This is a genomic window from Vibrio sp. 10N.261.55.A7 (assembly GCF_002877365.1).
GTDB lineage: Bacteria > Pseudomonadota > Gammaproteobacteria > Enterobacterales > Vibrionaceae > Vibrio.
The window spans coordinates 1-44,244 of record NZ_MCWZ01000305.1 but is presented as its reverse complement, the minus strand read 5'-3'; the positions used below and the strand labels follow the sequence as shown (position 1 = coordinate 44,244).

Here is a 44,244-nt window from a genome sequence, read left to right as displayed (position 1 = left end):
CTATATATAAATTCAATTAATCGGAGTGAATATTCAATTAAGACCTAGAGAAATGCTTAGAAACCGCTTAATAATAGAATTATCACCCCAGATCAATTGATTTTTTTCTCAAAATAACAAAACAAACGCCAGGTCAAAGAAACAGACAAAAATGTTGCGTCTCGGTTTCGACTTGGAATAATGCATTTGTTACTCGAATGTAACAACATGAAACAATAGCCCATAAAAATAATATAAGAATGGGTTTTATATAACCAAACAAGTTCAGACAGGAAAAATGATGCACAATAAATTAATGCTCGCTTTAATCGGCAGCACAGTGACCGGAAGCGCTGCAGCCTCTGGTCTAGATGAAAAAATAAACGAAGTCGTCGCACCTATCGTCAACCCATTTGTAGGCATGATCTTCTCGACCATTCCTTTCCCTTTTACTGACGTTCAGGTGCCTTGGATTGTATTGTGGTTAGTCGTAGCCGCATTGTTCTTTACTTTTTACCTTGGCTTTATCAACGTACGTGGCTTTAAGCACGCGTTAGAGCTGGTGTCAGGTAAGTTCAGTAATCCAAAGGCGAAAGAAGATGGTGAAGTGTCGCACTTCCAAGCACTGACGACTGCCCTTTCGGGTACCGTTGGTCTGGGTAACATTGCGGGGGTTGCGGTTGCGGTCTCCATCGGTGGTGCGGGAGCAACATTCTGGATGATTTTGGCCGGCCTTTTGGGTATGTCGAGTAAGTTCGTAGAGTGTGCGCTTGGTGTTAAGTATCGTAATACTAACCCAGATGGAACCGTATCAGGCGGCCCAATGTATTACCTAAGCAAAGGCTTAGCTAAACGTGGCAACGCGGCTCTAGGTCGTACTCTGGCGGTACTGTTCTCAGTGTTCGCGATTGGTGGCGCACTGGGTGGCGGTAACATGTTCCAGGCGAACCAAGCGTTTAAGCAAGTGGTTGGCGTAACCGGTGGCGATGCCTCTTTCCTTGCGGATAAGGGTTGGTTGTTCGGTATCGTACTTGCCGTGATTGTGGGTATCGTGATCATTGGTGGTATCAAATCCATCGCTAAGGTCACTGAGAAAGTCGTGCCTTTCATGGCTGCTATTTATGTGGGTGCCGCGCTTATCATTATCCTCATGAACTTTGACCGCATTGATGACGCATTTGGTGCCATCTTTAACGGCGCGTTCACAGGTGAAGGTGTTGCCGGTGGTGTGATTGGTGTTCTAATCCAAGGCTTCAAACGTGCCGCGTTCTCGAACGAAGCGGGTGTCGGTTCAGCCGCAATCGCTCACGCAGCAGTGAAAACAAAAGAGCCGATGTCGGAAGGTTTTGTATCACTACTGGAACCTTTCATTGATACTGTTGTGATCTGTACGATGACCGCGCTTGTTATCATCATCACTGGTTACCTTGATAATGGCTCTGGCCTAGCGGGTGTGGAACTGACATCAGCCGCGTTCGGTAGCTCTATCAGCTGGTTCCCATACATTCTGGCGGTTGCTGTTGTTCTGTTTGCTTTCTCTACTATGATCTCTTGGTCGTACTACGGTTTGAAGGCGTGGACATACCTATTCGGTGAAAGCAAAACCGCTGAAATCATCTTCAAAGTGAAATTCTGTATCTTTGTCGTGATTGGATCGGCAATGAACCTAGGCCCGGTTATCGACTTCTCTGATGCGATGATCTTCTCAATGGCACTGGTGAACATTGTTGGTCTGTACATTCTTGTTCCAGAAATCAAGCGTGACCTTGCGGATTACCTAGAACGCCATAAAGCGGGTAAAGTTTACAATGTGACTGAGCAAGTAAAGTAACACGCTCAATAAAGTAACGCGTTTCACATACAAACTTTAGAAAACAAACTTTAGAAAAACCAAAACAGCAGGCTCTCACCTGCTGTTTTTTATTCTCTGACATCCAGCTAGGCTTTAATCGAATCTTCTTGGCTCAATTGCCCTAGATTCAAACCTCTGTGGAATTGTGGCAAAGCAGTACATACTCAGCGTTGGGTCGGTTTAACTCTCACAAAATGCTAAGAACTCACCGCAATCTTTCTGGAACAGCGGCAATGCCTGCGCAATTTTATCGTCATCCCAATCCCACCAAGCGAGTCGATTCAAGCGTTCGCCAAAGCTGTTGTCTTCAAACCGTGGACGCAATACCTTGGCAGGGTTACCCACAACAATGCTGTAATCAGGGACATCTTTTGTCACGACACTGCCCGCGCCAACAATCGAGCCGTTGCCAATCGTCACACCCGGAAGAATGATTGCGCCATGCCCAATCCAAACATCGTGACCTATTACCACTTTATCCTCTTCACGCCACGAAAAGACTTCGTCATCCAGCGTCGTATCACTTTCACCCAGGCCAAATTTACCCGGCCTGTAGGTAAAGTGATGGAGCGTGGGGCGCCACCAAGGGTGATTACTTGGGTTCACACGCACAGAAGCCGCAATAGACGTGAACTTACCAACTTCCGTAAACATTAAGTTGCTGTCATTTTGAATGTAGCTGTAGTCGCCGACACTGACATTATTCAATATGCAGCGATCAGAAATTTCGGTCCAACGTCCTAGATGCGTATTGTGGAGTTTGCTGCTCTTTGCAACACTCGGCTCTGGTGATAAGGCTTGAGATACCGGTTGGCTCATGGTGTTATTTCCTCGCCATCACAAAGTAAGCGCATCGATTGATGGAAGTAGCCTGGGTTGTTTTCCGCCCACTCGACCATACGATGGCTCAGGTGGGTTAACCCAATGTGTTTTGGCTGACACGCTTCTTTGATGGCTAATATATGGTAAAAATCGTTGTGATTAGCCGATTTTCTTGCATCGGCACACTGGATAGGCGGATGATTACAATCGATGATCATCCACTCTATGTCGCGACATTTAAGCCACTTTTCGGTTTCTTTTGGCAATCCAACCGTGTCCGTAATGTAGGCGATAATCTGGCCCTGCCATTCGAACGCATACCCGAAACAAGGCTTGGAATGAGTCAAAGGAAGAGGCGTCACTAAAATGCCTTGCCACTCGAATGATTGAAACGCTTTCGCTCGGGTTGAAAAGTCTAAAATACCGGGGTGTTTGTACAGGTCATCACAGCCAAGCGGATCATCTGGTGAGATGACCGGAATGCTCTCGCCCATACCCCAGCGGAGGTCAAACAAGCTATGGACATGATCAATGTGGTAATGAGTCAGCAAAATACGGTCTATTTTTCCACGTGGAAATCGCTGCATTAGGTCTGGGGCATTCGCGTCGAGCAATAAGGTTTTGCCTTGATGTTCAAGCATCGCGGACGACTTCTCTCTACGAAAGGAGGGATCCTGATGCGCCTTAGTGCAAACAACACAATCGCAGCCATAAACAGGAATCATTGCGCTGTTCCCTGTGCCTAATAACGTCAATTTCACGCCGACTGCTCCTCATTCAATTGAATCGCATCAAGTGCATACTTAAGCTTGGCAAACTGCTCAACACTCTGGTTAATCGTGCCGCCGTTATCGATAACATACGCCCCTGTCTCTTCCGACACTTGATACTCATTGGCGCGCTTCAATCGCTGAACAATCTCTTCGCCATTTTCTCGGCCACGCTTAATCAAGCGCTGCTTTAAACTGTCGGTATCTACGTGTACAACGACAGGCACTAATCGATCGCCGAAGAGTTCTTTCGCCACTTCCAAATACGCGCGTGATCCATTGACCACAACGCTTAATCCAAGATCACTCCACTGCACAACTTCTTGCCCAATACCGTAACTGAAACCGTGTGCCTTCCAACTCATGGCAAACATGTTACGAGAGTATCGGATAAAGAACTCATCCTCGGTAAGCGCGACGTGATTTTCTCCCCCCGCATCCGCACTGCGGGTGATATAGCGATGCGCAACAACCACATCGTTCACAAAGTTCTGACGTATCGCTGAGATCAGTGAATCTTTCCCGCAGCCAGACGCGCCAATAACATAGTAGACGCGACCTTTCGTCTCACTGTCACTAGTATTGATAGACTTGGGACTGATGGGCTTTGCATTGCTTGTGTTTGAATTCACAGCGCTTTGGCTTAGCCCTTCTACAGGTGGCGAACAATATTGAGACATAGTTTAGAATACCTTTTTCCCTTCACGCCAAACTCTTGAAACCAAGTGATGATCATCCGCGGTGTGAGATAGAACAAGATCCGCGCGTTTCCCCTCTGCGATTTCACCACGGTCATTTAAGCCTAAGGCTTGCGCGGGATTCAGCGTTGCTAGTTGAACCGCTTGCGCTATATCCAGGCTATTTCGGTCGTCGTTTGCCAGTTTAAAGATCGCATCAAGCAGACTCGCTGGGTAATAATCTGACGAAAGAATATCGAGCACCCCTAGCGATGCCAGTTCATGAGCGGCAACATTGCCTGAGTGAGATCCGCCGCGAACCACATTCGGTGCGCCCATTAATACCTTCAACCCCATTTCATGCGATTTTTGGGCTGCTTCGACGGTGGTTGGGAATTCCGCAATAACCATGCCCAGCTCTTTCGATTCCTGAACATGCGCTGTGGTCGCGTCATCATGACTCGCCATCGGTATGTCTCGCTCACGGCAATACTGACAAATGGCATTGCGGTTTATCGTCGACCAACGCTGAGAAAGCGCCACCTGTTCTTTCTCGAAATCGGCCATTTCTGTGTCACTGAAATTGTACTTACCCTGGTAATAGGTTCGGTACTTTTCACGGTTGACAAACTGACGCTGACCCGGAGCATGATCCATCAAAGAGACAAGCTGCAGCTCAGGTCGATTCATGTAACGCTCGAACAGGTTAACAGTGCTTTCATGCGGAACCTCACAGCGAAGATGCAGTTTGTGCTCTGCCCTTGTTAAGCCGCGCTTTTGGCTTTCTTCCACGGTATTGATGAACAAATCCAAGTTCTGCTGACGGCTAAAGTCGCGCGAATCTCCCAATGCAACCGCATCCAACACCGTCGTAATACCAGAGCCAATCAACTGCGTATCGTGCGCGCTCATCGCCGACAACGGCGGCCAATCCACTTTTGGGCGTGGTGTGAAGTACTTCTCTAGGTTGTCGGTATGCAGCTCAATGAGGCCTGGTGTTAGAAAACCGTCCTCACCGTCATACGCCCCCGGCAATTGGCTCGTTGTATCGGATAAGCTGACTATCTTGCCATCGCGTATTTCAACTGACCCACGCACGACCTCTTCCTGAAGTACTAGATTTACGTTCGTAATAATCATCTTCTTGCTCCTGCTATGCGCACGCGCTGGTCAATGGCTTTGTTACATTTCGCCCATTAGGGACGAGGTCTTGGCTGTTTTTAACGTCATACAATCGGTCTGCCACTAGGTCTCGCGTCTCTTCATCATGGAAAATGCCCACAACCGCTGCGCCTCTCGCTTTGGCTTCTTCAATCAAGCTCACAACCACTGCACTATTCACTGAATCCAGTGACGCCGTTGGCTCATCCAGTAAAAGAATGGGGTAATCCACAATAAAACCGCGCGCGATGTTCACACGTTGCTGCTCACCACCAGAAAAGGTGGCGGGCGCTAGGTGCCATAGATGCTCTGGCACGTTAAGGCGAGTGAGTAATTGCTTGGCTTTTAGCTCGGCTTCTTGATGATTCCCGCCCATTTCAATCATTGGCTGCATCACGACTTCAAGCGCACTAATTCTAGGAATGACGCGCAAGAACTGGCTTACCCAACCAACGGTATGTTTACGCACATTGATGATTTCGCGTGGTTTAGCGGTGGCCAGGTCAACCCAATGCCCCTGGTGGTACACATCAATCGTTCCCGCATCCACCAGATAGTTGGCATACAACGCACGAAGGAGGGTTGATTTACCCGAGCCTGAGTGACCGTGCAGCACGACACACTCACCACTGTTAACGCTAAGCGACGCATCTTTAAGCACCGAAAGTTCAACGCTGTTTTGGTTGTGCAATACAAACGTTTTACTGACATTTGAAACCTTGAGTTTCGTTAGTTGGTTCATCGACACCTCTTGGTTTTGTGTCTTTTTCCCTTGGATATTCTTAGGTGACGGGGTATTCATAGGTAACGAGCTATTCACTGTCATCGTCCTTAATTCTGTAGTACTGAAGAGACCAACAATTGCGTGTACGGGTGCTGCGGGTCATCCAACACTTGGTCGGTTAATCCACTTTCCACAACCTCACTGCGGCGCATCACCATCAAGCGATGCGCCAGTAAACGCGCTACCGCAAGATCATGGGTAACGATGACGACAGCAAGATCGAGTTCACTCACTAGACGACGCAACAGATCCAATAGCTTGGCCTGTACTGACACGTCCAAACCGCCTGTTGGTTCGTCCATAAAAATCAGCTTAGGGTGCGTCACTAGATTGCGGGCTATTTGCAAACGCTGCTGCATACCGCCCGAAAACGTGGTTGGCATGTCGTCCATACGGTCATTGGGAATTTCGACATCACCAAGCCATTTCGACGCTTTTTGGCGAATTTCGCCGTAGTTACGCTCACCAACGGCCATTAAACGCTCACCAATATTGCCACCAGCAGAGACTCGGCTACGCAATCCATCCATTGGATGTTGATGCACAACGCCCCACTCTGTTCTTAGTAATTGGCGGCGTTGGCTTTCTGCCATTTGGTAGAGATCTTCAAGCTGAGTCATTTGTGCGTTGCTATCGCCACGTAAATACAAAACTTCGCCACTGTCTGGCGTTTGACGACCTGACAATGAAGTGAGCAAGGTGCTCTTGCCTGAGCCCGATTCGCCCACAATTCCAAGTACTTCACCCGGATACAACTCGAAGGAGACGTTTTTGAAGCCTTTTCCTGGCGCATAAAGCTTAGTCAGGTTGTTCACGGTCAATAGTGGCTGATCTTGAATGTCTGTCATTGTTGCGCTCATGCCAATGTCTCCTGCTTCTCTTTGGTTCTTTGTTGTTCTTGTGTTTCTTGCAAAGCGCTGTCTGGGTTTACGTGCCCAGTGTTTACGTGCCCAGTGTTTACGCGGTCTGAGTTCACGTGGCCTAGCTTTTCGGCCAACTCTAATCGCTCTGAGCAGTGATCCGTGTCTGAACAAACAAACATATGCGTGCCTTGGTCATCCATCACCACTTCATCCAAGAAGGTGTCAGTCGAGCCACAAATTGAACACGGTTCGTCCCATTGTTGAATCTCGAAGGGGTGGTCATCAAAATCGAGGCTCTTTACTTTGGTGAACGGCGGAATCGCGTAGATACGCTTTTCTCGACCAGCACCAAACAGTTGCAGCGCAGGCATGTTGTCCATTTTCGGGTTGTCGAACTTAGGAATTGGCGACGGATCCATAATGTAGCGATCGTTGACGCATACTGGGTACGCGTACGCCGTGGCAATGTGGCCAAAGCGCGCAATGTCTTCGTACAACTTCACATGCATGATCCCGTACTCTTGCAGAGCATGCATTTTTCGCGTCTCTGTTTCTCTCGGTTCAATAAACCTAAGTGGCTCTGGGATTGGCACTTGATAAATCAGAATCTGATTTTCCGTTAAGGCCGCTTCAGGTATGCGGTGGCGCGTTTGAATCAAGCTCGCTTCAACGGTTTTCTCTGTGGTTTTTGCATCGGCAACCGACTTAAAAAATTCACGAATTGAAACGGCATTGGTGGTGTCGTCGGCGCCCTGATCAATCACTTTGAGTGTGTCTGGTTGGCCGATAATGGCTGCTGTGATTTGCACACCACCCGTGCCCCATCCGTATGGCATGGGCATTTCACGACCACCAAAAGGCACCTGATAGCCGGGAATCGAAACGGCTTTGAGCAAAGCACGGCGAATCATGCGCTTGGTCTGCTCGTCTAAATAGCCGTAGTTGTAGCCATCAACACCGACTGAATTCGAGGATTGGCTTAACGTTGAGTGATTCATGCCTGCTCTCCTTTCTCTGAAGTCAGCTCTAGAGCCAGTTCTGGAACCTGTTCAGAAACCTGCTCAGGAACCTGCTCGGTGTTCAGTTGTTCATGTTCTTTGTGCATTTTTCGTAGTAGATCCAGTTCGGCTTGGAAATCGACGTAGTGAGGCAACTTAAGGTGCGAGACAAAACCGGCCGCTTCTACGTTGTCGGAGTGAGAGAGGACAAACTCTTCATCTTGAGCAGGCCCGTCAATCGCTTCGTCGTATTCTGGCGCTTGCAAAGAGCGGTCAACCAACGCAACAGACATGGCTTTGCGTTCCGACGCGCCAAAGGTCAGCCCATAACCACGCGTGAGTTTTGCTTTCACTTCTTTGCTTCCAACAAAACCGTTGATCATTTGGCATTCTGTTAATTCAATCTCGCCGATATCAATACTGAACCCTAGCTCTTCCGGTTCTATCGAAAGGTCAACGAAACCGATCCGTATTTCACCCGCAAATGGGTGATTACGGCCATAGCCACGCTGAGTGGAGTAGCCAAGCGCAAGCAGGAACCCTTCGTCACCACGCACAAGGTTTTGCAGCCTTGCACTGCGATCGCACGGGTAGTTCACTGGTGACACGGTAATGTCTTCCGGCTCTTGGTGGTTGTCTTCTTCCGTAAGCATCAGGTCGATGTTTTCAAGAATGCTCAGTACCTGTGGACAGTGGTCAAGCTCTGCTTCATCAGGGTTCATCTCGTCAAGGTTAAGACCCGAGTTCGTCGTTGGCATTTCACCCTCTGCCAAGAGAGCAAAATCAAGCAGTCGATGCGTATAGTCATACGTAGGACCAAGTACCTGCCCACCTGGCAGCTCTTTGTATGTCGCCGAAATACGGCGTTCAATCCGCATGTTGGACGTTTCTACAGGATTGGCGGTGATCAGTCTTGGCAATGTGGTGCGATACGCGCGAAGCAAGAAGATCGCTTCCACCAAATCACCCGCAGCTTGCTTGATTGAAAGTGCCGCAAGTTCTTTGTCATAAATACCGCCTTCGGTCATCACTCTGTCGACCGAACCAGAAAGCTGCTCACTGATTTGAGCGACACTGAGTTCTGGTAAATCGCGATTTCCACGTCGTTTTTGAGCTTGAAGCTGATGCGCCTGACGAATGGCTTTTTCACCACCTTTTACAGCAACGTACATACTGGAACCTCGACTTTGGTTGTTCTTGGTAGACACATGACCTGTTGGTCAGCGACAAAAATGACATCAATACCCAAAGGGAACGCCATCTGATCCTGACGGTGCATCAAGAACGTAATCAACGCGTTTGGCGCACCGTTCAAATACGCGGTTTTGTGCGATTCAATGCCTGGGCCTGATAGCTCAAGGGCCGCACCACCCGCTAGGCTATCTAATTCGATGATGACGGTGGTGGATGAATCTGGGTACTCTTCGTTACCCGTATTAAAAGGCAATGAACACCAATCTTGACTGTCTAAATCTTGAAGTGAAAATGCAGCAAAACTCGCTTGCTCAAGCGACTCGACGATTGGGACGCTCACATGAAACTTAATGTTTTCACTGATGGCGCGATCTTGAAGAAAGGATGGCGATAACCAAATAGGCGTCACGTTATCAGACATTGAAAGCAGCGTTTGTGCGGACGCGCTCATCATGCTGCCAAAGCCATCACATCGATCTAACGTGACGATAGTGCCGGGCTCAGACATCGCTTTTAGCAGCAGGCGAAAACACTGCTGACTGTCGTGGACTGCATCTTGAAATGCAGGAGAAATCATACTCATTGAATTCTTTCTAACCTGTTCATTATATGGGGTTTCGGCCAATAAAATGCGAATCAACGCCACTGACCATTACCAAGTTAACGCCGTATAAAACGCCGTACTCAGGTATTCAGTCTTCGCCGCGAACCAGCGTAAAAAAGTCCACTTTGCTGGACGCCACTTCTTTGGCTCGCATACTTTCGCTCTCTTGCTTGAGCGCCGCCAACGGATCAATAAGCTGCTCTTGCAAAGCCTGCTGATGTGTTGGTGTCTGCATTAAGGCATCAATCACAGCCGCCACTTCGGCGTGTTGCTTATTGCGACCCTGAAGATAGCTATAACCCAACTCACCCGTGCTCAGCTTGACAACAGCTCGTGTGATGGTCGTATCACCAATGTTAAATTGACGACCGGTTGATCCCATTCTTGCACGCACTTGAGCCAAGCCTATTTCAGGCTGACGCACCATGGCGTACTCAGGGTTAAGCGAAAGGCTTTCCCAGCGAGTCATCAACTCTGCGTGCTGGCTTTTTGCAAGTACTGACATCCAGTTTTGTCGCTTCTTTTGTCGCTCAGTTACCGCGGTCATTTAATGCTCCATTACTATTTCGGTTACGTCGGCACGAGCATTTGAGCAAGAATACTCCGCAATGATCTCTGTACCTTTAATGACGTTTTGCGTTTTCACTTTAAGTAGTGGCGTACTGGCACTAATTTGCAGTAATCGACACTCTTCATTTGATGGGATTTTCGCCCCGACTTTTGTTTGCTTACGCTCTAACTCGACGCCCACACCACGTTTAATAAACTGATGCAGAGAGCCTGTTTTGAAATTCTTGAGTACCGGCCACCAAGTGAGGTCGGGCAGGTAGTGATCAATAATGGTTCTTGGCGTGTCGTTGGTCTTACGAAAAGTGCGGATATGTATGACTTTGCACCCTTCATCTATCTGTAAACATCCCGCTATTTTCGGAGACACGGCAATCAGGCGAGACTGAAGCATTTCACAGCGCGGCATTTCACCGAGTTCCACCAAGTTCTTGGTAAAGTGCGCCCCTGAATGAACGCGATACTCACTTGGCTGGCGAACTACCATGCTGCCTTTGCCTTGGTGTCGTTGCACTAGCCCACCGTTGACCAATTCATCGATGGCTCGGCGCACCGTATGTCGATTGACATCAAACCGTTTAGACAGCGTGGACTCAGACGGTAAATACTCACCGGCGGTTAAGGTGTCCTTTACTTCTTGTTCAAGCTCTGTCGCTATATCAAGGTATACCGGCATGGGAATCTCACTCTATTGGTGTCACGACTTATCTAGACAAGTTCGTCTAAATGGAGATCAAATCGGAGTGCTAAGCGCCCTTTTTGATGCCCCTTCGTGGTTTAGAGATACTTTGACGCTTGAATGTGAACGTTTGGTGTCGAAATGCTTACAAAACAAAGATAAGCCGGGTGGATAGGTAGCTTGTCTAGACAAGATTAAGTCACTGTTTTCATGGAATAAAACCAAGAAACCAGGCAGCCGAAGCCACCACTCATATAGGTAAAGTATTCACAGTATTGAGACGTCAACATTGCCTGAATAGCTTTGAAGGTGATCAAACAGCTCATCCTCGCTCGCCCCAAATTTCAATAACAGCTTTCAATAACAACTTTCATTAACGACTTTCGATAAAAAGGGGAATAGTAGAGGGGCAATAGAAATGGGGACAATCGAATGGTCATAACAGAATGGAGAATGGAGTGAGCGGAATGGAAGGTACAGAGTAAAGAGTAGCGACTAAGCTTTACTATCAGTCAGTAGCATAGAGTGTACGATATGGGTTACGAAGAGGATTATTTTAAAGCGCCAGAAGGACTACCAGAGAGAGAAATACGCGCCCTGTTTTCTGAACTCAGCAACCATGTTCTTTGGCAAGAGCAATCGACAAAAAGGGATCGAGAAGTTATTGAGATACTAAAGAATGTATTGAGCTTTCCGCGCTATCAAGTCGCGCCCCCCCACATCAAAAAAGTACTTGAAACCGACTACCAAAACACTTGTCTCTGGTGGGAAGAAGAGTACCGCTTTACAGAAGCTTGGCCACATATTGCACCCTTGCTTGATGGTTAATAACAGGCGCTATTAACCTTACTTCTAGCATCGAATTAGAACGAATCACCCATATTAGAGTCAATCAATCCTATTGAGCATTGCCATGAAATCAGTACACCTCATTTCGATTTAACGCTCGCTTAATTCTTACGATCATTGTCATTCAACAAGGGCTCTCTACCGACAGCCCTTGTTTACGCTTCCAACATTAATGCTTTGCCCTAGTAACGCTTAGCTCGTCGTATCTTACCTTGGCAGCCAAGGTCTTAAAGCAAGGTTTTCTACGCCAACTGATAGCGTTCTGCCGTTTGTTTAAGCTCTTGGTATTTCTTTATCAACTCGCCTTGCGACAGGTCTTCATCACCAAAGAAAAAGCTGTTGCTACTGGTCAGCATGTCAAAATCCGCTTCCAACCTTTGCAGAATAAAATCGGCCTTTCTCAGTGTATATTGCGAACACGATTGACCGTGCACATCGTCTAATAAATCCAAAATATTGGAACGAAATGCCTCAGTAAGATAAAGCTTTTTCAGCCCGTCATTCGACTCCAACGCTGTTTCCCACTGAGCAATGATCTCTTTATGCCAGGTTAAGACCGCCTCTACTGCGCCTTGCTCTTTCAGTGTGTTTATCTTTGTTTGGTAGGCATTCAACGCACAGATTTTTTCTAAACGATACAGTTCAAACTGTTGCTGCTCAGTCAGATTCAATGCGTTCTTTAGCAAGTAATCAAAAAAGAAGCGCGTTTCAAAGCGTTCAATACCATGAAAAAGCGGTGTATCGGTGCCATTACTGTTGAAGTGTTTTAGCGGATTAAACGCGTACATGTAACCAAAATCAAACAGACGTATTTGATTGTCCTGATTAAGTAAGATGTTCCCTGGGCAGAAGTCCCATTCAAATAGCCCACTCAGTTCGAGATTCACTATCGCGTCAAATATCTGTTCGAACAGGTCTTTATTCAGCTTTTCTATTGGGCCACCAGCAATCCAAGGAGAGAGCATGATGCCGTCTCTATACGAAGCGAAGTGAGTGTCCACTATCGACTTAAAACCGGTTCGATTATTAGACTTCAACTTCGTGGTATCGCGTCGACGTTGAACCTCATTGAGAAAAGACGTTTCCCCATCCACATTCTTGACTAAGCTCTCTGCACGCTGGCGTTTCAGCGTCCAATCTTTGCCTTCTATTCGAATATGGAAGACAACCGCGGTCAAGCCAGAATCGTAGGCTTTGACAACATAAGGCGACTCTTTGGTTGTTGATTTCAATTGCTCAAGAGACAACGGAAAGTCATCAAGGCTGCCAATTGTTATATTTTCGCCACTGGCGAGAAAAGCGAGTTGTTTGGATTGTCGTTGCTGCTCTAAGTTCACAAGTTAAGCCTCGTTTATCATTGAGCCACTCAATATATAGACAGCAAATTCATACATACCGTGACGTGAATCTGCTTTTTATAAAGTGAATCGGCAATCTATAACATTCGACTCAGGTTCAAATGAAATACATTTCATACCGTTTACTCTCAAATACCACCATTCACTCCCTCACAGAGCAATTTATCTCAATATTGAGACTGCCCAATTCAGCGCTTGTAGTATGAATTCTAATGAAACCGAAAAGAGGACTCACTATGAACGGACAACAGCTACGACTCACCCTACGATGGATACACATTATTGGCGCTCTATTGGTTGGCGCCTCTCTGTACTCGCCACTAAAAGACAACGCCCTTTTCATGGCAACCACACTCTATTTCTTGGTGCCTTTGGTGGCCATGACCGGTGTCGCTATGTGGAAACAGGGGAAACTGACTAAGCTGTTTAAGCGCCGACAACCGCTGGCTCAGTAACTAAGCCAGTAGTAAAAACCAATACTTCAAATCAAGAACCCGTCTTTCTCTTAACCATTTCTGCCTCGATATACAAAAAAGCCTCGCTACTATTAGCGAGGCTGTATTGGTTGCATTATCGAGTTTTACTTAACGCCGTTTGGCATTAGATCACCTGCGAAGAACTTAGGAAATGAATAACAGAATTGAAAACATGACCTCAATTTTATTTCGAAGGAAATCCTTAATCGAGCAGTGCTAACGGGTTGTTCGGTATAGGCAAGTAACGCAAAGAAAACAATATTTTTTCATTACATCTATCATCCAAGCGTAGCTTCAAGAGTCCATCCTTATCGATAGGTTTAGCAATAAAAGGGTTTTGACCTGTTTGTATAAAAGCCTCCTTAATCACCCCAATATTGCAGCCAAACTCATTGTTGTAGTCTGCCCAATGATCGTCATTTATTAGCTGAGTTCCTCTTCCATCTTGAACATAAACTTCAATACCTTGGGAGCGAATGCTCTTAAGCCATTTTGCTGTGTCTTCGGAGCTCAGCTGACCCGAAAGATAGACACTAATCATCAACCTTTCAGTATACGTATCAGTGATACCACTCAATAGTGCGTTCAGTTGTTCTCTTTTTTCGGTTGTATCAAAGTCGTAATCACTTATCTCGAATGGCAAATATATACCTTTAACGTTGGTACTGTGTCGTTCAATCCAATGACCCCAGGCTTTGTAACTCGTATGGGCATTTTTCAAGTATTCCTCTAAGTACTCTTTCTGGTTTTCTCTCGAGGTATGTATACGCCGAAAATAATCTGGGTCGGAATATAGCCCTAGCCAGATATCGACGCCTTCATTCATAAATAGTTCTATATTTTTTGCCAACCAGCCACTGGAGCCACCGAACTCTTCAGTTCCATACTGGTTCCATTGAACCACTAACGTATCAAAGCCTTTCGCAGTAAATTCTTGGGCCAACTGGTGCCATTGCTGACCGGTAACTTGCAAATCTCGATTAAGAGGCTGATACATAACTGCCGTAGCCTGCTTCGTGTTCTTTTGTATAAAAATTGAACCTAAAAGTAAGCAGCAAAGCGCAAAAGAAAGGCATCCCCATTTCCATTGTAATTGGTGTTGTCGATGATGTGCTGCCATTCAATACCTATTTCACTATATACTGATAAACCATCATACTGGTCTTCATTCCATTCCCATCCCCAAGCTACACCTAGCCCTAATCGGGAATCTTCATATTTAGTTTTATTCTCCTGGCTATTTCCCCATTGAGAAAAACCGTAGCTAATAAGCCGCTGACGATGCTCATCATACATCTTAAACACTCGGCCTAAATCATAACGAGCGTAGAGTGAGTAATCATCATCTTCATCGATATAGTAGATGCCATCTACATAGAGTTTATGATAAAGCCAGCTATCTGCATCTCGCTTCCATGCGGGTGTCCAATCATCATTAGAAAAAACGTCGGCGCTCAATCTTAAATAAGGTTTAGTCTCATTGTTATCAGAATTCAGCCCTTGCTTAACACCAAATTTAAGAAAGTAGCTCCAGTTTTCTAGAGGCTGAAATTGTGCCCCAACATCTATTTCATCGGAAGACCAACTTTCTATATCAGAGTCATACTGACCACTATGGAGACCAGCAATGCTTATAGCAAGTCCCGGCACTGCGGGTTGGTCAAAATAGTATTTAGCTTCTTCGTATAAAAAGAAGTCTCCAGTACGAGCAGAATATCCCGGAGCGAGCGCCCCCTGGCTTTTACCGATCCACCCCGCCACAGTGAATTTCCACCCAAGTGAGAGATCTCGATGAGATGTCTGCATGTAATTGATATCGTCACTAGACATGTCTACATGATCAATCGCGTGACGGTATATATCGCGTGATTGGGCTATGTTTCCATTCTTATCTGCCACATATGCCCACTGAGCAATTAAAGCGGTATCTGAATCATAAGGAGGCCAAGCCACCGCTTTTTCAAATAGCTTCTCTGATTTATGGGGAAGAATATCAGACGTCAAATAACCAAGTTCCGCACTCATGTTTCCTTTGTCATCGACTTCTAATACATAATCACTCAGTTCTGATAGCGCATGAATATTGTCAGTCGCTATATAGCGTGTCGCGAGTTTTCTGACAAACACCGATGAATACGTTTCTTTTAACGCCGTAATAGTACGAGTTTTAGAAAGTTCCTGATCCCCTAAACTGTCCGCTAACTCAATCCCTAAGCGCCACCACTCTGGTTCTGATGAGATTGCGAACTTACTCCACTTGTCATTTGCGGTTTGATATAAAGACATTTCTCGAAGTGTATCAACGTACCGAAACTTTTCGTATGCCGTTAAGCTACTCTCTTCTACAAGCTCCCAATAATTTTTGGCACTCAGAAAATCTCCACCTTCATATGACCACTGAGCCATGACAAGAAAGTCATTATTCTCTCGGGTTGTCATAGAGGACAAGTACTTGCGAACCGCTAACAAGGGTTCCGTTTTACCAAGACAGTATGCTTCTGACTTGCCTAAAAAAGGTGATATACGAGGCTCCGAACTCTTTAAACAATGCTCACACTGCCCTTGAACCAACCAAATTTTCGGATCAATTATTGTGCTTTCTAAATTAAAGCTAGCGAGAAGAGCAATATCTGATAATGAAAACAATGTCACATCTTTGAAAGCCAATGAATAAGCACGAGTTAAGAAGGCTTTATCATTTGCGGCATCACTAGGCTGCAGAGCAAGTGCCAGATGGTAAGCTTTGGCTTCAGTCGCAAAATCTCCCGCTAAAGCCGAATTATACGCTGCTGAATCTACGTACTGAAGGTTCTGCTTATTCCGATATAAATTCAACCAAACTTGCGTTGCTAGCTCGTACCGCCCTAATTCACTATAAGCATTTGCGAGTGCCTTTTGATCATCTTCATATTGACTATTTTCATGCAGTTCTATTATTGATACCCAATCAGATTCGCGTATATAGTGATCGGTAAGAACACGTTTCCGCTTTTTTTCTAAACCATTTCTCTTGAATTGATAACTGGCAAGTGTTTGGTAATCAGCAACTTGCTGACCTACGTTTATCCATGCTTCTGGACTATTTAGTGGGTCGCACTGATTGAACAATGCCTTTGCCTCGTCTCGACTCCCTTGATTATGTTGAGCTATAACATTCTGAAGACACTGACTAAATACGACACCTTGAGTTCGAACCATTCTTAGTTGTTCTTTATTCAAAGAGTTAATGTAAGCTAATTGCTTCTTCTCTGATGACGTCAGTTTCGTCGTTTCCCTTAACTTGAGAAGTTGTATTTTGGCCTGCTCTAGCTGCTTCTTATCCACTAAAATACTGCTATAAGATCTTAAATAGTGCACTTCAAGCTCTTTCGAGTTAGAGCTCATCACTACCTGTTCAGCTTTTTCGACATTGCCTAATTTAACCAATGACGTGATTAAATATCGCTTGTCGGTTTCAGACGATACACCCAATGCGTCAATCTTTTCGATAAGAGGTATGACTTTTTGGAATTGCTTTTGATCAAACCATTCATACGCTTCGTAACGAAAAACCTGCGAAGTCTTGTCACGTGAAGACTGAGAGTCACTCCACTTAAGTGCAACTTCAGGGCCATGTTTTTTTTCTATGGCGTATAAATGCCTAACAAACCATTCTTTTGTATCACCTCCAGTCATACCTTCTGACAAGGTTCTAAATTCATGCGGCAATAAGAGCTCAGCTCGCTCAGATCGAGTCGTTCGTAAGTTTAGAAGCAACTCACTTCGCTCTTGCTCCGGAAGCTGTACAACGAAATCTTCAAGTTCAGAGTCATGTATGCCCGCTTTTACACCCAATTGGTAGGCATAGCGCATAAAAGGGGAATGCTCAGGTGCTAAATCGCGAGCCTTTTGAATTTCTTCTAAAGCCTCTCTATAGTTAGATTCAGCCTCATATCGATACGCCTTATCAACATAAGGGAACGCTCGAAAACGCGTTGTGTCGGACATTCCACTAAAAATGTCACTGCTCGTATCAGCAGCAGATACAGACGAACAGAACACAATCAAAGTTAAAAACAACACTCTTTTTAACACACTAGTCTTCATCACTTTCAACCTACTCATACTGCACCGACATGTTCATCAACCAACGTACCAATATCGCGTTGAAAACTACGCTGAAGCGTAAGCGCGGTTTCAATGTCATTTTGTTCAAGGTATTCGTTTTCAGTCAGAAACCTTCCCAAACTTACTCCTTCAACACCTTCAAAAGCGAGAATCGCTTGGTTGAGAACCGCGGCTTCAATCAATCGAGAAGATAATAAACATGCGCCTAATTGGCACTGCGTGGCAAAAAATGAATCCAGTAACTGCGCTTTCTCAGCAATACTTATTCTGCCATCAGAAACGGCTGCATTTAATGTTGTATGAGGATTGATAGCCTTATCACTTAAGTACCAATACCGTAGACCAAGTGTCACCGCTCCATTGGTAGTCACAGCCCATTTAACTTTCATACCCAACCTACGCCTAATCGCTGAAAGAGCCACTGGACTTAATGCTGACTCTTTTCCGAGGACTAACGTGTCTCCTTCCATTTGAATTGGAAGAATGGAGTACTTCAGTGCGATCTTTTTCGGCACAATTTTAATAAGTTCATGTGGGAGGGAGAACGGATCTACTTCAATAAACTTAGCGTCACATTGTTGAGCCATTGCTGCACTGAGTTCTTTGTTTGTGATGTAGCGTTGACTAACCAAATACATACCAATCATTACGTTCATTGGTTTATCCAATATGGCCTGGTTTAAGTCCGCTTCACTTAAGTTTCCATTGTTCACAAGAATTTGCCCCAAAGGAACCTTACGTGATTCTACAGAGATGCTTGGGAAGTCATGCGTGGTTTTATCCCACGCAACCCGTCTAGGATCGCCTTGTTCAATCACCTGTCGAATCGCTCGAACATTCGCTGAAAAGTTAATCACGTTTCCCCATACGAGACGAAGGATCGATAGACAACCTTCTATATAACCGTAGTATCGACTGACAAAATAAAAACGCTGAAAAGTTCTATTCAGTAAGAGAAAAGCATTCAGTGACAAGATGAATTGAGTGAGCTTGTCATTTGCTGTTAGAGACATAAAATTGTATGCCCCTTCAACGAAGTATCCATAGATACTTAACGACACGAGCTGAAACAATAAAATCATTGCTAGAAAGCCGGCGGTATTGCTGATAACGCCTCTGCGATCTCTCCACAAAAAGTAATTTACTCGCCAGTCACTTGTCCATTTGTGGTTCTTGAACCCCTGAAAAACAATGCCAATGATCCATCGGCTTTTTTGCCTAACTGCTGTTGAGTACGTTGTAGGAAAGTATTCTCTTACGCACACGACACTGCCGTCTCGTAAAGACACGCCTCTTGCGTCTTCTTTTAGCGTCAACAACTCCTTATCAACGATCGGGAATCGTACAAATATTTCGTTCATGCCCCACTGTTTGAGGCGAAAGCCAATGTCGTAATCCTCAGTAAGTGATTGCACATCAAAAGGAAGACCATCACCCTCAACCAAAAGCCGTAAGATAGCTCTTCGACTAAAGCAGGTTCCAACCCCAGCGCTAGGTACTTGACCTGCGATTGCTTCTCTTACAACGACATCTTTACCGTGCAGTTCAGCAAACTCATCGGCGTAATGTCCTGGCGTCATTTGATACCACTTGCGCGTATAAGGATAAACAGGTAACTGAATGAGGTCTTTTGAAGGAAGAAGGTGATTAAATAGACGCAGTTCCATAGAAGAGAGAACGTCTTCGGAATCGTGTAAAATGAACCCTGAAAACTCGACCTTTGCTTTCTTTTCAAACTCAATAATTGAAGCAATGATGTTATTCAAACAGTCCGCTTTACTCGTTGGCCCCGGTTTCGCGCATACGACTTTGTGAACATTAGGAAATCGAACGCATACTTTATCTACGTCACTCTGAGTTTCTGCATCGTTTGGATAAGTTCCAACAAATATTTGGTAATTCTCGTAGTCCAACTGCGATGCAGCCAATTCAGCCATCTTGTCTATAACGCCATGTTCTTGCCAGGCAGGTACCATGATCGCAAGTGGCTGCTCATCTTTAACGTAAAGCTCTTTTGCTTCTTTTCGAGAGTACTTTTTGTAGGTGACTTTTTCTCTCCAAAAGCGCCGAACCCAATAGTAGACATCGATAAATAGGTCATCGATACCACACACGGCCATAACAATCATAAGAACGGCAAGCAGCGCTTTTACACCGAGTAAGTACAGTGTGAAAACATCAAGAAAGTTCATTGCAAGCCTTAACGATTGTTTCTGCGATTTGGACGGCCGCTGTACCATCTCCGAATGGGTTTTTACATTCTTTAAATTGGCCGAGTTCAAGCATTTTCAGCGCATGCTCTACTATCTTGTCTTTGTTATCGCCACCACATAGTGACGAATAACCTTGCTCAATCGCTTCTGGTCTTTCAGTTGTCTCTCGAAGTACTAGAACAGGAGTTCCAAATGTTGGGGCTTCTTCTTGAATACCACCAGAATCTGTCATGACTAAAACAGATTCAGACAAAGCCCTCTGTAAAGAGAAATAATCCAAAGGCTCGGTCAGTGTAATTCTATCTGCGCCTTCTAGATGCCTACCGACTTTCATTTTTAATTCTGGATTAGGGTGTACAGCAAAGACAAATTCTAGATCTGTCCTTATTTTCGATAAGGCAATCACAGCGTCACATATTACGGGGATATTTTCCCAATTCTCACGACGGTGTGCGGTGACGAGTACTTTATTTTTTCTGGTCGAATTGATCTTACCTTGCTCTAGTAACAAATATTGCGCGTCTATCGCTGTGTTACCTGTCATAAAAACGGTGTTCAGAGGTACATTTTCACTCAACAGTGCTTGTAGAGATTTGTCAGTCGGTGCGAAGTGCAGGTTTGCAACCTTAGCGACTAGAAGCCTATTTGACTCTTCGGGGAAGGGGTGTGCCAAATCTCCGCTTCGCAAGCCGGCTTCTACATGTGCAATAACTGGGACTCTATTATAAAAAGCAGCAAGTGCCCCGGCCAAGGTTGTCGATGTATCACCGTGAACCAGCACGGAATCAAATTCATTGCTCTCTAGGAGCTGGCTAATATTACTTATCAGGCCAGATACAAGATCTGAGACAGAGTTGCCAGAAGGTCTGATTAAAATGAAGTCAGGCTCAATATCAAAAGCTTCAAATGTCTGCTCGGCTAGTGATGTATGCTGACCAGTGTGGCACCAAGATACTGAAATATTGTTTCTTTTTAATGCGTAGTAGACGGGAGCCATTTTGATGATTTCAGGTCGGGTTCCAGTCACAATTAGAGCTTTGGGTTGTTTCTCATTCAGCATACTTGTATTAACCATTTTCCACTATTTAAGCTTGAAACATTAATGGCAAATTTGGCCCACCATTAATTTGGAGGCGAGAGGTTACCATACCGACAAGTAAACGGAAGCGAGATCACAGTTTTCAATTTTAAAGGTATAACTTAAATTTTGAGGCTATCTTGCATATGTAGTCGTTATCTAATACACAAAGCACGCAAGACAATAATATATATTCACCCTATCTATATTATTATTTGTAACTTTTAAGTTGTAATTCTATGTTTCAAGTTGTTAACACTTTTGCATATAAGGGTTAGTGCTACTCAATTGATGTTAATTTCCACATATCCTCAAAATAACTTTACCGGATATGAAGTGAACGAGTGTTTAGATAGCTATCTGTTATTGATGTCCCAAGCTAGCGCTCTGCAACACGTTCTATTACCCTCCCCTCTCCCCCAAAAAAAGAACATACAATGCTAAATTGGCAAATCGCATTACTCGTTTCTGTCCAGAACTTGTTTATCGAACCTCAATAACTCAATATCCTTTGACTGTTCTAGTCTCCCCTCAAAATTATCATCTAAAAGAGCAACGTTAACGTATGAAGAAAATAGTTGATCTAATTAAGAACGATCCCTTCAGAGAGAATGCGCTCGACTGTGTTGCTCAACTGTCACTTCCTCAGTGCTATATAGCCGCAGGCTTTGTGAGAAACCTTGTGTGGGATCACCTACACAATAAAGCAACGCCCAGTTCGCTCTCTGACATCGATGTGATCTATTTTGATGCCAATGAATCTGAGGCAGACGCATGCCTTGCCTACGAGCAATCTTTAACGCAAATGATGCCAAACGTTCGTTGGCAAGTGCGGAACCAGGCACTCATGCATACACGCAATGGTGACAAACCTTACACCAGCACCTTGGATGCCATGAGCTACTGGCCAGAGAAAGAGACCGCCGTCGCGGTCAGAAAAGTGAGAGACGATCAATATGAATGTCTCTCAGCGTTTGGATTTGAGTCTTTGTTTAGCTTGCAGCTGTCTTATAACCCCAAACGGAGTCTGAGTGACTTTAATCATCGTGTTCAATCGAAAAACTGGCTGACACGTTGGCCCAAATTGACTGTTTGTCCGGTTACATCACAACATTCATAGCATCATTCATAACAACCGCTGAAGCGTACAAACCGACCCCATAACTGCAGTGTGCCAGCAAACTCAACCCCCTCGCCTTCCATGGTGTTGGCGTTTTACTCGCGGCCACGCCGAAACCAAGGCAAGGCTGAATGATGAGAAATGGACAAACAATAGTCACTACGCCGGTGATTAATGCGGGAAGAAGGCTTGGGCTACTTAGCCATGACGGTCCAAACACGAAAACATGCATCAAAGCGAAAACTATTCCGATCCAATAATGTAGGATCCAACCTAATGGCTTTTCTCCTCGAACTGGCGGCGTCAACATAATGGGTTTATGCACCCATCGCCCGCTTGGCATGAGTAAAACCCAACGTGCCACCAACGCGTAATTCATCGATGGAATGCCCAGTACTCGTTTTTGTAACAGTGCCCATGCGTCCATGATGATCGTCGCACCCACCCCGATGAGTATTGCCTGTAACCAAATAGTCGTTTCCATACTGAACTCCAAATTGTGTTCATTCTTATGTTTGTGCCATTGGAAAATATGGTACAACTTGAAGTCGACTTTAAGTCAATGGGAATGTATATGGATATTGCAGAAGTATCAGGTGAGTCAGGGCTGGCCCCTTCCACACTGAGGTATTATGAAAAGCTTGGATTGATTCAATCTATTGGCAGAAAGGGACTACGACGGCAATACAGCCCAAAGGTTCTCAACAAGTTGAACATCATTTCACTGGGTCGCGTGGCGGGCCTTTCATTGAGTGAAATCGCAACCATGTTTGACGATTCTGATGAACTCGCCATCGACAGAGCCTTGTTAGCGCAAAAAGCGTCCGACATTGATCGGCAAATTAAGCGATTGGAAGCCGTGCGAGACAGCATGAACCATGTTGCAACCTGTCCTAAGGTTTCACATATCGATTGTCCTTCTTTTCAAAAGCTGATGACATCGGCAAAACGATACTTGGCTTAAACATCTGACGTTTGTAAAGCGGGTTTTATAAAACAAGGGCATTTCTTGGTTATGAAATGCCCGCTCGTCTCGCTTTATTGGGTTCTTTAATTAGGAGCCACGCGAACCGCCAAATAACGGCGTTCGAGATCACCAAACCTAGCGTTATTTTGCATAAGCTAAATGTCCACTTGTTCGAAGTACTTAATGCTCGGTGGCGTCTCTAAAAAGCGACTCAGCTTTTCAAGCACGCCGTTCTCAGAAATACACTGTATATAGTGCTGATGACTTTCTATCGATGTCCACTCTTCATCCAAAAGCATTTCATCATTGTGTTGATCATAAAACACCGTGACTCGCCTATTTCCCTTAAAACCTCGTACATTCGGTAGGTTTAACTCAAGGAAGGGATGCAAATTTTCAAATTGACCAGACTGGATTTGGCAATTAAGGGTAACTCGAACACTCATAGTAAACTCCTGATTATTAAGGGTCACAATCAGGTTAACTGCGTATCTAAACGGGAACTACTTTGAAAATGTCAAAACTGCCGTATTTCGGTCATCTGGCTCTTTTTATCTGGCCCTTTTTATCTGGCTCGGCGTTTTTCCATACTTCATTTTAAATACCCGAATGAAATTAGACACGTTTTCATAGCCTACCTCGAAGGCGGCGTCAGTGACCGATATTGCCCCTTCTTCTAAAAGCGCGTTCGCATGCACTAGTCGCTTTTCTCTCAACCATTTTTGAGGCGTTACCGCGTATAAGCTCTTAAAATCTCGATTAAAACTCGACAGGCTTCTTCCTGATAGGTGCGCTAAATCACTGACAGTAAGGTGTAGAATGTCCTCTGATTCCAGTAAGCGCTGAAGATTTCGCTTACTCGACAAGACCTTATTGGAAAGTAGAGAATGAATGATACTTCGGTCTCCAATCGACACCATCAGATGCAATAGTTCTTGAAGCTTGATATCAAGATAGCCCGAGTCACTAATATCGAGTTGAACGGTATTAAAAAAAGCGCCTAACCGGTTGTCTTTATCGTTCAATAGACAAGAACCACTGACGTCGCCCGATGCGATCTTTTCGTTTTTGAGTTTTGTTAGGTACTCAACAATCACCTGTTCATCAAAAAACACCAAATACGCTTTTAGCGAGTCGGTGCTTTTGACAAAGTCAGAATGCAGATTCAACCCTTGGGCAAGGAAAAGAGCCGAACCAGGGTGAAGCTCGGTGGTGTCGTTTTCGCTATTCGTTAACGTCTCGTAACCACTTTCAATGTAGATTAAGCAAGGCGTATTGGTATAGAACTCAATGTTGGTTAAGTCTTGCTCAAGATGTTTCTTAAAAATCACCGCGTCACCACGATGCAGCAGAACACGAACATCTTGCATTGCAAACAAGGCTTGCGGCAACACGAGTATGTTGGATTGTGTATGCTCGTAGATCGTCTTCATTGTGTAAACCTGCCCATTTCAGTGAGTGTTGAAATATTCGCGCCAATACAGCTGACTGACCTTATCTGCCATCTGAACCAATAATGCCGATAACCTATAGAGCCTCGATCACCTCAATAACCTTGATAACCGTTCATAACCGAAGGCTCAATTCGCGAAGTCGTCACGGTTCTCATCAAGCCAACGCATTAACTTTTCCATGTTGCCTTGCAGTTGCATCAGCTCGTCATCTTGCCAGTTTGAAAAGACATGCGATACATCGGGCATCAGCGCCGACATGATGTCTTTCGTTACCGTTTGACCTTGGGTCGTGATTTTTAGGTAGCGGCGGCGCTTGTCTTGACTGTCTGATATCGACTCCAGCAAATTCTTGTCGAGCAAAACAGAGATAATCTTAGTGATCCCTGGCTGATTCATTTCCATCACATCCGCAAGTTCGGTCACTGTCCAGCTTCGATCAGGGTTGTGCGTAAAGTGATTCAGCACGCCAAACTGAGACGAATTCAACGGCAGTTTTGAAAAAAGTTTCGCCTCTCGAGTGGCCATTAATTGTCTTACGATTCCTAACTGAACAATCAACTTTGCCTCGGTTAGTCTTCTATCGACCATCGTACTTTCCTTTCAAAAAATCTGAGTGCAAAAAATAAACACTTGAAATAACATTCCCTGGAATATAATATACATTCCAAGGAATCAAAAGTGATTTATATTCAAACTAAGGAGATCATCATGGACCGTCGTCAATTTATAAAAGTCATTGGATTAGGTGTTGGAGCGGCAACGTTAAGCAGCGCAGTGGTGAGTTACAACGGAACATCAGCCCCGAGCGATAATTTTGGCTGGAACGGCCCTGATGCTTCTCTGCAAGACATTCGAATGAAGGTACTCTCTTACGCCATCCTTGCACCCAATGCCCACAACATTCAGCCTTGGTTAGTGAAAATGACAGGAGCCAACCGTTTTGATCTCTACGTTGACCCACAACGTTTGCTGCCTGAAACGGATCCTATTTACCGACAAATCCACATCAGCCAAGGCACATTTTTAGAAACCTTGTCCATCGCAGCCTCTGGTCTGGGGTATGAGGCTAGAATGAGCTACTTCCCACACGGTATGTACCAAAATGATGAACTTCAGGACAAACCGGTTGCGTCGGTTGAATTGATTAAGCTCGACACACCGAATCTCGACCCTCTATTTGGTCACCTATTAAGCCGACGCTCAAACAAGCGTAATTATGGGAACACGTCTTTGTCGCAACAAGAAATCGAGTCTCTCAGCGGCTACATGACGCAGCATGGGCAATATCCGTTGACCATTACTCAAACAAAAGAGTCAAAAGCAAAGTTCGAAACGGTGTTGACTGATGCGATGCAGATCGAAGTCAATGACCATAAGCGCAGCCATGAAACGATTGCTATGTTTCGGTTTGATCAAGAAGAACTCAATCAGCACAGGGACGGATTTGGTGTTGCTCAGGCAGGCACAACGGGGCTTAAAAAGATCATGGCTGAAAACTTTTTCTTATCACGAGAAAAAACGGAACAAGATTCGACGTCCTTTGATCAACAATCCGTCACGATGGTGCAAACGGCCGTCGCTTCTACGGAAGCTTTCGGTTGGATCAGCACTCAAGGGAACAGTCGATTAGACCAAGTGATTGTCGGCCGTGATTACTGCCGATTGAATCTAAAAACGGCGGCGATGGGCTTGGCTCAGCACCCAATGAGTCAAGTATTGCAAGAGTATTCCGACATGCTTCCCCTTCAGGCGTCGTTTAAGAAAGCATTTGGAATTAAAGAGAGTGATACGGTTCAGATGCTGTTTAGATTGGGCAAAGCCGACAGCACACCACATGGCCCAAGACGGTTAGTGTCTGACTTACTTAAAGCGTAATCATGAGGCGAATAACAGAACCAACATTCCCAGTGATTGACCTATGCTAGCAGGATAGCCTCACCTCAAAGAGCAACGCGACAAAAAAACCGCTTATGGTCTTTTTGCCGCGTTTGCCATGAGAATGACTTGGAATCAACCCGCGCTACTCACGTTTGAATGTTAAGGTCTCTTCACTACCAGACTCTACAATTCGAAGCGATAAGAGATCGCCCGACACCGTTGCAAAGACTTGATTATTCGCATTGCCAACAAAATCAGACAGGCCAGTGTCACCATTTAGATCCGTTTTCGATGCGTCATCAAACGATACGGTCATCTCATTGGTTTGGGCATTGATTGAGTATTTACCCCACTCAACTCCGTTGTTCTCATTCGGGTTTGTCGCTGTACTTAGGTCGGTATCCACTTCGGTATGAACATACGTGCCGTCAGATAGGAAGGTAAACATCAACAATTCATTTTCATTCGTTCCCGAGATTGACCATGTTCCTACAATGCCGTTATCAACGAGCTTGGTGAAGACCAACGTATCTGTCGTAGTTACGGACCCACTCACGTACTCCTTGATGGTAAAGGTGAGCGTTTGATCATTATTACTAAAGCCAAACGTAATTGTCGCACCATCCGTTGAACTTGCGGTAGCCGACGTAATCACGTCCGTTAAACCCGTATCGCCATTTTCATCAAAATAGGTTGTTGCGCTGAAAAACTCGCCAATAGTGTTGACCTCATAGGTCCCCCACTCCATGCCATTGACCTCATTGGGGTTCTGCGCATTTTGTAGATCCGTATCGATCTCAGCGTGAACATAGGTCCCATCCGCAAAGAACGTAAACATGAGAAGCTCATTTTCATTCGTGCCTGAGACCAACCAAGTGCCCACGAACTTCCCAAACGTAATACCCGCGGTTTGAAGGGTCGACTCGAAGTGGGATAACGCAGACGCTTCACTCACCAGCGCACTTGGCGCGCTGTCTTGTCCGCCTGACGCGATGACACCCAGTACGGTCGAATTGCTTTCAAAAACCGATTTCGACACATCAAAATCAATATCCACGGTGGCGGCATCTTTCGCATCATTGGAGATCGTTATCCCATTACTTGGGTCGCCATCAGTATCAAGCGTTTGCAAGAAGCGGATGATATTGATGACCTGGTCATCTTCGGTGTCATTGCTGTTTGCAATATCAAGCGGAGTCACGACTCCAGAAGCGAGAACAGGAGGAAAAGTGATAGAGCCTATTGAGAAGGTGACGGTTTCTCCTGCTTCGTACAAATAATTACCATTGGCATCGGTCACACCAGATAAGGTTTCTGTCGCGTAGTTGATGTTGGCAACGGCAGCATCAATAAACTGCCCAGTTTGCGCGGTAGCCGAAGTAGAGGAAGAACTGCCATTACACCCAGCCAGTATAATTGCTCCACTTAGAGCAACTAACGTTTTAAGTTTATAGTTATTCATTGAACGGTCTCTAGGTTGATTTTAACCCAAAAAGCGTAGTTCACTCTTACACGAGTTCAACATTTGAGATCGTATGTGCAAAAGTGCAATGAAGTGATGTGCATTCAAAAAAATTACGTTCATTTTCATTCAGTTGCAGTTGAACGTTATCGGATTTTTACAACGACCTTCTTATAAAAACTCCACCCACAACAAAAATAAACACTATAAATCAACTAGTTACACTCACACCAAATAAACATAACTATCACTAAAACATATCAAATATGAGATCTCCATCACCATCAATACCTATCTTTACGACGATTGGCTATCAATACAGATCATCACACAGTCAGGACGCCAGTACTCCAATTCGCAGTCCATCACTTGTCCATCTTGCTTGTAATTCACGCGGCTGATTTTGAGCACGGGCTGACCCTCAGCAAGATTCAGTGCTTTAGCCACGTGGCTAGGCGCGGCAGTGGGAATAACATCAAAGCGAGACCGCTTGGTTTCATAACCATACTTTTTGCTGTAAAGCGCCGTCAAAGATTGGCTTAGGTTCTCGTCTAGAATTTTGGGGAATAATTCCGCGATCAAACAGTTTTCGACATAAAGCACCACTCTCCCGTCGATATACCTCAATCGCTCGAACACATGAACAGGTGTGATCTTATCGATCAGCAACGCTTGTGAATATTCCCCATTCGCCAGTTCACTTCTCACGTTCAATACGTGCGTTTCCGCCATTCTATCTTGGTCTTGGATCATGCGATGGAAGTGAACGCGAGATAACGGGTTGTAACGGATACGCTCTGAAGACACAAACCAACCTCGACGTTCTTCTCTATAGATTAATCCTTCCGTTTCTAGCGAGGTGAGTGCGTCTTTAATCGTAATTCGGGTCGTTGAAAACAAATCACTCAATTCTCGCTCTGATGGCAGCTTTTGTCCTGGCAATAAAATCTTGCTCTCGACTTGCTGCTTAATGCTGCTCTTTATCTTAAATAGCTGCGTTTTCAATTCTAATCCTGCTGATCTAGTCCATAAGTTCTATGTGGATACGTTAAGGCAACGGCATAACACTTTGATGACAACAGCGGCCTAATCAATAAGTCACACCTGTACTCAAGAACCACTGGCCTCTTGACATAAAACCGTCATTAAAGCGCCACAAAAGCGTCTTTTTAAGAGACCTAATTTGTAACATTCGCGCCATAGTATAAAAAGCGAACTTACTGACCTAGTCCAGAAGGATAGCGACAATGAACACAAGGTTTACTACGGCTACAATTGCAGCCGCTTTAACAACATCCGTTCTTTGCACCCCTGTTTTCGCAAAAGACGCAGACATGAAACAGCTTATTGAAGCGGCTAAGAAAGAAGGCGCTGTCTACAGCGTTGGTATGCCGGATAGTTGGGCAAACTGGAAAGACACTTGGGCTGACATCAAGACCAGTTACGGCCTAAAGCACCAAGATACTGACATGAGTTCCGCGCAAGAAATCGCTAAGTTTGATGCTGAGCGTAAAAACGCGACAGCCGATATTGGCGATGTTGGTTTTGCTTTCGCTCGTGTCGCGGTTAAAAAGGGCGTGACTCAGCCATACAAACCAAGTACTTGGAACGACATTCCAGACTGGGCCAAAGATAAAGAAGGCCACTGGGCACTCGCGTACACTGGCACCATCTCTTTTATCTCGAACAACAATCTTGTTAAGAACGCCCCGACTTCTTGGGATGACATCCTAAAAGGCGACTACAAAGTCACCGTGGGCGATGTGGGCGTTGCGGCTCAAGCAAACAATGCGGTTCTCGCGGCAGCCTTTGCGAACGGTGGCAATGAAAAAGATCTCAACCCTGCGATCGAGTACTTTGCCAAGCTGGCTAAACAAGGCCGTTTGTCGTTCACCAACCCGAGCATTGCGAACCTAGAAAAAGGCGAAGTTGAAGTGGCAATATTGTGGGACTTCAATGCGCTTAGCTACCGTGACCAAATCAACCGCGACCGCTTCACGGTGAACATTCCGCAAGACGGCTCTGTGATTTCAGGCTACACCACCATCATCAACAAATTCGCTAAAAACCCAAATGCGGCCAAGTTAGCGCGTGAGCATATCTTCAGTGACAAAGGTCAAATCAACTTAGCAGAAGGCTACGCTCGCCCAATTCGAACCTCGGTAACGCTACCAGAATCGATTCAAGCGAAGCTTATCGCGAACGACCAGTACGGTAATGTTCACCCTGTGAGCGACTTTACAGCGTGGGAAAAATCAGCACGAAAACTGCCTCGTCAGTGGCAAGAAAATGTCCTAATCCACCAGCAGTAAGAGGTGACTATGAACAATAAGGTTATCCTTGTTGTTCTAGATGGACTGAATTATCAAGTAGCTCATGATTGCATGGGCTACTTGAACGGTTTAATAGAGCAGCAATCAGCCACCCTTTACCCTTTAACGTGTGAATTACCTTCGTTATCACGCCCTCTTTACGAGTGCATCTTAACGGGTGTCACTCCAGTCGTGAGCGGCATTGTGAATAATGGAATATCAAGACGTTCCACTCAAGAATCAGTATTCAGTTTGGCACGTGCTCAAGGCAAGGTTACAGCAGCCGCCGCGTATCACTGGGTGAGCGAGTTGTATAATCGCACGCCATATCAACCTGTCCGCGATCGTTACACCGAAGACGAGACCCAGAACATTCAACACGGTCGATTTTATCATTGGGATCACTACCCTGATGAAGCCTTGTTCTTAGACGCGGAATCTCTAAGGTTGAATCATCATCCGGATTTCTTGCTGATTCACCCAATGAACATCGACGATGCGGGGCATAAGTTTGGCTTAGACTCACACCAATACCGTAATACCGCTAGAGCAGCCGATATCTACTTATCCAATTACCTGTCTGATTGGCTTAATGATGGCTACCAGGTCATTGTTACCAGCGATCACGGTATGAACAACGACTTGTCACATGGCGGTATTTTAGCCGAAGAAAGAGAAGTACCTTTGTTCGTGATTGGTGACCAATTCTCGCACCAACCGACAGCCGTAAAACAGACCGACATCTGCGGGCTTTGCTGCCAACTACTGGGATTGGATCACAGTAAGCCAGTGCCACTGGATGTATTAACACAAGATGGTTTAGCGCCGGAACCCGTATCTCTATGACTCAGTCAATTATCTCCGTGCGACCGGATGACAACAATGCCGTAGGCTCTAACCAAAAGCACAGCCGGTTTAAAAAGTTTAAGCCTGCGATTTGGTTGATCCCGTTTGCGCTGTTTTTCTATCTATTTCAGATTGCTCCCATGCTGTGGGTTCTGATCAATAGCTTTCAATATGATGACGTTTTCAGCCTAGAAAACTACTTCGAAGTCTTCGATTCAAGCTTCATGATGCAGGCGTTTAGAAACAGTATCTGGCTGTCTATATGGTCAAGTGTTATTGGGCTCGCAATAGCTGCAATATTGGTCTCTTCACTCAGACGCGTTGATAGCAAACTCCGCGATGGCGTGATCGCCTTTACCAATATGAGCAGCAACTTTGCCGGCGTGCCTTTGGCGTTTGCCTTCATCATCATCTTAGGTGTCAATGGCGCAGTCACTTTGTTATTGAAGCAGTACGGCATCATTGAGGACTTTAATTTATACGGTCAGTGGGGCTTACTCGCTATCTATATCTACTTTCAGATTCCACTTGGCGTGTTGCTGCTCTATCCCGCTTTTGATGCCTTGAGCGATGATTGGCAAGCCGCCGCCGCGCTTTTAGGGGCCAAAACGTGGCAATACTGGCTAAAAATTGCGCTGCCAGTGCTATCCCCTGCGTTGCTGGGTACGCTGATCATTCTTATTGCCAACGCAATGGGCGCTTACGCCAGTGTATACGCGTTAACGGGTGGGAATTACAACGTCATTACGATTCGTATTGCCAGCTTGGTCTCTGGCGATCTGTTCCTAGAGCCCAACCTTGCCGCCGCTATTTCTGTCATCTTGATGGCAATATTGGCCTTCATCACCGTGATTAATCAGTGGCTACTGTCTAGGAGCTATCATGCAAACAAGTAGCGCCCGTCCACGCCAAAACCGTTCGGCTATCTACCATAAGTCTGTGGTCTACACGATCGTGGGTCTTATGTTGATCCCCATTCTCGCCACGTTACTTTACTCGCTGTCATCAACATGGGGAGCCACCATACTGCCCGATGGGTTTACCCTGGACTGGTACATTCAATTAATTACCGATCCGCGATTCCTAGCCGCTTTTGGCCGTTCATTACTCGTCTGTTTCGCGGCGCTAGTGCTCAGCGTAACGCTCATATTGCCGATGATCTTCGTTGTTTTTTACTATTTCCCGAAACTCGATAAACTGATGAACGTGCTGATCTTGTTGCCCTTTGCCGTGCCGCCTGTGGTGTCGTCGGTTGGGTTATTGCAGCTCTACGCTGACAGCAGCATTCCCATTGTCGGCACACCATGGATTCTCATTGGTACCTACTTCACGATTGCATTGCCTTTCATGTATCGAGCGATTTCTAACAGTTTTGAAGCCATACATTTACGAGACCTAATGGATGCGGCTCACCTGTTAGGCGCAAGTACCACACAAGCCTTTTTCTACATCATTATTCCAAACCTAAGAAAAGGCTTATTGGCCTCACTCTTTCTTTCATTCTCGTTCTTATTGGGGGAATTTGTATTCGCCAATATCCTGGTAGGAACACGCTTTGAAACGCTGCAGATCTACTTGTACAACATGCGCCAAACCAGTGGTCACTTCACGTCTGCGTTAGTGATGACTTACTTCAGTTTCATTTTCCTATTCACTTGGCTCGCCAGCCGCTTTAGTAACACTCACCATGAGGCAAAATCATGAGCTATGTAGACGTTAAACAACTCACCAAACGATTCGGCTCCAATACTGTCTTTGAAGACATCAATTTCACCATTGAGAAAGGTGAGTTCATTACCTTACTCGGCCCAAGTGGATGCGGGAAATCGACACTGCTTCGCAGCCTAGCGGGATTAAACCCAACTGAGGGCGGCGAAATTTGGGTCGATGGTCACGACATAACTCACAGTGCGCCCCAGCAGAGGGGCATTGGCATGGTGTTTCAATCGTACGCACTGTTTCCCAATATGACGGTGGAAGGCAATATCGCCTTCGGCCTTAAAATGAAGAAGTTGAGCAAATCGGAGATTACCTCAGAAGTCGCCCGTGTCATTGAATTGGTGGCGTTATCCGGTAAAGAGAAACAGTACCCGCATGAGTTATCAGGGGGTCAACGACAGCGCGTAGCTCTGGCTCGGGCGTTAGTGGTGAAACCTCGTATCCTATTGCTTGATGAGCCGTTGTCTGCCCTAGATGCCAAGATACGCAAACACCTAAGACAGCAGATTCGTGATATACAAAAAGAGCTCAATCTCACCACCGTTTTTGTCACTCATGACCAAGAAGAAGCGATGATCATGTCTGACCGAATCTTCTTAATGAATCAAGGTGAGATCGTGCAGCAAGGGGCGCCAGAAGCCATCTATACTCAGCCAGCCAATGAGTTCGTTGCTGGGTTTATGGGGCACTATAATCTCATTGACGCGAAGACGGCGAATACGTTGTTCAACCTCAACACTCAGTCGACGGTTGCCATTCGTCCAGAATCGATTTATGTCAAAGAGGAAGGGCGGCACTATGACTCACACATTTCTTCACCCAAACAGGCTAGGATTAAGAGCCATCAATTGCTGGGCAATGTCATACGCTATCAGGTCGAGATCAACCAACATGAGATGACGGTAGACCTTCTGAATCGATCTTCTGAGCGCTTGCTCAGCAATGGCAGTCAGCTTGAGTTACTGTTTAATCTCAATGAGATTCAAGCCGTTCGAGCCTAGCTTTATTGTACTTAGCTTGCACCCAAAATAATAACCAATATAGAACTAGAAGAATAACGCTCAAGGACACTCGCAATGTTACAACCACTTTACGTATTTGATATGGATGAAACTCTGTTTGCAGAGGATTGTTCAATGCTTTGGAATGAGTTTTTAGTTGAGCAAGGCGTCGTAACGTCAAATCAATTTCTTGCAGAAGACAAACGCTTGATGGCGCTCTACTCGGCCGGAGAGTTAAACATGGAAGACTACCTCTCTTTCTCAATGTCGCCTTTAATCTCGCTTCACAAGAGTGAGGTTGACCAACTTGTCGAACGCTGCATTGATGAGAAGATTTTGCCGCACCTCTACCCACAAGCCAAAGCGCTGATCTCGCAGCTAAAGAATGCCAATATCGATACCATCATCATCTCTGCCACTGTGCACTTTATTGTGTCAGCCATTGCAAAGCGCATTGGTATCGATATCTCGATGGGCATAGGCTTGGCGATCGAAGATGATCGATATACCTCAACCATTGAAGGGATCCCAACGTATAGAGAGGGTAAGGTTACTAGGCTTGAACAATGGCTAAACAAGCAAGACAAACAGTACGACACTATTCACTTCTATACCGATTCGATCAATGACCTTCCGCTCTGTGAGCGCGCCGATCACGCTTATTTGGTCAACCCATGCGAGCGTCTACGCGAGGTTTCCAACAGGCCAAATTGGCAAGTGTTAGAGTGGCACCTCTAAGTTGTCTCTAATGTGTTGTTTTTTATAAGCGCGAGGCGAGACCCCAAAATAGCGCTTAAAACGATGACTAAACGCATAGGGGTCTTTATAGCCAAGTCGTTGCGCTATCATGGTGACACTCCATTCTTGGTGGTGAAGCAATTCAGCCGCTTTTTCCATACGTAGGTGAATCAATCTCTCTTGCGGGGTTTGCTCATAAAGTGACTTCGACAGCCTATTGAGCTGCTCTTCACTTAGAAAGCACTGCTTGGCTATCTGCTTTACGCTCCAAGGCAAGTGCAACTGCGATTCAATTTGATTCCAAACACTTTGTACCCGCATCAATGAGTTAGACGGTGAGGATTCTACCTTACTCAATAACCGAGACAGCTCACTCGTCAAAAGCTTTCTATAGCTCGCCCTTCCTGCAATTTCGTAATGAAGTAGGCTCATCAGTGACCACACTTGCTCGCACTGGCGAAATTGTTGCACTCTCTGCCCTTCATCAACCAAAGGTTGCCATTTTTCATGAGGTGACAGCAGCAACCACACCATTCTCCAGTTATTTACTTTCTCTCCAAGCTCAAAGCGAAAGGGCTGATCTGCGGGTAAAACCACCAACGAGTTGGCAGGAATGGTTTGTCGACGATTCGCCAACGTAAGCAAACCCTCTCCCTCAACGGTCACCAAGATCGTGTGAACACCCACCGACTCCCGCTCAACGATATATCCATCAGATAAGTCAGCCATACCGGCTAAAAAGAACCCCATCGATTCGAATTCAGGGATCTCTGAAAGCCCGAGAAAACGCTCACGACATTTTTCGGCGAGGAAGACCTGATCTTGCCAACTGTTTTTAGTGTGATCTAGATCGATGACGGATTCAAACAGGTTTTGATTACTTTCTAACATGTTTATCTCTTCTATTGAGTTGTATATTCCTCACTCAGAAAGAGGAAAGATTATGAACCATACAACAACAGTACCAAACCACTCTACTTCGCTACCAAACAATATGCTATCTACGATGGCAAAACTTGCGTTTCCGGTTGCAATCCAGAGTGCGCTCGTTGCTGTTCTATCTTTGGCTGACGTTTTAATGGTCAGTGATATTGGTATGGAAGCCACTGCCGCTGTGGGAGTCGCCTCAAAATGGCTGTTTGTCGCCATCATGATTGCTGCGGGTGTCGGCTCGGCAAATGGCATTTTGGTTGCACAATATTGGGGGCGAGCTGACAAGAGTTCAGCGAAAACCGTTACGCTGATGGCGCTGAAATATGGGGCCAAGCTGATCATTCCAGCGACCGCGATCATCACCCTTTTTTCTAGCTCAATCATGTTGCTTCAAACGACTGATGCCAGCGTTATCGAACTGGGTTCACAATACCTTTGGTATGCCTTACCGGTTTTGTTACTGACGCACATTATCATTGTGTTGGAGTCGAGCCTTCGTTCAAGCGGCGATGCGATGCTCCCTCTGTTGCTGGCTGCGGTAACGATCGCCATCAACATTGCGTTAAACTATGTGCTGATCAATGGTGTGAGCGTCACTGCCGAAATTGGTATTCCTGCCATGGGCGTAGCAGGCGCTGCTTTAGCGACCAGTATTTCACGCGCACTGCAAGTGGGATTATTTGCGGTGATTTTGTATCGTCGCCGCCACTGGTTGTTTTCGGCACAAAGCCTAGAGTGCGGTGAGCGCCTGATGCGTTCATTTAAATCTCTTGCCGTGCCAACCATGTACAACGCGGTGCTTTGGGCAATGGGCACATTGAGCTATCAAATGATCTTTGGTCACATGGGTACCACTGAATTGGCCGTGTTCAGCATGATCGGCCCATTTGAGCTGCTGTGTTACTCCGCGTTCTTTGGCATCTCTACCGCGTGCTCTGTGTTGTTAGGGCAAAGTTTGGGCCGCGATGATTTCGCTCAAGCCATTGCATTAACTCACTTCTTCATCAAGTTTGTCTTGGCTGTTGGAGTCACGGTCAGCATGGCGATCATGTTGGGGAAAGAGCAGGTGATTGTGTGGCTAAACCTGGATGAGCCTACATTGCAAGCGTTGGCCTCTCCGGCTCTCAGCCTATTTGCGATGGTCATTTGGTTAAGAATGCTCAACATGGTGATCATCAACGGTATCTTACGTGCGGGTGGTGAAAACCAGTTCTGTCTGCGTATGGACTTTATCTCGATGTGGATGATTGGTGTGCCACTTACCGCGATTGGTGCGTTTGTCTTTAACCTTCCTTTCGCCTCGGTGTTTGCACTAATGTTGGTGGAAGAAGTGGTTAAGTTTGCCCTCTGTTTCCACCGTTACATGAAGCGAACGTGGGTCAATAACCTGACCATCTCTGCCTAGTGTGAGAGGCGCTTAACAACAAGCCGCCTCTTAAAACAAAAAAGCGATGTTCAACAAACATCGCTTTTTTAGTATGAGAAAGGCAGTTTCACATGGTGAGCTCAGCTTTACTTGTTCAGTGGCAACTCCGCCACCACAAAGGTTGGCTGGAAAGTAAAACTCTGCCCGCCCTGCTCTTGGTTAAGCAGGTAGTCAGCCAATATCGTGATCGCTCTATTGTCGTAGCCGCTTGTATTGCCATTGTCGCCTGTATTATCAGAGCCGTCTGTTTTATCAGAAACGCCTGTGACCTTCACAATCGTCTGAGACAGGTGAACGTTGGATGTGAGAAAGAGCCACTCCGTTTCCAGGTCATTTAAATAGAGCTGTGTCGGCTGACGGGTCAAGCCAGCCATTAACTGTAGCCCGATTTGTTCACTCACAGTGGCCGGTTGATCAAACTCTAGCCAAAGCTCATCAAGATGTTTAAGCCCTTGAAGTGCGTCTTTGAGTTCACTATTGAGCTGTTCGATGGTGACGGCTGATAGATCGTTGAACGTCACTACCCCAATGCCGTTGCTATTTTTCCAAGTAATGGCTTGCGGGTGCTCATTTAATCGATAAGCCATCGCGGTTTGTAGTTGACCAAGATCGGAGACCAGCAAACGTTGATCACCCACCTCTTCAAGCAGCGCCTGAACGAGTTGTCGCCACTCCTCATCATTAGCGCTATTTTCAGCCTCAACCAAATAGGGTTGATACAAGGCTTGCCACTGGGATTCTATCTCGTCGTAACTTGAGTAGTTGTCGACAACTCGATCCCATGTCGCTTGGTAATCGTCGCCATACCCAGCAGTGCTTCGAGCCATTGACATCACGGCTGCGTCTTGTAAGACGATCTTCACTTGATCGGTATTGGTTCGGTCTGCGCTATCTTTGGCATACAATTCAAAGATATACGTTCCAGCGACAGTTGGGTTCATTAACGTCGCGTCAACCTCACTGTCGTTCAAAATGGCCAGTTGCTGCGGCCCAGAGATTTGAGTCCATTTGGTTGTCTTAATACTGTATAAATTCTTAGGATATGACTTTGCTGAGCCTTTCAGTGCAATCGACGTTTGAGGCAGAGTATGCAGTTGATCCGACCCCGCATTCACCGTCGGTTTCGTCCACTTTTCTGTATCGGTAATGGCATCATCACTGTCGCAACCCATCATCACCATTAAAGGGAGTGCCAATAGGGTGTTCTTCCATTTATTAGAAATATTCATCATCAGTTCTCCTATGGTTAAAATCGATAGCTAAAGCCAGTGGAAACAAACGTGCTTTCGCTGTCGTAGAAGGTGATGTCTGAATCTTTCGTTTGATACCCCGCCATAAGGTGCAATTGTGTGTTGTGCCAGTTCATTGGCTCGTTGTAGCTGTATACCGAAAATATCCCTTTCGAGTCATAGTCTTGCTTGAGTGCAAAGACAGGGTTTTCGGCGTCGAAATCAGCACGACTGCTTCTCAAGGTCGCGACCAGGTTATGCCTTGAATAGTTTAAGATGAAAGCGATCTGCGCACTGATTTGGTCAAAGCTGTTCGCAGCCCCTTTCGCGTCTCTCATGGTGTAATAAAGGGCGGGAGCAACCATAAATGATTGGTTGAACGGTAGGGTGACTTCAGCCCCCGCTCGGTGATAATCGCTGTCTCTTAGCAGTAGTGCAGCATCTTGAGTCGTGAGGGCTTGAGATACACCAATGTCTTCATTTTCAACTTCACTGTAGGCATAAGCGTACTTCAGAGAGATCGGCAGTGGCGCATTGAAATCCACGGCAAAGCGAGCACCTGCCACGGTCTGTTCTGTGGTTTTTCTTTCACTGTTGGTTAAATATGGGTCTTGCCAGACTTCGTCTGCACTCGGAATATTCCCAAAGAGCGCCGCAGTGAGAGACGTGTTCTTGTTCAGCCGTTGTACAACGCCTAGCTCGCCTTGAAATTGAGCTTCAGCAATTTGGTCTTCGCTATTACCAATAAACACAATGGTATTACCAAAACTGTACTGTAATCGGCCCAATAGAAACGGCGCTGCCTGGCTGATCTCTTTTCCACTATTGTTCAAGTCAGTCGTAATAGCATTATCATCATGAGTATTGTTTTGAGACTTGCTGTCGGTAGCACCAACATTCACGCTAATGCCACCACTGAATCCGGGAGTGAAAGGGTCAACTTCAGCAAAGCTAACTGGTGACATAAGGGGGCTGAGTGCCACCAGTAATTTCGCTTTTGTATCTATCGCGAGGTTCATGTTATTTCCTTGTGAGTGACTATTCTTAATGCCACTCAAAATTAACATTCACCCCATCAATGTGTCGTTGGCACTTTATGGACGGTTTGTGTCCAAGTTGGTCACATTCTTTTTAGTAACGCCTGATTTTATTGGGTTAACAGGCCAAGAAAGCGCAAACCGCGCACCATTCGAGTCCGATTGGGTAACACTGGCTCGCCCTTTGTGCCACACCATTATCTGCTTAACGATTGCCAACCCTAGTCCGTGCCCTTTATCACTGCTTCGTTCGTTGTTATCCAGTTGCATAAACGGTTCAAATATCCGTTCGGCATGCTCTTTGGGCACACCAACGCCATCATCTTCTACCGTAATTTTGTATTGGTTTTTCTCAATAAGAAAAGAGACCGATATCGTTGATTGAGTGAATCGGCTGGCATTGGTCAATAGATTTTTTACGGCTCTCATCAGCCCTTTATTATCCACAAACAGCTGCTTGTCTTTGAGTTCTGGAGAGCAATAAAAGCGCACATCAAGGTCGGAGTGCTCAAGCTTGAAGTAGTCCATTTCGGTAAGCAGTTCTTCGGCAAAGCAGCATGGTGAGAAGTGGTTAATGTCGGCCACTCGGTTATACCGAGATAACAAAAGCGTTTGGTTGATCAGGTGGTCCAAATCTTCAACACTGCTTTGCGCGGTTTTTCTGTACTTCTGTTTTTGGCTTTCAGGTGTCGTCTCATCCTCCATCATTTCAAGCGCAAAACGCAGTCGATAGAGGGGAGTTCGTAAGTCGTGTGCAATTGAATTAGTCAGCTCTTTCTGCCCTGCGATCAGGGTTTCGATGTTGTCTGCCATGTGATTGAATGACTCGCTGAGCTGAGAGATGACAGACAGTTTTGATGTGGTCGCTCGTTTGGACAAAATGCCGTTGCCAAACTCATTGGATGTTATGACTAGCCGCTTTAGATCTCGCCACAATGGGTACACCCACATCACTAAGGCAATGGAGATGACCAGAAAGAAGGCCCCCACAATCGCAGAGGTGAGTTTCATTTGAGTGGAGCTGGATACGTCATCTTCTATATGAAGCCAAACGTCAGAAGAAATTGGCGCAAGCAATTCGACACTTCCTTCCGGCCCAATAAATGACACAGGCTCCATTGGGTCGTCTGTCAACGCGGCCTTCGCTTCGCTAGAAAGATCAGTGCGTTCTTTAACACGAATTTGAAAAGGGATATGTTCGCTTTGTGCCTCTATTCTTTGCTGCCACTCTTCCTTCGGATAGCGACGTAAATCTTCAATGGCTAGGTACAGGCTGCCCTTTGCTTGATTCAAAACCGTCAACTCAGACGATTCATTGAGGGCGAAATAGAGCAATTGCTGGCTACTGCCCACCCGCTGTACCAGTGCCATTGGGTCACCGTATAAAAACTCGATCTCTCCATTGAGAATAGACTGATACACATCAGGCTCAGATTGATACTCGTCTATGGCTTGCAGCTTTACGGGGTAACCGAAATGAGGCTTATAGCTTTTGATCTTACTCGCCCATTGTTCTTGGGGAATCGCAAGCAGTTCGCCCGTCAGTAGCTCAAAGTTCACGCTGTAGGTTTTCTTATAAAAGTGTTCTGAAAACGACTCGTTTAAACGCTGAACAGGATTCACTCCCGTGGGAAAAATTAATAGGGCGATGGGAACAAACACGGCTAACCAGAGGATAGCAAAGGCTCGAATCATACTAGATCCTCCTGTGGTACGCAGAGTTGATAACCCACACCACGCACCGTTTTTATCAGCTCTGGTTCATTCGGGTCATCGTGAAGTGAGCGACGCAATCTCGAAATTCGTCTATCAATAGAACGATCCAAACCATCGTATTCAAACCCTCGAATGTGCTGAGCGATGTCGTCTCTTGATACAACGTTGCCAACGTGACGGGCTAACAGATAAAGCAATTCAAATTCAGACGTGGTCAGTTTGATAAACGCTTGATTTAAACTCACGGTACGGTGTTGAAGGTTAATCAGAAGTGGGCCCAGCCGAAGTAAGTCTTTACTGCTCTCCGCACTGTTTCGTTCTTGACGGCGCAGCAGCGCTCGAATACGAGAAAGCAACAAACGTGGCTTCACCTTTTTTACAATGTAGTCATCGGCCCCAAGCTCTAACCCCATCATCTGATCGATGTCGTCATCGAGTGCCGTTTGCATCAATATCATGCCGTGATAACTCGATCGAATCGCCCGGCATACATCCATGCCACTCTGCCCAGGTAGCATGACATCAAGCACAACAAGATCGGGTTGGGTAGAGAGAATGGTATTCACGGCGGTGATCCCATCGGTCACAATCTCGATTGTAAATTCGTAGTTCTGTAAAAAATCTCGGATGAGTTCGGCAAGCTCTAAGTCATCTTCAACAAGAACAAGGTTATAAGAGGCAGATAAGTTCATAGCAGTTCGAGGGGCAATCAATCATACGCAAACTATAACCCACATCAATATGGGTCAGTGTGACCATTTGTGACGAAAATTAATAAATGCGACGTAATAATAAAAAGTCAGTGGGCGTTCATCGCTTGCGGGTTTTCTTCTGATCCTAGTTATTTTCGTGCTGGATCGTACCCTCTCACGATCGCTTAGCACTAATAATGGGCATACAACCAACAAAAAGAGCGAGTGAATCGCTTCACTCGCTCTTTAGTTAATAAGCCTTAGTTAATAAGCCTTTCTGAATCTTTCACTAGGCCGATTAAGGTTTGGGCCTAGCCAAGACGTTGTTTTCTTGTATTTTTATTAAATAGTCAGCGCTGAGTAAGCAACACCAATGAAACCAATGCTTGCTAGAGCCAGTACTGCTTTGTTCGCCATAACACCACCGTTTTCTGCTGCTTTACCAAACATGCCGAATACCATTGGGTGCACTAAGAATGTCATTGCGAATGTGAACGTGATTAAGCTTGCTGCCGTTGCGCCAAACATGCCTTCTTGTACTGCGGCAAATAGACCGAAGTGAGATAGACCTGATGCGGCTGCCATTGAAGCGTGCTCTAGTGACATACCCGCTAAGCTTAGAATCGTAAAGCTGCCGAATACTGCCATGATCTGCCAACCTAGAGAGAACTGCATGAGGCCTTTCACTTCTGTCCCTTCACAACCGTTTGAATTGCGTAGATTCTTAAGAGAAAGTGCAACAAATGCTGCGCCCACAAGGATAAGTGGAATTGTCCATTCAACCATCAACGCATCACGCTCTGCACTCGCCGCTAGGATAGTGAACACAAAGATGTGACCTGCAAATGGAATGTTGATCATGATTGGAGCACGTGACGACGCCGTTTTACCAAAATCACCCGCTGTACATGCGCCAGTTAGACCAGAGTGAGACAAACCACCCGCCATGCCCGGTGCTAGGTTACGTAGATGGTTCGCTTTACCCCAGAAGATAAGTAATGCAAGACCACCAAACATCCAGAAAATCTGACCTGAGAAGCCATACACAATCACGTTAGTCAGGCCTGGAATGCCAAACGCTTCAATCATGTGTGAACCACCCACCAAGAAGCTGCCCGCTAGAACCAATGGAATACCTGCAAAGAGCAGAGAGTTCATTGTTGGGCCTAACTTCCAGTTTGGCATCATCATGCCTAGGCCAGAAGAAACAATCATAGCGAAGAAGATTTGCGGTAAACCGATAAACTCAGCCACCATATTCGACAACCATAGTGAGATGTTTAACACGACAATGAGTGCCACCATTTCAACTAGGCCTTTACGAAGGTACTGCTGCTTATTTTTAATGGTGGCTTTGTTATCAATAAAGATGAAAGCAACCGCCAGCGAGATGTAAGAAAGTAGGAGGAAAGATTCACCTAGCGCAAAGCTGCTTCCGCGACCCGAAATAAGTACATCCGCAGTTTGAATGCCGATCAGTAATAGGAAAGCACGTACAATGAACGTCAGCTGAGTGCTGGTTGTGCCAACAATCACTTCTTTGCTTGACGCTGCAAAGTAACCTTCGTCATCAAAGTTCTGCTTCGACAGTAGACGCTTAATCTCTTGTCCACCGACAAAGAACGAAGCAATCAAAGCGATAACCGTTGTTTGACTCATTAATACAACAACAGGGAATTCACCTAAACCCGGTGCGGCCATGCCACTTTTCACAAGTAAAGCTCCGAGCCCCAAGCCAAAAATAACAATGACGAGAAGCGACGAATATTTCGTGCCGGCTACGATCGTACGGGAAACAAGCACCATAATCGTCAGAGCGACAAGCGCTAGGAAGAAGTGGTTAAATGCTGATAAAACGGAAATATGTTCCATTACTACTCCAAAAAGAAAAATTTCAAATTACTCACCGCGACCAGATCAATGCTTCCCATGCACGATTAATCTAATTCTTCAAAACTGATGGCAGTGAGCCAAATAATTAACGTTTATGCGACGTTCGCTTGAGGCTCTTCGTCGGCCACTAAGCTAATCGCGTCATTAAATAGTGCACGCAATGCAGTCAGCACTTCTAAGCGAGAAACCACGCCAGCAAACTGACCGTTTTCGAGTACAGGCAAAATCTGTGGTTTGCTGACTTTGATTGTTTTTGCACGTTCTTCAACAGACAAAGTGGTCAGTTGCGTTGCGTAGCCCATTGACGTTGTTGGGTACAGTTGATCTTTATCTATCGCAAGAAACTCTAGAACGTCGGTGAGTCGGTCATTAATGTCTATGGTAATAAGGTCTGTCTTCATCAAATCAGAAACCGTGACCTGCTCATTCGGCAAGTAATCTTCACACCACATCTCTACCATCACGTCGTGTGCTGATAGAAAGCCGATTAAACCGCCATTTTCATCACAAACAGGGGCACCGTTAATTCGGTTAGTCGATAGGACATCAATCGCAGCTGGTAATGTTGAGTCTGCTCTTAATGTTGGGGCTTGCGAATTTACAATATCTTTTACAGTCAATAATGCGCTCATAACAATCTCCTAATTTAAAACCAACACCATTGATATAAATCGCTACAAACTCATTGAATTTACAGGCAATGGCGAACTTCTGAGGAGAATGTTACTTAGCTTATTTGAATTAGTAAAATTTATTTTAATTGTAATATGAATAAATTTTATTGATATGA

General features: G+C 45.6%; 41 protein-coding genes and 1 pseudogene. 13 read left to right on the top strand and 29 right to left on the bottom strand.

All coding sequences use genetic code 11. The annotated features are described in order from the left end of the window. The first annotated feature begins 280 nt into the window (after positions 1-280). On the top strand, positions 281-1,810 hold the full coding sequence (locus tag BCU12_RS18230) for an alanine/glycine:cation symporter family protein (RefSeq protein WP_102405669.1): 1,530 nt from the start codon (positions 281-283) through the stop codon (positions 1,808-1,810). Between the two features lie 201 nt (positions 1,811-2,011). On the opposite strand, the gene BCU12_RS18225 is transcribed toward BCU12_RS18230, so the two are convergent. The 11 genes and pseudogenes from BCU12_RS18225 to phnF all read right to left on the bottom strand — a co-directional run bounded on the left by BCU12_RS18225 (position 2,012) and on the right by phnF (position 10,947). Beyond that, positions 2,012-2,650 carry a DapH/DapD/GlmU-related protein gene (locus BCU12_RS18225; protein WP_102405668.1) on the bottom strand — a complete coding sequence of 213 codons (639 nt, stop codon included), beginning with the start codon at positions 2,648-2,650 and terminating at the stop codon, positions 2,012-2,014. Continuing rightward, a complete protein-coding gene (gene phnP, locus BCU12_RS18220) occupies positions 2,647-3,414 on the bottom strand; it encodes a phosphonate metabolism protein PhnP (RefSeq protein ID WP_102405667.1) in 768 nt (255 codons plus the stop codon). The genes BCU12_RS18225 and phnP overlap by 4 nt, the downstream gene beginning before the upstream one ends. Continuing rightward, positions 3,411-4,103 (bottom strand): ribose 1,5-bisphosphokinase, encoded by a 693-nt coding sequence (gene phnN / locus BCU12_RS18215; protein WP_102405666.1) that lies wholly within the window; start codon positions 4,101-4,103, stop codon positions 3,411-3,413. Before phnN ends, phnP begins: the two co-directional genes overlap by 4 nt. Before the next feature lie 3 nt (positions 4,104-4,106). Then, positions 4,107-5,243: pseudogene (gene phnM, locus BCU12_RS18210) on the bottom strand (alpha-D-ribose 1-methylphosphonate 5-triphosphate diphosphatase); the annotation flags it as partial. A gap of 10 nt (positions 5,244-5,253) precedes the next feature. Continuing rightward, positions 5,254-6,003, bottom strand: coding sequence for a phosphonate C-P lyase system protein PhnL (phnL, locus tag BCU12_RS18205; protein WP_102405675.1), 750 nt, complete (start codon positions 6,001-6,003; stop codon positions 5,254-5,256). An 89-nt stretch (positions 6,004-6,092) separates the two neighbouring features. Further along, positions 6,093-6,905, bottom strand: a complete 813-nt coding sequence (gene phnK, locus BCU12_RS18200) for a phosphonate C-P lyase system protein PhnK (protein WP_206748381.1) — start codon at positions 6,903-6,905, stop codon at positions 6,093-6,095. Then, positions 6,902-7,906: an alpha-D-ribose 1-methylphosphonate 5-phosphate C-P-lyase PhnJ gene (locus BCU12_RS18195; RefSeq protein WP_277871287.1), complete on the bottom strand. Its 1,005-nt coding sequence runs from the start codon at positions 7,904-7,906 to the stop codon at positions 6,902-6,904. Before BCU12_RS18195 ends, phnK begins: the two co-directional genes overlap by 4 nt. Continuing rightward, a complete protein-coding gene (locus BCU12_RS18190) occupies positions 7,903-9,078 on the bottom strand; it encodes a carbon-phosphorus lyase complex subunit PhnI (protein ID WP_102405664.1) in 1,176 nt (391 codons plus the stop codon). The genes BCU12_RS18195 and BCU12_RS18190 overlap by 4 nt, the downstream gene beginning before the upstream one ends. After that, positions 9,063-9,683: a phosphonate C-P lyase system protein PhnH gene (gene phnH / locus BCU12_RS18185; RefSeq protein ID WP_102405663.1), complete on the bottom strand. Its 621-nt coding sequence runs from the start codon at positions 9,681-9,683 to the stop codon at positions 9,063-9,065. Before phnH ends, BCU12_RS18190 begins: the two co-directional genes overlap by 16 nt. A 109-nt stretch (positions 9,684-9,792) precedes the next feature. Beyond that, the gene (phnG, locus tag BCU12_RS18180) at positions 9,793-10,251 is read right to left on the bottom strand and encodes a phosphonate C-P lyase system protein PhnG (protein ID WP_102405662.1); all 459 of its coding nucleotides are present in this window, start codon (positions 10,249-10,251) and stop codon (positions 9,793-9,795) included. Then, entirely contained in the window at positions 10,252-10,947 is a 696-nt protein-coding gene (phnF, locus tag BCU12_RS18175; RefSeq protein WP_102405661.1) for a phosphonate metabolism transcriptional regulator PhnF, read from the bottom strand. It lies immediately after the preceding gene. A 537-nt stretch (positions 10,948-11,484) separates the two neighbouring features. On the opposite strand from phnF, the gene BCU12_RS18165 reads away from it, so the two are divergent. Next, positions 11,485-11,778 carry a hypothetical protein gene (locus tag BCU12_RS18165; protein ID WP_102405659.1) on the top strand — a complete coding sequence of 98 codons (294 nt, stop codon included), beginning with the start codon at positions 11,485-11,487 and terminating at the stop codon, positions 11,776-11,778. A gap of 263 nt (positions 11,779-12,041) precedes the next feature. Here the strand turns inward: BCU12_RS18165 and BCU12_RS18160 are convergent, their stop codons facing one another. Next, positions 12,042-13,136: a hypothetical protein gene (locus tag BCU12_RS18160; RefSeq protein ID WP_102405658.1), complete on the bottom strand. Its 1,095-nt coding sequence runs from the start codon at positions 13,134-13,136 to the stop codon at positions 12,042-12,044. A gap of 257 nt (positions 13,137-13,393) precedes the next feature. Between BCU12_RS18160 and BCU12_RS18155 the strand changes: the two genes are divergently transcribed. After that, positions 13,394-13,612, top strand: a complete 219-nt coding sequence (locus BCU12_RS18155; RefSeq protein ID WP_102405673.1) for a hypothetical protein — start codon at positions 13,394-13,396, stop codon at positions 13,610-13,612. A 223-nt stretch (positions 13,613-13,835) separates the two neighbouring features. Here the strand turns inward: BCU12_RS18155 and BCU12_RS18150 are convergent, their stop codons facing one another. The 4 genes from BCU12_RS18150 to wecB are packed head-to-tail and all read right to left on the bottom strand — an operon-like array spanning position 13,836 to position 21,028. Further along, positions 13,836-14,753, bottom strand: a complete 918-nt coding sequence (locus BCU12_RS18150) for a DUF4434 domain-containing protein (RefSeq protein WP_102405657.1) — start codon at positions 14,751-14,753, stop codon at positions 13,836-13,838. Then, positions 14,675-17,719: a hypothetical protein gene (locus tag BCU12_RS18145; protein ID WP_157939888.1), complete on the bottom strand. Its 3,045-nt coding sequence runs from the start codon at positions 17,717-17,719 to the stop codon at positions 14,675-14,677. The genes BCU12_RS18150 and BCU12_RS18145 overlap by 79 nt, the downstream gene beginning before the upstream one ends. Before the next feature lie 14 nt (positions 17,720-17,733). Then, the gene (locus tag BCU12_RS18140; RefSeq protein WP_102405655.1) at positions 17,734-19,932 is read right to left on the bottom strand and encodes a glycosyl transferase family protein; all 2,199 of its coding nucleotides are present in this window, start codon (positions 19,930-19,932) and stop codon (positions 17,734-17,736) included. Continuing rightward, positions 19,919-21,028, bottom strand: a complete 1,110-nt coding sequence (gene wecB / locus BCU12_RS18135) for a UDP-N-acetylglucosamine 2-epimerase (non-hydrolyzing) (RefSeq protein ID WP_241909872.1) — start codon at positions 21,026-21,028, stop codon at positions 19,919-19,921. Before wecB ends, BCU12_RS18140 begins: the two co-directional genes overlap by 14 nt. Before the next feature lie 568 nt (positions 21,029-21,596). On the opposite strand from wecB, the gene BCU12_RS18130 reads away from it, so the two are divergent. Beyond that, a complete protein-coding gene (locus tag BCU12_RS18130; RefSeq protein WP_102405653.1) occupies positions 21,597-22,151 on the top strand; it encodes a nucleotidyltransferase family protein in 555 nt (184 codons plus the stop codon). Here the strand turns inward: BCU12_RS18130 and BCU12_RS18125 are convergent. Beyond that, positions 22,132-22,635 carry a DUF2938 domain-containing protein gene (locus BCU12_RS18125; RefSeq protein WP_102405652.1) on the bottom strand — a complete coding sequence of 168 codons (504 nt, stop codon included), beginning with the start codon at positions 22,633-22,635 and terminating at the stop codon, positions 22,132-22,134. The genes BCU12_RS18130 and BCU12_RS18125 overlap by 20 nt on opposite strands. 48 nt (positions 22,636-22,683) lie before the next feature. On the opposite strand from BCU12_RS18125, the gene BCU12_RS18120 reads away from it, so the two are divergent. Further along, positions 22,684-23,115, top strand: coding sequence for a helix-turn-helix domain-containing protein (locus BCU12_RS18120; RefSeq protein ID WP_241909871.1), 432 nt, complete (start codon positions 22,684-22,686; stop codon positions 23,113-23,115). Positions 23,116-23,273: 158 nt separating this feature from the next. Here BCU12_RS18120 and BCU12_RS18115 read toward each other — a convergent pair whose 3' ends face one another. The 3 genes from BCU12_RS18115 to BCU12_RS18105 all read right to left on the bottom strand — a co-directional run bounded on the left by BCU12_RS18115 (position 23,274) and on the right by BCU12_RS18105 (position 25,160). Next, positions 23,274-23,564: an antibiotic biosynthesis monooxygenase gene (locus BCU12_RS18115; protein WP_102405651.1), complete on the bottom strand. Its 291-nt coding sequence runs from the start codon at positions 23,562-23,564 to the stop codon at positions 23,274-23,276. 105 nt (positions 23,565-23,669) lie between these two features. After that, positions 23,670-24,551 (bottom strand): AraC family transcriptional regulator, encoded by an 882-nt coding sequence (locus BCU12_RS18110; RefSeq protein ID WP_102405650.1) that lies wholly within the window; start codon positions 24,549-24,551, stop codon positions 23,670-23,672. Between the two features lie 147 nt (positions 24,552-24,698). Continuing rightward, complete coding sequence (locus BCU12_RS18105; protein ID WP_102405649.1) at positions 24,699-25,160, bottom strand: MarR family winged helix-turn-helix transcriptional regulator; 462 nt, start codon at positions 25,158-25,160, stop codon at positions 24,699-24,701. A 120-nt stretch (positions 25,161-25,280) separates the two neighbouring features. Here BCU12_RS18105 and BCU12_RS18100 point away from each other — a divergent pair, with 120 nt between their 5' ends. Beyond that, the gene (locus BCU12_RS18100) at positions 25,281-26,447 is read left to right on the top strand and encodes a twin-arginine translocation pathway signal protein (RefSeq protein ID WP_102405648.1); all 1,167 of its coding nucleotides are present in this window, start codon (positions 25,281-25,283) and stop codon (positions 26,445-26,447) included. Between the two features lie 145 nt (positions 26,448-26,592). Here the strand turns inward: BCU12_RS18100 and BCU12_RS18095 are convergent, their stop codons facing one another. Continuing rightward, complete coding sequence (locus tag BCU12_RS18095; protein ID WP_102405647.1) at positions 26,593-27,912, bottom strand: hypothetical protein; 1,320 nt, start codon at positions 27,910-27,912, stop codon at positions 26,593-26,595. Between the two features lie 297 nt (positions 27,913-28,209). Beyond that, positions 28,210-28,917 carry a UTRA domain-containing protein gene (locus tag BCU12_RS18090; RefSeq protein ID WP_102405646.1) on the bottom strand — a complete coding sequence of 236 codons (708 nt, stop codon included), beginning with the start codon at positions 28,915-28,917 and terminating at the stop codon, positions 28,210-28,212. A gap of 242 nt (positions 28,918-29,159) precedes the next feature. Here BCU12_RS18090 and BCU12_RS18085 point away from each other — a divergent pair, with 242 nt between their 5' ends. The 6 genes from BCU12_RS18085 (at position 29,160) to BCU12_RS18060 (ending at position 34,528) form a co-directional block, all read left to right on the top strand. Next, on the top strand, positions 29,160-30,224 hold the full coding sequence (locus BCU12_RS18085) for an ABC transporter substrate-binding protein (RefSeq protein WP_102405645.1): 1,065 nt from the start codon (positions 29,160-29,162) through the stop codon (positions 30,222-30,224). 9 nt (positions 30,225-30,233) lie between these two features. Next, the gene (locus BCU12_RS18080; RefSeq protein WP_102405644.1) at positions 30,234-31,070 is read left to right on the top strand and encodes an alkaline phosphatase family protein; all 837 of its coding nucleotides are present in this window, start codon (positions 30,234-30,236) and stop codon (positions 31,068-31,070) included. After that, on the top strand, positions 31,067-31,966 hold the full coding sequence (locus BCU12_RS18075) for an ABC transporter permease subunit (protein WP_102405643.1): 900 nt from the start codon (positions 31,067-31,069) through the stop codon (positions 31,964-31,966). The genes BCU12_RS18080 and BCU12_RS18075 overlap by 4 nt, the downstream gene beginning before the upstream one ends. Next, positions 31,953-32,774: an ABC transporter permease gene (locus tag BCU12_RS18070; protein WP_102405642.1), complete on the top strand. Its 822-nt coding sequence runs from the start codon at positions 31,953-31,955 to the stop codon at positions 32,772-32,774. The genes BCU12_RS18075 and BCU12_RS18070 overlap by 14 nt, the downstream gene beginning before the upstream one ends. Continuing rightward, entirely contained in the window at positions 32,771-33,790 is a 1,020-nt protein-coding gene (locus BCU12_RS18065; protein WP_102405641.1) for an ABC transporter ATP-binding protein, read from the top strand. Before BCU12_RS18070 ends, BCU12_RS18065 begins: the two co-directional genes overlap by 4 nt. A 75-nt stretch (positions 33,791-33,865) precedes the next feature. Then, positions 33,866-34,528: an HAD family hydrolase gene (locus BCU12_RS18060; protein WP_198599373.1), complete on the top strand. Its 663-nt coding sequence runs from the start codon at positions 33,866-33,868 to the stop codon at positions 34,526-34,528. Here BCU12_RS18060 and BCU12_RS18055 read toward each other — a convergent pair. Further along, a complete protein-coding gene (locus BCU12_RS18055; RefSeq protein WP_102405640.1) occupies positions 34,511-35,419 on the bottom strand; it encodes a helix-turn-helix transcriptional regulator in 909 nt (302 codons plus the stop codon). The genes BCU12_RS18060 and BCU12_RS18055 overlap by 18 nt on opposite strands. 52 nt (positions 35,420-35,471) lie before the next feature. On the opposite strand from BCU12_RS18055, the gene BCU12_RS18050 reads away from it, so the two are divergent. Next, positions 35,472-36,866: an MATE family efflux transporter gene (locus BCU12_RS18050; protein ID WP_102405639.1), complete on the top strand. Its 1,395-nt coding sequence runs from the start codon at positions 35,472-35,474 to the stop codon at positions 36,864-36,866. A gap of 107 nt (positions 36,867-36,973) precedes the next feature. Here the strand turns inward: BCU12_RS18050 and BCU12_RS18045 are convergent, their stop codons facing one another. The 6 genes from BCU12_RS18045 to BCU12_RS18020 form a co-directional block, all read right to left on the bottom strand. Beyond that, complete coding sequence (locus BCU12_RS18045; RefSeq protein WP_241909870.1) at positions 36,974-38,119, bottom strand: hypothetical protein; 1,146 nt, start codon at positions 38,117-38,119, stop codon at positions 36,974-36,976. A 14-nt stretch (positions 38,120-38,133) separates the two neighbouring features. Further along, positions 38,134-39,135, bottom strand: a complete 1,002-nt coding sequence (locus BCU12_RS18040; protein ID WP_102405638.1) for a DUF2860 family protein — start codon at positions 39,133-39,135, stop codon at positions 38,134-38,136. 75 nt (positions 39,136-39,210) lie between these two features. Further along, entirely contained in the window at positions 39,211-40,848 is a 1,638-nt protein-coding gene (locus BCU12_RS18035) for an ATP-binding protein (protein WP_102405637.1), read from the bottom strand. Further along, entirely contained in the window at positions 40,845-41,561 is a 717-nt protein-coding gene (locus BCU12_RS18030) for a winged helix-turn-helix domain-containing protein (RefSeq protein ID WP_102405636.1), read from the bottom strand. Before BCU12_RS18030 ends, BCU12_RS18035 begins: the two co-directional genes overlap by 4 nt. A 342-nt stretch (positions 41,562-41,903) precedes the next feature. Continuing rightward, positions 41,904-43,433 (bottom strand): hypothetical protein, encoded by a 1,530-nt coding sequence (locus BCU12_RS18025; protein ID WP_102405635.1) that lies wholly within the window; start codon positions 43,431-43,433, stop codon positions 41,904-41,906. A 113-nt stretch (positions 43,434-43,546) separates the two neighbouring features. Continuing rightward, positions 43,547-44,086 carry a CBS domain-containing protein gene (locus BCU12_RS18020; protein WP_102405634.1) on the bottom strand — a complete coding sequence of 180 codons (540 nt, stop codon included), beginning with the start codon at positions 44,084-44,086 and terminating at the stop codon, positions 43,547-43,549. Between the last annotated feature and the right edge of the window lie 158 nt (positions 44,087-44,244).

Excerpts from the sequence above, each read along its gene's own strand:
- BCU12_RS18085 (WP_102405645.1), top strand. The coding sequence starts at position 29,160 with ATGAACACAAGGTTTACTACGGCTACAATTGCAGCCGCTTTAACAACA.
- BCU12_RS18065 (WP_102405641.1), top strand. The coding sequence starts at position 32,771 with ATGAGCTATGTAGACGTTAAACAACTCACCAAACGATTCGGCTCCAAT.
- phnK (WP_206748381.1), bottom strand. The coding sequence starts at position 6,905 with ATGAGCGCAACAATGACAGACATTCAAGATCAGCCACTATTGACCGTG.
- BCU12_RS18020 (WP_102405634.1), bottom strand. The coding sequence starts at position 44,086 with ATGAGCGCATTATTGACTGTAAAAGATATTGTAAATTCGCAAGCCCCA.
- phnG (WP_102405662.1), bottom strand. The coding sequence starts at position 10,251 with ATGACCGCGGTAACTGAGCGACAAAAGAAGCGACAAAACTGGATGTCA.
- BCU12_RS18030 (WP_102405636.1), bottom strand. The coding sequence starts at position 41,561 with ATGAACTTATCTGCCTCTTATAACCTTGTTCTTGTTGAAGATGACTTA.
- wecB (WP_241909872.1), bottom strand. The coding sequence starts at position 21,028 with ATGGTTAATACAAGTATGCTGAATGAGAAACAACCCAAAGCTCTAATT.
- BCU12_RS18155 (WP_102405673.1), top strand. The coding sequence starts at position 13,394 with ATGAACGGACAACAGCTACGACTCACCCTACGATGGATACACATTATT.
- BCU12_RS18045 (WP_241909870.1), bottom strand. The coding sequence starts at position 38,119 with ATGATGAATATTTCTAATAAATGGAAGAACACCCTATTGGCACTCCCT.
- BCU12_RS18035 (WP_102405637.1), bottom strand. The coding sequence starts at position 40,848 with ATGATTCGAGCCTTTGCTATCCTCTGGTTAGCCGTGTTTGTTCCCATC.
- BCU12_RS18025 (WP_102405635.1), bottom strand. The coding sequence starts at position 43,433 with ATGGAACATATTTCCGTTTTATCAGCATTTAACCACTTCTTCCTAGCG.
- BCU12_RS18100 (WP_102405648.1), top strand. The coding sequence starts at position 25,281 with ATGGACCGTCGTCAATTTATAAAAGTCATTGGATTAGGTGTTGGAGCG.
- BCU12_RS18140 (WP_102405655.1), bottom strand. The coding sequence starts at position 19,932 with ATGAACTTTCTTGATGTTTTCACACTGTACTTACTCGGTGTAAAAGCG.
- BCU12_RS18195 (WP_277871287.1), bottom strand. The coding sequence starts at position 7,906 with ATGAATCACTCAACGTTAAGCCAATCCTCGAATTCAGTCGGTGTTGAT.
- phnL (WP_102405675.1), bottom strand. The coding sequence starts at position 6,003 with ATGAACCAACTAACGAAACTCAAGGTTTCAAATGTCAGTAAAACGTTT.
- BCU12_RS18050 (WP_102405639.1), top strand. The coding sequence starts at position 35,472 with ATGAACCATACAACAACAGTACCAAACCACTCTACTTCGCTACCAAAC.
- BCU12_RS18105 (WP_102405649.1), bottom strand. The coding sequence starts at position 25,160 with ATGGTCGATAGAAGACTAACCGAGGCAAAGTTGATTGTTCAGTTAGGA.
- BCU12_RS18120 (WP_241909871.1), top strand. The coding sequence starts at position 22,684 with ATGGTACAACTTGAAGTCGACTTTAAGTCAATGGGAATGTATATGGAT.
- BCU12_RS18110 (WP_102405650.1), bottom strand. The coding sequence starts at position 24,551 with ATGAAGACGATCTACGAGCATACACAATCCAACATACTCGTGTTGCCG.
- BCU12_RS18225 (WP_102405668.1), bottom strand. The coding sequence starts at position 2,650 with ATGAGCCAACCGGTATCTCAAGCCTTATCACCAGAGCCGAGTGTTGCA.
- phnF (WP_102405661.1), bottom strand. The coding sequence starts at position 10,947 with ATGCCGGTATACCTTGATATAGCGACAGAGCTTGAACAAGAAGTAAAG.
- BCU12_RS18115 (WP_102405651.1), bottom strand. The coding sequence starts at position 23,564 with ATGAGTGTTCGAGTTACCCTTAATTGCCAAATCCAGTCTGGTCAATTT.
- BCU12_RS18070 (WP_102405642.1), top strand. The coding sequence starts at position 31,953 with ATGCAAACAAGTAGCGCCCGTCCACGCCAAAACCGTTCGGCTATCTAC.
- BCU12_RS18145 (WP_157939888.1), bottom strand. The coding sequence starts at position 17,719 with ATGAAGACTAGTGTGTTAAAAAGAGTGTTGTTTTTAACTTTGATTGTG.
- phnN (WP_102405666.1), bottom strand. The coding sequence starts at position 4,103 with ATGTCTCAATATTGTTCGCCACCTGTAGAAGGGCTAAGCCAAAGCGCT.
- BCU12_RS18150 (WP_102405657.1), bottom strand. The coding sequence starts at position 14,753 with ATGGCAGCACATCATCGACAACACCAATTACAATGGAAATGGGGATGC.
- BCU12_RS18055 (WP_102405640.1), bottom strand. The coding sequence starts at position 35,419 with ATGTTAGAAAGTAATCAAAACCTGTTTGAATCCGTCATCGATCTAGAT.
- BCU12_RS18060 (WP_198599373.1), top strand. The coding sequence starts at position 33,866 with ATGTTACAACCACTTTACGTATTTGATATGGATGAAACTCTGTTTGCA.
- BCU12_RS18165 (WP_102405659.1), top strand. The coding sequence starts at position 11,485 with ATGGGTTACGAAGAGGATTATTTTAAAGCGCCAGAAGGACTACCAGAG.
- BCU12_RS18130 (WP_102405653.1), top strand. The coding sequence starts at position 21,597 with ATGAAGAAAATAGTTGATCTAATTAAGAACGATCCCTTCAGAGAGAAT.
- BCU12_RS18125 (WP_102405652.1), bottom strand. The coding sequence starts at position 22,635 with ATGGAAACGACTATTTGGTTACAGGCAATACTCATCGGGGTGGGTGCG.
- BCU12_RS18075 (WP_102405643.1), top strand. The coding sequence starts at position 31,067 with ATGACTCAGTCAATTATCTCCGTGCGACCGGATGACAACAATGCCGTA.
- BCU12_RS18040 (WP_102405638.1), bottom strand. The coding sequence starts at position 39,135 with ATGAACCTCGCGATAGATACAAAAGCGAAATTACTGGTGGCACTCAGC.
- phnH (WP_102405663.1), bottom strand. The coding sequence starts at position 9,683 with ATGAGTATGATTTCTCCTGCATTTCAAGATGCAGTCCACGACAGTCAG.
- BCU12_RS18230 (WP_102405669.1), top strand. The coding sequence starts at position 281 with ATGCACAATAAATTAATGCTCGCTTTAATCGGCAGCACAGTGACCGGA.
- BCU12_RS18095 (WP_102405647.1), bottom strand. The coding sequence starts at position 27,912 with ATGAATAACTATAAACTTAAAACGTTAGTTGCTCTAAGTGGAGCAATT.
- BCU12_RS18080 (WP_102405644.1), top strand. The coding sequence starts at position 30,234 with ATGAACAATAAGGTTATCCTTGTTGTTCTAGATGGACTGAATTATCAA.
- BCU12_RS18190 (WP_102405664.1), bottom strand. The coding sequence starts at position 9,078 with ATGTACGTTGCTGTAAAAGGTGGTGAAAAAGCCATTCGTCAGGCGCAT.